Below are 57,671 nucleotides of genomic sequence, written 5' to 3'. Positions count from 1 at the left end.
AAAATACTAACTACTGTATCGTCGTTTTCTTTAAGGGATCGCTGCATTAAAGCCAGATGTCCCTGGTGTAAAGCGCCCATTGTTGGTACAAATCCGATAGTCGAATTTGCGGTTTTGATAGTTTTTAAATACGCTATCAAAGCTACTTTACCGTAGAAAATATGCATGTCGGTATTATTAAAATTTAGTGCAAACATAATATATTAGTTAATAACTGCATAAAATTTTGTAATTTTGCAACGTTTTTATTACCAAAAATTAAGTAAAATACTATTATGAAAGATAAGAGGATATTATATGTATCATCTGAAGTCGTGCCTTATTTGGCTGAAAATGAGGTTTCTTTAATGTCTTATGACGTTCCGAAAATGATTAACGATCAGGGCGGCCAGATAAGAATTTTCATGCCAAGATATGGAAACATCAACGAAAGAAGACATCAGTTACACGAAGTAATTAGACTTTCAGGAATGAATTTGGTAGTGAATGATTTGGATATGCCATTGATTATTAAAGTAGCCTCTATTCCTAAAGAAAGAATTCAGGTTTATTTTATAGATAATGATGAGTATTTTAAACGTAAAGCAACTTTTGCTGACGAAGAAGGGGTTTTATATCCTGATAATGATGAGAGAGCTATCTTTTTTGCCAAAGGAGTTGTAGAAACGGTAAAAAAACTCAACTGGGTTCCCGATATTATTCATGTTCATGGTTGGTTAGCCGCTATGCTTCCAATTTATATGAAACATTATTACAAAAATGAAGCATTGTTTTCTGAAACTAAAATTGTGACTTCTGTTTATGGGCAGTCATTTGATGAAAATTTAGATTTGGAAATGATCAATAAGGTGAAATTTGACGGTGTGCCACATGAGTCAGTTGCTGATTTGGAAACACCGAACTACGAGAACATTTTAAAGGCCAGTATATTGCATTCTGATGCTGTGATTATTGCATCGCCACACGTTTCTTCAAGTTTAACAAAATTTATAGAATCTTCAGGAAAACCTTTTTTACCTTTCGCCACGAAAGATGCATTCGCTGATGCGTATACAAATTTCTACAAAAGTATGGGTCTTTAAATTTTAACATTATTATTAAACATGTATAATACTTCTTTTTTTAAGAAAACGCTATTAATTGCATCGGTTGTTCTTTTATATTCCTGCGACAAAGATTTTAATGCCATTGGTGATGATCTGATTGGAGACAATCATTTCGGATTAGAATCTGAAAAGTATGATGTTGTGGCTTATGATCAGGTAATTAGTCCGATCCAGTCAAATGCGTTGGTTAATAATGCCTTAGGTATTTATAACGACGGTGTTTTTGGGGAGAGAACGGCGAGTTTTGCTACTCAGGTTTCGCTTGATAGTTATGTTCCTACTATTGGTGCGGATCCTACTGTAGTAACGGTTACATTAACAGTGCCTTATTTTAGTCATGCGACAGCTGTTAATGAAGGCGTAACAACTTATGTGCTAGATTCGATCTATGGTAAACCCGGAGAGAAGTTTAAATTAAGTGTTTATGAATCGGGTGTTCAGATGCGTTCTTCTTATATTGAGGGTGGTTCACAATATCCGCAGTTGTACTACACAGATCAAAATGCTGATTTTGATGCTTATAAAGATCCTACAAGAAAAGAAGGCAAACGTTTGAATAATGGTATTCCTTCGGAAAATGATGAATTCTATTTTGATTCTTCTGAGCGTTCTGATGAAACAACTGACCCGGTAACGAATGTAAAAACGACTACTAAATCTCCTCCGCAAATGCGTCTGAATTTAGATAAGGATTTTTTTAGGGATAAAATTTTAAAAGCCAGTGCTGCAAATCTTTCTGCTCAGGATGTTTTTCAGCAGTATTTTAAAGGCTTATATTTTAAGGTTGAAAAAGCAGGAGGTAGTCCGGGTAATATGGCTTTACTGAATTTTGCTCAGGGAAAAATTACGATAAAATATAGAGCAAAAACGGAAATTACAACAGATCCGGAAGACACGAAAGAAGATAAAACACTGGTTATTAATTTGTCGGGTGCTACAGCCGGTTTACAGAACAATGTTAAAGCACCGGCTTATCAAAACGCTCTTAACACGCAAAATACTAGTACAGGTGATGAATCACTTTACTTGAAAGGTGGTGAGGGATCACTTGCTGTTATTGAACTTAAAGATTTTGGTTTAAAACTGGAAGATATCAGAGCAAAAAAATGGTTGGTTAACGAAGCCAATTTAGTTTTTCATATCGACAGAGATAAAATGCTCGGAATACCGGATGCAACAGTGGGTACTCGTGAGCCTAAAAGAATTTATTTATATGATTTAACAAACAATACGCCTATTTTAGATTTTATAACAGATGGTACCGGCAGTGGAGCAGCGATGGGAAAAGCGGTGTATAGCGGTATAATTAATGTTGATCCTACGAGTAAAAAAGGGACTACTTATAAAATCAGGTTAACAAATCATATTCGAAATATTATAAAAAACACTACAGCGGTTAATGTTAAATTGGGCTTAGTGGTTACCGGAGATATCAATACATCCGGTTCTTATAAATTGAAATTAAAAAATAACGTTATTTCAGATGCGCCAAAAGCCTCTGTTATAAGTCCGTTAGGGACAGTATTATTCGGGAATAATATTCCTTCAAGCAGTCCGAATTATGCTAAAAGATTGCAGCTTGAGGTTTACTACACGAAACCAAATTAATAAATATATATGTGTGGAATTGTTGGATATATAGGTCATAGAGAGGCGTATCCTATTATTATTAAGGGATTAAAGCGACTCGAATACAGAGGATATGATAGTGCCGGGGTTATGTTGTATGATGACCAGGAAAGCATAAAACTTTGTAAAACAAAAGGTAAGGTTTCTGATCTTGAGGCTAAAGCTAAAGATAGTTTTACTACAAACGGAACTATAGGAATAGGACATACACGTTGGGCAACTCATGGGGTTCCAAATGATGTAAATTCGCATCCGCATCTTTCTAATTCCGGAGAATTGGTGATTATTCATAATGGAATTATTGAGAATTATGCACCTCTTAAAGAAGAATTAATTAAAAGAGGCTATACTTTTAAATCAGATACAGATACAGAAGTATTGGTAAATCTAATTGAAGAAGTACAGAAAAATGAAGGTATTAAACTTGGAAAAGCGGTTCAGGTTGCTTTAAATCAGGTTGTTGGTGCTTATGCAATTGCGGTTTTTGACAAGAAAAATCCAAATGAGATTGTAGCAGCAAGATTGGGTAGTCCATTGGCTATTGGTGTTGGTGAAGGAGAATTTTTTATTGCTTCTGATGCTTCCCCTTTTATTGAATATACTTCAAACGCTATTTATCTTGAGGATGGTGAAATGGCAAACATCAGATTGCACAAACCACTTAAAGTTAGAAAAATAAAGGATGATTCGTTAGTAGATCCTTATATTCAAGAGCTTCAAATGAACTTGGAGCAGATTGAAAAAGGAGGTTACGATCACTTTATGTTAAAAGAGATTTACGAGCAGCCAAGTGTAATTAAAGATACTTACAGAGGTAGACTTAATGCCAATAAAGGTATTGTTCAAATGGCCGGTGTTGAGGATAATATCGAAAAATTCTTAAATGCAAAGCGTATCTTAATTGTTGCTTGTGGGACTTCTTGGCATGCAGGTTTAGTGGCTGAGTATATTTTTGAAGAATTTACCCGCATTCCGGTTGAAGTAGAATATGCTTCTGAATTCAGATACCGTAATCCAATCATCAATAAGGATGATGTGGTAATTGCTATTTCTCAATCAGGAGAGACAGCAGATACTATGGCAGCTATTAAGTTAGCCAAAGAAAACGGTGCTTTTGTGTTTGGAGTATGTAATGTGGTGGGTTCATCAATTTCAAGAGAAAGCCATGCAGGTGCTTATACACACGCAGGTCCGGAAATTGGAGTAGCTTCAACTAAAGCTTTCACGACTCAGATTACAGTTTTAACTATGATTGCATTGCGATTAGGTAAAGCTAAAGGAACGTTGTCTAATTCTGATTTTCATACTTACTTACAGGAATTAGAGATAATCCCTGAGAAAGTGGGTGAAGCATTGGAAACAAATGACAGAGCCAAAGAAATTGCGGCAGCGTTTAAAGATGCTCCGAACTGTTTGTATTTAGGACGCGGATATAATTTCCCGGTAGCCCTTGAAGGTGCTTTAAAACTTAAAGAGATCTCTTATATTCACGCAGAAGGATATCCTGCGGCAGAAATGAAGCACGGTCCAATTGCTTTGATTGATGAGCATATGCCGGTTATTGTAATTGCGCCTAAACAAGGACATTATGATAAGATTGTAAGTAATATTCAGGAAATTAAATCACGTAGTGGTAAAATTATCGCGGTGGTTACTAAGGGAGATACTCAAGTTCGTGAACTAGCAGATTATGTGATCGAAATTCCGGAAACTTCGGATGCTTTATCTCCGCTAATTACGACAATTCCATTGCAGTTGCTTTCTTACTATATTGCGGTAATGAGAGGATGTAATGTAGATCAGCCGCGTAACTTAGCAAAATCGGTAACGGTAGAATAAAGTATTTACAACAAAATATTATTTGATGAAAAGCGAGATTTAGGTCTCGCTTTTTTTGTGGTAATTCATTTTTAAAACAAAAATTAAAATAGATGTGCCTAAATCCTGTCGAAGAATAAATAGCTGATTTTAATAAAACTTCTTTTTAGTTCAGTTAGGCAGTTATATAGGTTTAGAAATTGTTTTATTAGATTTGTTTTGGGGTGTATTGTGGGCATGGATTGTAAATCCGCGTTATCGGGTTTTTCATGTATAGAAGGTGGCTAGAGGTTTAATTTAATTAAGATATGAAAACAAATTATTTTTTGAAACAGAGTGTAAAAAAGACTATTTTTTTGATACTAGTAATACCCGGTGTAGTTCAATTGATTGTAATAAATTTGGTTCAATTGATTTTTGATGAAAGGTTGCTTTATTATATTGGATTTGTGTTTTTTTGGATGTTGTATTTGCCTTATTTCTATTGGCTAAATGTTTCTGTAACATTTATGTACAGTCAATCAAATAAGTATTTTAGGTCGAAATTAGCAAATTTTAGAATTAGCTTGTTGATAAATCTTATTGTAGTTTTAAATTTTGTTTTTCTTGTTGCGTACGTATTGAGTCAATCGAATGGAGGTAAGCCTGATATTGATTTTATCGGTTTTTTGATTTCAATTCAGTTTATTGGAATTGTATCTTTTGTCTACAATAGTTGTTTTATTTGTAAACTTATGGCAACTATTGAACTAAATAGAAAAGTCAGTTTTGCAGATTTTAGTAATAATTTTGTTGCTTTTTCATTTCCTCCTTTGGCAATAAGTATCATTCAGAATAAGATAAAAAAAATGCAGGTGTTAGAAAGTGAACTTTAGGTTTCATTTTCTTTCTCTTATCAAATTTTTCTTCTGAACGGTGTGTATGTAGTAGATCAGAAAGATTTTTCATATTAGGTTATTAGAGTGAATGAACAAATTCAGATTGAAAGTTGGAGGGAAAAAGGTATGTCAGGAAATGCAAGAAATGGTATAGGGGTTTCAAATAAAAACGCGGATAAGTTTATTGAGTGGGGTTTAAAATTATTATTGTAACAAGAAAAAGCATATGTCAAAAGAGAATTATATAGTTGCAAAAGAAGCTATAATTAAGGTAATCGATATTGCGATTTATTGTTTTAAAAATTATACCCCTAAAGATTGGGATGTCATAACATTTGAATCTTTTATAAAAGTTTATTCGGAATGTAAGGAAGATGTGTTAAACCCCGAGCCTCAATATGACAATTTAAAAAGTTTGAAATATGTGATTAATGATGTGTTTATATACTTTCAGGAAAGTAGTGGTAATTGTGTTGAGGAATTTTGGAAAGAAATAAAAAAGCAAAACTTGCCTTATAAGCGAGAGAATAAGATGGTGAAAATTTTAAAACGAAAAAAAATTAATAGTATTCAGGAATATGATTTTGTGATAGATGTGCTTGTGCCTTATCAGCAAGAGGGGTTGATTAATAGTAGCGAAGTTACATTGTTAAATGAGTTAATAGGTCGGTTTGAAAGGTTGAAGAAGAAATAAAATTAATCTTTAAAAACAATTAAGCTTGATAACATGGATTTGTAACTCCGATAGCGCGGATTTGCAATCCGTGTCCTACCTATTCCAAAGAATTTAGTTGTACAAATTTGTCTAACTTTATTAAAATTGGCTTAAAATGAAAATAATAATTCTAGATTCAATCTCATAAAGCAAATTTAAAAAGCTAGATCGTTTTAGAGTGCGTAAGTTTTAAAAGAAAACTAATGGTTATAGTGGGAATTATATATGATCTTGGTATCGCAAGATTTGAAATCATAAGTGTTCAAAACCTTTAAAAAAAGTAAGTAATAAATGAAACTTATCCGTACTTTAACAATAAAATAAAAATAAGATGGTACAATTGATTTTTTTTGCTTCTAATGATGATTGCTGTAGGTGTTTTTATTTATGCAACTAAGTATAAAAATAAGGAAAAACCTATAGTCGGGATTAAGAGAGAAAAAGCATCTGATTATTTTAGAGATTATCATAATCTGAAGTTGTATTGGGCTTCCATAGCATTTATTGTTTTCGGGGGTGTTATGTTGTTAGCTATTATAATAATAGAATTTGTGTTCGGTTAGTTACTCTGCTATGCATATGAGTCCATGCTGTAATAGAAACTCCAGTTGTATATTTTTATTCAATTACTACAATGTTAGAGTGGTAATTAGAGCTTGAAATACACATCAACAACATAACTTTACAAAATCAACTAAACTAGAATAAATACAAAAATACATACATGTTAAAAAAGCGAGATTTAGGTCTCGCTTTTTTATTTTATCATATTTTTTTTCTGAACGGTGTATTTTTAGTAAATCCGCAATTTTTCCTTCAAAAATTATATGTGTGCATAGTAATTAGTTTGCAGAGGCTTTAATATTTGAGGTTAATTTAATAAATAGCATTGTCAAATAGTTAAAATAATGTTTATAAATGTGACGAATATCAATTTATTTTAACGTTTTTTTATACATATTGAAATAATTTGTATTTTGGTAGTATAAACTAAACAAAAACTAACCAAATGAGAGTCTATTTATTAATGATGTTGTTTTTCAGCGGAATATCTTTTGCGCAGAATTCAATTACTGGTTCTGTTGCCGATGCTAACAGACAAGCTATCCCTGGTGCCAATATTGTCGTAGTTGGAAGTTCTAACGGTGCTTCCACCGATTTTGATGGTACATTTAAATTGACGGTCTCGACTAAGCCACCTTTTACAATTAAAGTGTCTGCCGTAGGTTTCGAGGCCAAAACCATTAATGTTACTTCTTTGAATCAGAAAATTGATGTGGTTTTAAAAGAAGAGGAAACGAAACTAAATGAAATAGTAGTTTCTGCTTCCAGAACTCCAGAGCGAGTGCTTGAATCTCCGGTAACTATTGAAAGAATGGGAATTCAGGACATTAAGAAAACGGCATCTCCTACTTTTTATGATGGTTTGGAAAATCTGAAAGAAGTGCAAATGAATACCAGTAGTATGTCTTTTAAATCAATTAATACAAGGGGTTTTGCTACTGTTGCCAATACTCGTTTTATGCAATTGGTGGACGGAATGGATAATTCATCTCCTCTTTTGAATTTCGTTTTAGGAAACTTAATTGGTGTTTCGGAAATAGATGTTCAAAGTGTTGAGTTGTTGCCTGGTGCATCATCTGCTTTGTACGGGGCGAATGCTTTTAACGGAATTTTATTTATGAACAGTAAAAATCCATTCAATTATCAGGGAGTCTCTGCGTATTTTAAATACGGAATGACTTCACAAGATGCCGCAGGTGTAAATAACTATTATGATTTTGGAGTGCGTTTTTCGCATGCGTTTAATAAATACTTTGCTGCCAAAGCCAACTTCACTTATATGGAAGCTACAGATTGGTATGCTACAAATTATAATGATAAAAGAGTTAGTGGAATTGACAGGAGTGATATAAATTATGACGGAATAAATGTATATGGAGATGAAGTTTCTACTAATATAAAGGGAGTTGGTCAGTCTTTGGCTGCTTTAGGTTTGTTACCTGCTTCGGCTGTAAATTTATTGCCGAGTACCAATGTTAGTAGAACTGGTTATAATGAAACTGATCTTACAAACAACAAAGCAGGAAATACAAAAATTGATTTTTCGTTGCATGCAAGACCTTTTGGTGATGACAGATTAGAAATTATCTGGCAAAGTAAATTTGGTACCGGTAATGCGGTTTATCAAGGAGCGAACAGATATTACTTGAATGACTTTTTTATGCAACAACATAAAATTGAATTTAAAGGAAGGAATTTCTTTTTGAGAGGATACACTACAGGAGAAGATGGAGGGCATTCTTATGATATGGGATTCACCGGGATCAATGTAAACAGAAAATGGAAAGACGATAAAACCTGGTTTGGTCAGTATGCGGGAGCTTATGTTCAGGCAACTTTAGGCGGAATGACACCAGAGAATGCACATGCTGCTGCAAGAGCTACTGCAGATACAGGACGTTTTTTACCGGGAACATCGGCATTTAAAAAAGCATTTAATGAGGTAATTGCTGACGAAAGTGTACTTACAGGTTCTAAATTGGTTGATAACTCAAGAATTTATCACTCTGATTTGAACTATAATTTTAAAGATCTATTAAAAGTTGTTGAAATTCAAGTGGGAGGGTCATTTAGATTGTATGAGTTAAATTCTCACGGAAGAATTTATACCGATGCAAATGGACCTATCAATTACAATGAATATGGTGCTTACACCCAGGTGATGAAAAAGTTTTTGGATGATAGGTTTAAATTTACAGGATCTATCCGTTATGATAAATCAAAAAACTTCGATGGTAATTTTTCTCCTAGATTGTCTCTTGTTTATTCAGGAGGAGAAAAAAAGAATCATAATTTCAGAGCATCGTTCCAAACCGGTTTCAGAAATCCATCTACTCAGGATCAGTATATCGGATTTAATGTTGGTAGTGCAGTGTTGTTAGGTTCTGCACCGGATAACTTATTACGCTTTACAGAGACTTTGCCTGTTGCAACGGCTGCAGGGCAGGCTTTTGCTGGCGGGCCAACGGCTATTATGAATGGGGAAAATGCATATGGTAATTCTTATACCGCAAGTTCTGTAGGGGCTTTTAGTGCTTTGGCGGGAAGTAATCCTGTAGCTGCATCGGCACTTTTGAGAAAAACAGATGTAAATTATGTTAGACCGGAAGAGGTTAAAGCTTTTGAGCTTGGGTATCGTTCTTTAATTAATGATGTTTCTATAGATCTTAATGCATATTATAATATTTACAATCATTTTATTGGTAATTTAAATGTGGTGGCGCCTTATTATGGTACAGCACAAGATTCACCTAATCCTTTGTTAGGGCCTACAGATAAAGGAGTTCAGTCGCTTCATGCACTTCAGAATGGAAATTACAGAGCTTATCAGTTGTATACTAATACAGACGTAGAGATTAAATCGCTTGGGTTTGGTGTTGGTCTTTCTAAGAAAATAATCGCTAATTATGAATTGGGAGTAAATTACAACTATGCTCAGTTTGATTTTGATCAGGCAAAAGATCCGAGTTTTGAAGCCGGATTTAATACACCAAAACACAGAGTTAAAGTGTCTGTCGGAAATGAGAGATTGTTTGAAAACTTCGGATTTAATGTTAGCGGAAGATGGAACACGGAATACAAATGGGAATCAACATTTGCTGATGGTATAATTAAAGCGGCTACCGTAATTGATGCCCAAATTAATTATGGACTTCCAAAATTAAAATCTGTTGTAAAATTAGGAGCATCAAATATTGGAGGAAAAGAATATGCTCAGGTGCTTGGTGCAGGATATATTGGTCAGCAGTATTTTGCTTCCTGGACGATCAATCCATAATTTGAATTAACGGACGTAACAAACATTTTATTCGCTTTTTGGGATTTGAAATCCCGAAAAGGATAATTTTAAAACATATTAAATCATGATAAAAAATTTCAAATGGCTTTTATTGGTTTCACTGACCTTTATGGCTTGTAATAGTGACGACGACACTCCCGCTGTGGTAAACTCGTCTGATGGGCAGCCCCTGACTTCAGGGACAGCTAATTTTTCGAAATATGTAGCTTTGGGTGATTCTTTTGCAGCCGGTTTTTCAGACAATGCCTTGTTTAAAGCAGGTCAGACAAATGCTTATCCTAATATTCTGGCACAGCAATTCGCTTTGGTTGGAGGAGGTACTTTTACAACTCCCTTTATGGCAGATAATCTTGGAGGGTTTTCTACCGGAGGCGTTCAGGTACCATCGCTAGGAGTTCGATTGTATCTGAATGTGGCTACAAGTACACCTGTTCAGGTAAGTGGTATTTCGGGTACTGATATTGGTACGCATTTAACCGGTACTTTTAATAATATGGGAATTCCGGGAGCAAGAGCAACACATTTGGCTTTTGCCGGATACGCCACTGCTAATCCTTATTTTAGAAGAATTGCTTCTTCACCTACAGCAACTGTTTTGGCGGATGCTTTGGCGCAGAATCCTACTTTTTTCTCTTTGTGGATTGGAGGTAATGATGTTTTAGCGTATGCTACATCCGGTGGAGACGGAACAAGCCCGATTACGGCACCGGCTACTTTTGATGCGGTGTATAAAAATTTAGCAACAGAATTGTCTAAAAATGGAAAAAAAGGAGTTGTGGCAAACTTGCCTTATATCAATACACTGCCACATTTTACTACAGTTCCGTATAATCCATTAACGATTGCAGTTTTGGGTAATGGGAATACTGCAGTAGGAACTGCTACCATTAATGCGTTAAATGCGCAATTGTATGGGCCGTTAAAAAATGCATTAAATTATCTTGGGGTGACGGATAGAATTGATTTGTTATCGTTAACGGCAGCAAATCCGTTATTGATAAAAGATGAGTCTTTGACTAATTTGTCAACGCAGCTTACCGCGGTTCTTACACCTTCAGTTGGAGCACAAACTGCCGCTTTTTATGGTACTGTTTTTGGTCAGGCACGTCAGGCTAAAGCGACAGATTTAGTGCTTTTAGCTACCAGATCAGCAATAGGGACAGCGCCAACAAAGGATGATTCCGGAATAGGAATGGCGCCACCGGCTCCATTGGATAAATTTGGAATTACTTATCCGCTACAGGATAAATTTATTCTGGTGCCAACTGAGATCGCTGAAATTAAAGTAGCTACAGATGCTTACAATGTAACTATTGCAGCAGCTGCCCAAGCAAATGGTTTGGCTTTTGTTGATGCAAAAGCGGTGATGGAGCAATTGTCTACAACCGGAATTACTTTAAATGGGTATACAATGACATCAACATTTGTGAGCGGAGGAACCTTTTCTCTAGATGGAGTACATCCGTCGGCAAGAGGTTATGCGCTTGTTGCAAATAAATTTATAGAAGCAATTAATCTTAAATACGGATCAAACTTAAAAGGAGTTGATTTAGGAAAATATCAGATTCTTTATCCTAAAGTACTGCCATAAAGTTAGTTTTTTTAGCAAAAAAGCCACTTGTTATTGTAACAGAGTGGCTTTTTTTTATTTAGAAAAAAAATGGTTTTTCGGTGATTTTGGGGCTGACTTTTAGGAATCAAACAAAATCATAGTATTTTTTATAAAAAAATATTGATTTTATATTATAAAAAATTATCTTTGCGCTCTGAAAAAAGAGGTATTTTCGATAAACCTAAATAGCTATTTAATAAATACATAAGTAATGTCAAAAGTAATAGGAAAAGTTGCTCAAATCATTGGACCAGTAGTTGACGTAGTTTTCAACGGAAAGGATGTTGAACTTCCAAAAATTTATGATTCATTAGAAGTCACAAAAAAAGATGGAACATTATTAGTTCTAGAAGTACAATCTCACATTGGAGAAAACACTGTTCGTACCATTTCTATGGACTCAACTGACGGTTTGAGTAGAGGATATGAAGTAGTTGGAACAGGAAATCCAATCCAAATGCCAATCGGTCCAGATGTATATGGACGTTTATTTAATGTTGTTGGAGACGCAATTGATGGTTTAGGTGAATTGCCTAAAACTGGAGAAAATGGTTTGCCTATTCACAGACAAGCTCCAAAATTTGAAGATTTATCAACTTCATCTGAAGTTTTATTCACAGGTATTAAAGTAATCGATTTGATTGAGCCTTATGCAAAAGGAGGTAAAATTGGATTGTTCGGTGGTGCTGGTGTTGGTAAAACGGTATTGATTCAGGAGTTGATCAACAATATCGCAAAAGGTCACGGTGGACTTTCTGTATTCGCAGGAGTAGGAGAAAGAACTCGTGAAGGAAATGACTTACTTCGCGAGATGTTGGAGTCAGGAATTATTAAATACGGTGATGATTTCATGCACTCTATGGAAAATGGAGGATGGGATTTATCTAAAGTAGATATGCCAGGAATGAGAGAGTCTAAAGCTACTTTCGTTTTCGGACAAATGAATGAGCCACCTGGAGCTCGTGCTCGTGTTGCACTTTCAGGATTATCTATCGCTGAGTATTTCCGTGATGGAGCAGGAACAGATCAAGGTAAAGACGTATTGTTTTTCGTTGATAACATCTTCCGTTTTACACAAGCAGGTTCTGAGGTATCAGCACTTTTAGGACGTATGCCTTCTGCAGTAGGATACCAACCAACTTTGGCAACAGAGATGGGAGCTATGCAAGAGCGTATTACTTCTACAAACAAAGGATCTATTACATCTGTACAGGCGGTTTACGTTCCTGCGGATGACTTAACTGACCCGGCACCGGCTACAACTTTTGCTCACTTAGATGCAACAACTGTATTGTCTCGTAAAATTGCTGAGTTAGGTATTTATCCTGCGGTTGACCCATTGGATTCTACTTCAAGAATTTTAACTCCACATATCTTAGGAGATGAGCACTATAACTGCGCACAAAGAGTAAAAGAGATTCTTCAAAAATACAAACAATTACAAGATATCATCGCGATTCTAGGTATGGAAGAGTTATCTGAAGAAGATAAATTAGCTGTATCAAGAGCACGTCGTGTACAACGTTTCTTGTCTCAGCCTTTCCACGTAGCGGAGCAATTTACAGGTATTCCTGGAGTATTGGTTGATATTAAAGATACTATCAAAGGATTCAACATGATTATCGATGGTGAGTTAGATCACCTTCCGGAAGCTGCTTTCAACTTGAAAGGTTCTATCCAGGATGCAATCGAAGCTGGAGAGAAAATGTTGGCAGAAGCATAATAATCAAGCAAGCTTGATAACATCAAAAAATAAAAATTCCAAATTCCAAAATTGGGATTTGGAATTTTATAATTTGGAATTTTAAAAAACAGTTATGATTTTAGAAATAGTATCACCAGAAGCAAAATTATTTTCAGGAGAAGTAACTTCGGTTACAGTTCCCGGAGTTGATGGAAGCTTTCAAATATTGAATCATCACGCTCCTATCGTTTCTATTCTAGAGAAAGGAACTGTTAAAATTGTAGCTTCAAGCTTCAATTTTTCTAAAGATGTAGCGACTAAATTCACGAAAGTAAATGATCAAACCTATACTTTAGATATTGAATCAGGTACTATCGAAATGAAAGACAATAAGATTATTGTTTTAGCAGACTAAAACAGTTGCAAAATAAATAGAAAGCCAGACAGCAATGTCTGGCTTTTTTGTTTTTGGTCATTTTAGATGGATCAATACAAAACTTGTAGGTGAAGATTTTAGTGAACTTTATATGCTTTTAACTGCAAGGTGCGCAAGGATTTTTTTGTTTGTGTTGATCGCAAAGGCCGCAAAGTATTAACACAAAGCAAAGTCTTTTGCACGCAGATTTTGCAGATTAAGCCGATATTTGTTTTGTGCTCAGATAAAAAACAATCTGAATAAATCTGCTACCCGAGCGATAGCGAACTGGCGAAGCAAATCTGCGTGAAAAAATTTCACTGCAAACATAGGAGTTCGCAAAGCTTTATCAAAAAGTTGTTTCTTAAGCTTTAACAACTTCTTGTGTTTGCTGAGTCTTTTACACGCACATTTATTTAGGTTAGTTTTGCAGGAAGTGTAAAGCCAAAATAACCGTTTAATCTGTAAAATCTGTATATAGACCTTTGCTTACTTTGCGTAAAACCTTTGCGAACATTGCGGTTAAGAAAAATGAAGCGAAGAATTCTATTTTCTCACAACTTCTCGTGTTGATCTTTTGTGTTATTGTAATATTCCCCAGAAACCGCTTGAAATATAAGTGTTTACAGTAAGTCCAGATATAATCCCCCAGGATATAATTCCTAAAGCGCTTATTGCAAAGGTTTTTACAAGTTGAAGTTTAGTGTCTTTATTTAAAAACTTATAGTAAAAGAGCGTAAAATAAAAAAGCTGAAACAGTAGAAAAAATAAAGCCTGATAATTAGGAGATAAGTGGAATAATAAGGAGAGAGGTAAAATTAATAGCGTATTGACGAGTATACAAAAGCCCAGCATGTACATACCTGCCACAAGATGTTCCGTATAGTTGTAGTTTTCTTTTTTGTAAAACAGCCAGAAAAAAAAGGCAATTAGAGGTAGGGCCATCATCGCCATCAGATTAGAATACTTTTTCATGAAATGAAACATTTTTTCTTTTCGTTCATAAAGATGTATGATTTTTTCTTTTTGAATTGGGTCTGAAATAGCACTAAGTTCTTGATTTTCTTTTGGAATATCAATTGGAGGTGTTTCTTTTGGGATATTGGAAATGAAAACAAAGATAGCGGCAACCAATAAGAAAAAATTAAGTGGAGGAAAGTACTTCTTTCTTTTACCATTGATATATTCCTTAGCAACAGTTCCGCTTTTTAATGTCAAAGACCTAATAAGTTGAAAAATCCCTTTGTCGGCATGTAAAAAATAATGAACAGCTTCATGAAAAATCTCATGTGGACTTATACGATGCAAATCTACTTTTTGACTGCACTGAGGGCAATAATTAAAATCCGGATAATTCTGTGTTTCACAGTTTTTGCAAATGATCTTCATTCTTTCTTTTTTTTAATGCAATATACAAATTAGTCAGAATGAGTTTATGAATTGAAAATTAGAAATATTATTATTTTAATTAACAAATTCAGTTCGAATATTAAGGTACTGATTGATGAATTATGGTTTTTCCGTAATGTTTTTTGACCTTGAAGGTATATCGTTATTTATTGTTAGAATTAACTAATTCCGGAGAATTGTTTGGGAGATACCATCAGCGTTTTTGATCTTGGGGGCTTTGTGATTATAGAAATTGTGGATTCTTAATTCGGCTGGGTATCGTCATTTAGAAGTGTTGCTTGGGAATTAGATTTTGAATGGTGGATTATATAAAATCCGCTTTTTATTGATATTGGAATCAATTTGATAACTTTGCTTTTATGAATTTACCGGAAAATCTTATTCAAAAGCTAGAAAACAGGAAGCAAAATAATTCGTTGAGACAATTGCCAAGTTTTAATAATCTGGTCGATTTTTCTTCTAATGATTATATTGGGTTTTCGAAATCGGAAGCTATTTTTAAATTGGCGCATCATTATTTGATTGAGAATGAAATCATTCAAAATGGAGCGACAGGTTCGCGGTTAATTTCAGGGAACCATTCGTTGTATCAAATTACAGAATCGTTTATTGCGCAGTTTCATGATGCAGAATCGGCTTTAATCTTTAATTCGGGTTACGATGCCAATGTTGGTTTTTTTAGCGCTCTACCGCAGCGAAATGATGTTATATTGTATGATGAATTAAGTCACGCTTCGATTCGTGATGGAATTATCATGTCTAATGCTAAATCGTATCGGTTTAATCACAATGACTTTGAAGACTTGGAACGTCTTATTCTGAAATTTCCTGATACTACGATTTACATTGTCACCGAAACTGTCTTTTCTATGGATGGTGATAGTCCAAATTTAGAAGAGCTGGTGTTGCTTTCGGAAAAGTACAATTGTTTCTTGGTGGTTGATGAAGCGCATACTCTGGGTGTTTTTGGAGAAAAGGGCGAAGGACTCATGCAACATTTACAATTACACCACCGTATTTTTGCCAGAATCATGACATTCGGAAAAGGATTGGGTTGCCATGGCGCAGCAATTTTGGGAAGTAGCGAACTTAAAGAATATCTGGTCAATTTTGCCAGAAGTTTTATTTATACTACAGGATTGTCGCCTCATTCGGTGTCTACGATTCAAACGGCGTATCATCAATTGGAGCTCGAAAAGGGAACTATTGAGAAATTGCGTCAGAACATTGTTTTTTTTAATCAACAAAAAAATATATTGGGTTTGAAACCAATGTTTGTTCGCAGTAAATCAGCGATTCAGTCGGCAATTGTTCCGGGGAACGGCAATGTAAAAAGACTGGCTCAGCAATTACAAGATAAAGGCTTCGATGTAAAACCGATACTTTCTCCAACAGTCCCGGAAGGGCAGGAGAGACTTCGTTTCTGTATTCACAGTTATAATTCAGAGGAGGAGATTAACGAGGTTTTGGGGTTGTTGAGGGACTTTGTGTTTTAGATCTTCTCGTTGTTGTTTCACAGAGATGCACAGAGTAGTCACAGAGATACGCAGAGATTTTTTTGTGCATCTCTGTGTTTTTTCTTTTCGCATCTTTGTGAAACTTGAATTTTAGAATTATTTAGGATGTTTTGTGTTGTTGTTTCGCAAAGATTCACAAAGTAATCGCAAAGATTTACAAAGATTTTTTTGTGTATCTCTGTGTTTTTTCTTTGCGCATCTCTGTGGAATTTATTTATGAGAATAAAAAAAATCAAGCTGTCAACCCTTTATTTTACTGGATTCTGAAAAAAAAATGTAATTTTTTTGTAACGTTTTTAAGCTTTGTTTACTTACGAGTCGTAATCAAATAAACCAAAACAATTATGAAAACTATTTCAACTTTATTAGAATCAAAAATCTTCCATTTTATTTTTATCTTTCTAACTTCAGTCGCATTTGGATTTGCACTGACGAATCAATTTTTATTAAACCATCCTGACAAACATCTTCTTATTTCGACAGCATCGTGGTTTTTATTGGCTGTAGTTTTTTGGCAGAAAAGTAAGAATCAGAAGTAAAAGAGCATTTTTTAAGTAATCAAACAAATAACTTTATTTAACCAACAAAATGAAAAATATAATCAAATTAGCAATAGTAGTAGTAACATTTATTTTTGGTGGGGTTACGAATGCCCAAACGTCTTCTCCGAAACTGGAAAATTCTCTTTTGTGGGAAGTATCAGGAAAAGGATTGGCGAAGTCTTCTTATTTGTACGGAACAGTGCATATGATTTGTTCAGGAGATTATTTTCTTTCTGAGAAAACTAAAAAAGCATTCGACAAATCAGATAAATTAGTTTTGGAAATTAATTTTGCGGATCCGAAAGTGATGTCAGAATTACAGGGAATGGCAATGGGAAAACTACCGTTAAGTAAAAAATTAGATCCGGAGCAATTGTCAAAATTGAATTTAATATTGCAAAAAAGTGGTGGAATGACAGTGCAACAGGTGGACAGTTTTAGTATGTTGACGGTGATGAGTTTGATCTCCATGAAAAGTTTTGGTTGTAACGACTTGAAATTTTATGAATTGGATTTTATTGAATTGGCAAAGAAACGTCAACTGGAAGTTGCAGGTCTGGAAACTGTAAAATCGCAATGCGAGAGTTTTGAAAATGCTTATTCTGATAGTGAAATGATTGCTATGCTGGAAGAAACGAATAGTGAAGAAACGACTAAATTAGTAGGTAATTATAAGAGTGAGAATTTAGAGTCTTTATACAAATTAACTACTGATGAAAAAATAATGAATCTTAAAGCTAAGAAATACATGCTTGACGATAGAAATGCCAACTGGATTAAAATTATGCGGGAGCAGATGAAAAAGGAAAGTGTCTTTTTTGCGGTTGGAGCAGCACACTTGGGAGGTGATACTGGAATAATTAATTTGTTGAGAAAAGCAGGGTACACGGTAAAACCAGTTATGAATTAGAATTATTTTGAAAGAGAAAGAATTTTTAAATCGTATAGAAAGTCACAAAGGGATTTTGTACAAAGTTTCGAAAATGTACATGGATAATGCCGATGATCAGCAGGATTTATTTCAGGAAATTGTTTGTCAGCTTTGGAAATCGTATGAATCTTTTAGAAATGAAAGTCAATTTTCGACATGGATGTACCGCGTGGCTATTAATACGGCAATTGTATTTCTTAAAAAAGAAAAACGAAAGGTTGATAAATACGAGATTGCTTCAGAGAATATAAAAGAAGATGAGGATGATTCGCATATAAAAGAAAGTCAGATCGATCATTTTTATAAAGCAGTTCAAAAATTGGAAAAAATAGATAAGGCGATTATTTTTTATCAACTGGAAGGATTTTCTCATAAAGAAATTGGAGAAAATCTGGGTATTTCGGAGGGGAATGCAAGAGTAAAATTAAACAGAGCAAAAGAAAAATTAAAAGAAATAATAAAAAATCAGGGATATGGATTTTAATGATATACAAAACGCATGGAACAATGAGAAATCAGATACGATCATTCTTCCTAATAATCTGGAGAAAATACATTCGGCTAACACGCCCTTAGACAAGATTAGGAAAAATTTAAAAAGTGAACTGATTTTTCAGATTGTTTTAGCTTTTCTAATTGGATTTGTACCTTCTACATTCTCGTTTGAGCAAAAGTTTATAATGCCTTATTACTTACTTTACAGTATGTTTATAGCGGTTACTGTTTATTATTTGGTTAAGCTATACTTGTTCTACAGACGATTGAATACAATTACATTAAGTACAAAAGACAGTTTATACGAAACCTATTTTGATATCAGACTGAATATGGAATTGTATAAAACCTACGGGTTTGCATTGACTCCTTTCATGATTTTGTTTCTGGTGGTTTTCGTTTATTTTCAATCTTCAAAAGAAGCCAGTTTTGTGATGTTCGAATTTAGTAATACAGAAATTATATCGGTCTTTTCGGTAATTGTATTCTCAATTCTTTTTATGGGACTGAGTTTAGAATGGTGGGTTCGCTTTTTTTATGGGAAGTACGCCAAAGAAATAAAGACGGTTATAGATCAATTAAAAGAAGAGTAGCTAATTCAAGTTACTAGTTGTAAAATGTATAATGTATACTGTAAGCCTGATTAGTTTTATTTTGAATTACTGAAGCACAAAAGTAAATGACAGGTCTGTAAAATAGAATGCAGTATTATTTGTTGCTGTTCTGTTACAATTTTCAAAAATGGTACTATACTTTATGTTTAGCTTCTGCGGAAAATTGGAAGTCGGGCAAAAACAGATAATTTGTGTTGGTTTGAACAGCATATTCAGCATCTCACAACTCAAATTTCACAACTAGCAATTTGAATTAGATAAACAACAAACCCATCGTAATGATGGGTTTGTTGTTTTTATTGGTATTTTTGCATAATATTAAAAGAGAACAATGAAAATATTTATAACCGGAATTTCTACTGATGTAGGTAAAACGGTGACTTCTGCAATTGTGGTTGAAGCTTTAGAAGCTGATTATTGGAAACCTGTTCAGGCAGGTGATCTGGATAATTCGGACAGTGATAAAATCAAGTCAAAAATTTCAAATACTAAATCCCGCATTTTCGAGAATAGTTATAAGTTAAATACGCCTGCAAGTCCGCATTTGGCAGCAGAAATTGATGGCTTAAGAATTGAATTGAGCGAAATTAAAGAGCCAGAAACAACTAATCATTTGGTGATTGAAGGGGCCGGTGGGATTTTTGTTCCGCTGAATGAAACGGATTTGATTGTCGATTTGATTCAGCCCGATTATAAGGTCATTGTTGTTTCAAGACATTATTTAGGAAGTATCAATCATACGCTGTTGACTATTGAAGCAATACAAAACAGAGGTTTTGAGGTTGCCGGAATTATTTTTAGCGGAAACGAAAATAAAGCTACCGAGGATTTAATTTTGAACAAGACAGAAGTAAAGTGCATCGGAAGAATAGAAGAAGAACCTTATTTTGATCAGAATGTAATTCGGGAATACGCTGATTTGTTTAGAGAGAATTTATTAAAACTATAATTGTGTATTGTGAAATGTGTTTTGTAAGATGTAAGAAGTCAATAATCGCAAAGTACATTTCACATTTCACAAAACACATTTCACATATAAAATGACATTATCAGAAAAAGACAGCCAGTATTTATGGCATCCGTATACACAACATAAAACAGCACAAACCCCAATAGCCATCTCGAGAGGAGAAGGTGCCTTGTTGTGGGACGAGAACAATAAAGAATATATTGATGCAATTGCATCATGGTGGGTAAATCCGTTTGGACACAGTAATAAATTTATTGCGGATGCGATTTACAAACAGTTAACGACTTTAGAACATGTTTTGTTCGGAGGTTTTACACACGAACCTGCGATAAAAGTAGCAGAGAAGCTTATTGAAATCTTACCAAAGAATCAGCAGAAAATATTTTTTTCTGATAATGGTTCAACTGCGGTGGAAGTGGCTATAAAAGTAGCGCTACAGTATTTCTTCAATAAAAACGAGAAAAGAACGACTATAATTGCTTTTGAAAATGCTTTTCACGGAGATACTTTTGCAGCTATGGCGGCAAGCGGTATCTCTTTTTATACGCAGGCTTTTCAGGGAATGTTTATCGATGTAGTGCGGATTCCTGTTCCCGTGAAAGGATCAGAACAGTTGAGTTTTGATGCCTTGAAAGCGGTAATTGAAAATCATACCTGTGCCGGATTTATCTTTGAACCATTAGTTCAGGGAGCGGCCGGAATGGTGATGTATGAACCTGAAGCACTGGCGACTTTAATCCGGATTTGTAAAGAGAATAAAGTTTTAACCATAGCCGATGAAGTAATGACGGGTTTTGGTAAAACAGGTAAAACTTTTGCGATGGGTTATGTTACCGAAGAGCCCGATATGATTTGTTTGTCGAAAGCTTTGACAGGCGGGACGATTCCAATGGCGATTACGACTTTTACACAGGAGGTTTTTGATGCGTTTTATGATGATGATATTAATAAAGCACTGTTTCACGGACATACTTTTACGGCAAATCCAACGGGATGTGCAGCAGCTTTGGCTAGTATTGACCTGTTGCAGACGGCTGAAATGCAGGATAACATTCAAAGAATAAATAAGAGTCATCTAAGTTTTCAAAAGAAAATCGAGAATCATCCAAAAGTCATTACTGCCAGAACTTTAGGGGTAATTTTTGCAGTTGAAATAAAATCGGATTCGGAAGAAAGTTATTATGGTTCGATGCGAACGAAACTATATAATTTCTTTATTGATAAAGGAGTTGTTTTAAGACCGGTTGGAAATATTGTTTATATTTTGCCTCCGTACATCATGACGGATGAACAGCTTCAAAAAGTTTATGCGACTATTGAAGAAGCTATTGAAATGGTTTAAGTTGTTTAAACCATATGAGTTATATAAGATCATTTAAGTATGGCTTAATCTGTTGGTGTAATTTTAGAAATTATACGTAGCATATAGAAAGATGGGTTTGCTTTTTTTAAAAGAGTTTTAAAAAAGAAATATATTTCAATCACTTAGTCAAGCTATGAGGTCTTCGACTTCACTTAGACTGACAGTTGAAATTTTAAATATGTGAAACGCTTTTTTTGGTTTTAAGACTATGTTTTTATGTGTTTAAAAAAATACACACAAAGGATATAAGTTAGTTGATTTTATAAACTTAAATATTTAAGAACGTTGCAAACTTTACATAAACATTGCGAACTTTGCAGTTAAATACAATACATTGAATAAAAAAATCTCCATAACAGCTTTCTCTTCTATTTCTCCTTTGGGTAATAGTCCTGAGGAAATCTGGGACAAATATCTGGATAATCAACATTGTTTTTCGAGGCAATTTTTAGATCAGCAGGAAACTTCTGTTGCGGCTTTAGGTGTTGCATCAAAACAAATTGTGGCCGAAGTTCGGGAGTCTGATATTAAATACAAATTTTTAGATGATTCTGTTCTGTTTGCTTTAGCAGCTTCAAGAAAAGCGGTTGAAAAAGCAGGTTGGAATAAAGAGGATGTTTTCGGCATAAATATTGGTTCTTCACGTGGCGCTACCGACTTATTCGAAAAGCATTACAAAGAATACATCGATACGGGTAAAGCACAGACTTTGGCTTCACCAACCACCACTTTGGGTAATATCTCATCATGGATTGCACATGATTTGCAGAGTGTTGGCCCGGAAATTTCGCATTCGATTACCTGTTCGACAGCACTTCATGCTCTTCTGAATGGTGTGGCGTGGTTGCGATCGGGAATGGCAGATAAGTTTCTGGTAGGGGGCAGCGAAGCACCTTTAACAGATTTTACGATTGCTCAGATGAGAGCGCTAAAAATATACTCCCGTATTGATCAGAATGAAGAAGCGTGGCCCAATCTTGCTTTTGATTTTGAGAAAACACAAAATACTATGATTTTGGGCGAAGGAGCCGCAGTATGTTGTCTGGAAGCCGGAGAGAAGGAAAATGCTATTGCATATGTTACGGGTGTTGGTTATGCGACGGAGATCTTAGAACATAATATTTCAATTTCCGCAGAAGCAGATTGCTTTCAAAAGTCTATGAAAATGGCTTTACAGGAGACCAATCCGGATGAAATTGATGCGATTGTAATGCATGCTCCCGGAACCATAAAAGGAGATCTGACCGAGCTACGTGCCATCGAAAAAGTTTTTGGCGCTAAAATCCCTTTATTGACAACAAATAAGTGGAAGATCGGGCATACTTTCGGAGCTTCCGGAATATTGAGTTTAGAATTGGCTCTTTTGATGCTGCAAAACAATACGTTTGTTAATGTTCCTTTTGCTGAAGAACAAAAACAAACTCAGCCCTTAAAGAAAATATTGATTAATGCAGTTGGCTTTGGAGGTAATGCGGTCAGTATTCTGATTGAAAAAGCTTAAATCTATATTTTGAGATAGAGATGTTTAGAGTTACAAAGGTTCTGAGGTTCTAAGGTATAGGAGGGTTAACTTGTTGCTAATCTGCATGTTTAACGATGGCGTTTTTTTGTCATACAACTTACTATTATTACTTCTTGAATTAACTTATTATTGAATCCTACCGCATAAACTGAATCAAATAAAAGCATAAAAAAAAATCCATTTGTCTAAACAAATGGATTTTTTTTATGAACTAAACCAAAGAGTTTATCTCTTATTGAAATATAACTTTTTTAGTGGTAGTATGATTATTGTCTAAGGTGATTTTAATCAATAAAACCTGATTAGCTGATTGTAAATTAGCTATCTGCAATTCTGTTTCTCCAACTTTCTTTTTGTTATAAAGTTGTTTTCCTGAAACATCATAGATAGTAACTTCTTTAATCGTTTCTTTTGCAGAGACCACTTTTAGTACTTTGTTCTTAACAGTAACTAAAACATTGTTTTCGGTATTTTCAAAATCTCCGGTTCCTAATGTTTTGTCTGTATAACGCAGTACGAAACGATCCGCAAAAGTTCCTTTTGCTGTTGTAAAGGTATATTTTCCAGTTTTTAAATTATGGATTTTCCCTGTTGTTTTATCTTCTAAATAAACATTTTTATTGATCAGGTCACCGTCTATTTTTCCTATTTCGATGGAGAAACCACCTGCTACAGCACTGCGATATCCTAAAGGAATGATGTCGGCATCCGTAAAAGGTAATGCACGTCCCTGAATAACAAGATTTCGGTCAGTTGCAATACTGTAAAAATCCAGATTAGGGTTACCATCAAATGATTCACCATCGTAATTCTTGTCGAAACCATTTGTTGCGCCATCTACATAACCAAGAAGTATTTGTTTGAAAATAGTTTCCTGATTGGTCATATTTAGCCAGATACGATTTCTGGTTGTTTTTTCTTTCGATGGTTTTGCAGGTTTGAAAAACTGCCCGTTTTTATCTCCTCCAATTCGCATATCGTTATTGAAGTTGATTGTTCCAGGGGTTTCAGCACTAATAAAGAAAGATTGCCCTGCAGCCACATAACCTTTTGGTTCTTCATTGTTGTTGCCTGGAGCATCATCACCGCTGGGCGCCGGTCCTGTCAGTACACCTCCTGTTAGATTAAAAGAGGCATAGTCGTCAGCAACATATTTATTTGTCGTTGGGCTTATTGGAGTATTATGTGTCCAGAAATACAGAGTTCCGTTCATAAAAGTATTTTCCTTTAAGAATTCATTGACATCTAAAGCAGATGGATAAGGGTTACCAACAAGATAAAACTTGCTTGCTTCTACAGTTTCAGCATTTATGACACCATTATTTGGAGTACCTTCAAAAATAGCAGTAAATTCTTCTCGTACGGTTTTAGAATGGTTTTGAGGCCCGCGAATAATGTAACCTTTACCAACAGTCATAACGGTATTAGGGTTAGTGATAACCCATCCATTTCCATTAAAACCCATGTATTTATCAGACAAGGTCAATGGCGAGACATCTACTAATTTTTTTGGACTTACCGGTGTAGACCAGTATCCGTAGTCGTAGACACGGAGAGCAGTTTTACGTTTGTATCGGATAATTCCGGAATTGGTCGCATTGTTGTTTTTCTGAACTAAACTTGAATTGTTTTCAAAGGTTAGAGTACCTCCGTTCGCAACTGTCAGACCATTCGTAATAGTTAAGGTGTTTCCACTGCTAATAACAATATTGGCTGTTGAAGCTATAGTACAACTACATGAATTTATATCTCCTCCTGAAGTATAACTTGTTGCAAAATGAACCGGTTGATTAATGGTTGGAGGACCATTGGTCCATCCGCCATTCCAGGTGGCTAATTGTGGTATTGCGTTTACAGGAATATTGTTTGAAGCTACAGATGGACAAGTACCATTACTAACAGTATAGGTGTAAGTAGTATTGGCAGCAAGACCGGAAATTGTTACTTCGGTTCCTGTTCCTGTTGTTGTTACATTGCCAGGTGTTCTTGTTAAAGTCCAGGTTCCGGTACCCGGTAGGCCGCTTAACACAACACTTCCTGTTGTTATTACACAGGTAGGGTGAGTTATGGTGCCTACTATTGGGGCATCGGGTAATATGTTTACTGTTATTGTAGCTGAGGCAGAATTCAATTCTCCACAGGCACCACTTTTTACAACTGCTCTATAAGAAGTTGTTGCTGTTATGTTAGTAGCAGTGAGTGTTGTAGTTGTATTTGCAATTGTAGTTCCTGCTGTAGCGAAATTATCTAAAGAGGATTCCCATCTTACAACACTTCCGGTATGACCAGAAAGTGTTAATGTTGTACTGTTAGTTCCTGTACATACAGTTGCTCCTCCGTCAATTGACCCTGCTACTGTTGTTGGAGAAACCGTTACTGTAGTGGCAACAGAGTTTAATTGTAGACAACTACCACTTTTTACAACTGCTCTATAAGAAGTTGTAGCCGTAAGATTAGTGGCTGTAAATGTTGCAGATGTATTTACAATTGGAGTTCCTGCAGTAGCGAAATTATCTAAAGAAGACTCCCATCTTACAATACTTCCTGTATGGCCTGATAAAGTTAAAAGTGTACTGTTAGTTCCTATACATACTGTCGTTCCACCACCAACTGATCCTGCAACTGTGGTCGGAGATACCGTTACAGTAGTGGCAGTAGAATTTAAAGTTGCGCAACTACCGCTTTGTACCACTGCACGATAAGAAGTTGTCGCCGTTAAATTAGTAGCAGTAAATGTTGTAGTTGTATTTACAATTGGAGTTCCTGCAGTAGCGAAATTATCTAAAGAGGATTCCCATCTTACAATACTTCCAGTATGGCCTGATAAAGTTAAAAGTGTACTGTTAGTTCCTGTACATACTGTTGTTCCACCACCAACTGATCCTGCAACTGTGNGTTGGAGATACTGTTACAGTAGTGGCAGCAGAATTTAAAGTTGCACAGCTACCGCTTTGTACCACTGCACGATAAGAAGTTGTCGCCGTTAAATTAGTAGCAGTAAATGTTGTAGCTGTATTTACAAATGGAGTTCCTGCAGTAGCGAAATTATCTAAAGAAGACTCCCATCTTATTATGCTTCCGGTATGACCAGAAAGTGTTAATACTGTACTGTTAGTTCCTGTACATACAGTTGTTCCTCCACCAACTGATCCCGCAACTGTCGCCGGAGCAACTGTTACAACTAAATTAAATGGAATTCCAACACAGCCTGCTGTAGTAGGAGTAACGCTATAAGTAGCTGTTTGAGCTATTGAGGTTGTATTTGTAAGGGTACCTGTAATGTTTCCATTTGGAGTGCCGGTACTAGCCGTACCTCCTGTTAGGGCTCCCGGTGTGGTTATAGTAGGAGCAGACCAGGTAAAAGTGGTTCCTCCCGGAATAGTTCCGTTGGTTCCGTTTGTTGGTGTAACGGTAAAAGCAGTTGCAGAACAAGCGGGGCTCGTCATCGGATCAATTGTAGCAGAAATAAGATCAACCAATACTGGTGAAGATGCCGTTGTTCCGCCACAGGTTACCAGCGCGCGATAGTAGGTTTTTACAGTTTGTGAAGTTGTAAAGGTTGATTTTGAACTCGATACATCTAAATATCTGATTTGTAAATCATCAATGGTGTGTCTGTCATTTATAGCTCCTACTCGTGCTGAGAATTTAAATTTCCAGCTTGATTTGTCTGCGGAGAGATAAGCAGCGGGAAGTAGAAGATTGGATACTACTGTAATGACAGCATTTGAAGAATTTACCATAGAAAGTGATAGAAAACCGTTATTGTCTACAGTTAACACAACATTTTTGGCGGTCGTTGTAGAGGTAGCATTTCTTATATCGAATGGGGCATTGATTGCAGAAGTAAAGATAGCAATATTGTTATAAAGAACACGAACTCTGGTACCATTTGCCACGCCGTCATTATCGTAGGTATCAAATTGTACGATGATTCCGGAGCCTTCTCCATTTTCTCCTCCTCCGACACTGTTTGTCAGTCCTCCTGCATAACTTAAACTAAAACCATCTGCTCCAGTAGTCGTCCCGCCGCCGCCGCCGGCAGCTTTGTAATTAAAATCTACTGTAAAAGCATTTAGGTTTGAGCCGGGTGATTTGTTAATCAAAAAATCACCTATTGTTCCAGTTTGAGAAGCAGTAGTCAAGACTGCTTCACCTCCAGTAAAAGTAGTATTTGGGGAAATTTGTGTATTAGTAGGAAGAGTTCCCGAAGCAAATGTTTCAGGGCCAAAAAAAGCGATTGGAGTCGCAGTAGCATTTGTCCATGGGTTATTACCATCTGGTGAAGTCTGCCACACATAGGTAGCGCCATCTGTGAAAGTGGTTCCCAACGATAATGTAAAAGGTGTGCTAGGACATACTGGTGTAGCCGATGTTATTGTTGTGCTAACAGCAGGTGTTCCCGAACATACATCGCCAACAGTTATGGTATAGTCTTCAACCTGTCCCTCCGTGCTACCATTGTTGCCTGAATCGGGGCCGCAAGGAGTGGTGTTGTAACCATTATATCGACCTATTATGCGCATACGGGTACTTCCCAGTGTTGCACCTGAAGGCACGGGAAAATAAACCGAAGCATTTTTTCCGTCGGTTCCGTTTGAGTTCTTTATGGTACCAATAACATAATACTCATTGGCATCATTAAAATCATTGTCCTTATTCCAATCTACAAAAGCGGTATAGAAGTAATTGCGATCTCCGTTAGTTGAACCTTTTACAGAGATGGTGTAATTTTGTCCCCTAACTAAGGTAGTGGTAGGAGAAGCGAAATTATGATAATTAGCCGTTCTGGTAGTCGTGTTCTCCAGCGTATTTAGTTTGGCACTGGTGATTCGCCCTCCTGTTGTAAAGCTGCTAGGAGTACAAACACTAGGAGTCCAGGTATAGGTTTGCCCGTTAGAGGGAACTGTTGTGTTATTTGTTCGACAGGTGTTGTTATTTGCATTTCCTGCTGTTGTTGCTGACCAATTGTTTGTTGTTGTTCTATTGTTATAGTCTGAACTTGATGATCCTCTTAAGCCAACTTGCACATTTGAATTTGTATTAGATGTAGTAGCACATGCTCCATAGACAATTTGTATGACATTCGTGGATTCATTTAATCTAATTTGAAAGGTGAAATCACCATCTTGCCAGCCAGAATTGTAACGTCTGACTTTATCCCATTGAACAATGAACGTTCTATTTGGTGCTGTTCCAATTGTATTGTAACTAATAGGTGATCCATTACTTCCTAAATCCCAACCTAAAGCACTAATTGCGCCACTATAACCTGTTCCTGAAGAAATGGGGCTATATTCAGTTGAACTAGAAAAGGTATTACCAAATGTTATAAATCCATTCATGGCGACTGAGCATTGTGTATAGCTCGCTCCATTATATAAAAATGTAAATCCGATTGGAACAAAGCCACTTGGTCCATTAGTGTCATCCCATGGAGCATTAAAGACAGTTTGTGCTCCAGTAAGAGGAGTATATGTTCCCGCAGTCTGCGTAAAAGTATAATTAGCAACCTGCGCATTCCCCGTTTCAGTAAGAAACAGCAACAAGAAAAAAGAGATTAAACCAAACACTTTGGAGTTTATGTGTTTGTCTGTTTTTTGGAAATATAATAAATCAACGAATAAAAGTAATTTTTTAATCATCAGCAGGTGGTATTTATATTTTAAATTTGTTTTTGGTATTAAAACACAAAAAAAAGAACACTGGTTATCTATTGTGTCAGATAGTAAACCCGGGGGAGTGTTTTTTGTTCTGGTTTTAAAAAAATTAGAATCAGTTATTTAAGTGCTTGTTTTTGAGCATAATTAAATAATCCAATTCGGCGTACAAAAATATTATATTTCTGCACATATACAACATTTTAGAAAAAGAGTTTCTGAGATATTTAAAAAAAATAAGCTAAATTTTAACAACAAAATGACTATTTTTAGCCTTAATAGTTAAAAAGCAGGAAAAAAGCCATGAATTCAACGTGTACTCCAAAGGAGGCTTTACTCAAATTAGAACACTTTTGTGCCTATCAGGAGCGCTGCCACGCAGAAGTGGTCGCCAAATTATACAGTTTGAAGATGACTTCAGACGAAATTGATGTTATAGTGGTTCAACTGATTGATAGTAATTTTTTAAACGAGACCCGTTTTGCCGCCAGTTTTGCCAGAGGCAAGCACCGCATTAAATTTTGGGGCAAAATCAGGATTACAAATGAGTTGAAAGCCAGACAAATTTCAACGACTAATATCACACTTGCCCTAAAAGAAATCTCTGCAGAAGAGTATCAAACAACCTTCGACCAACTTTCAGAAAGATGCTGGAATAGCATTCAGGAGACTAATATTCTTAAAAAAAGAAAAAAATTCTGCGATTATCTGTTGCGCAGAGGTTACGAAAGCAATTTGGTTTATGAAAAAATGAAGGAATTAGAATAAAGTTTTAGTTTCATTTTTCAGGACAAAATTTTAATTTTCGCATTGCGTAAAAGTTGCTTTTCTTTAAACCAAACGATATTCAAAAACCTTGTTTATTACAAAATAATCAATAGTTATTAGGTAGTGTTTTATTGCATAATATTCATAGAAACTCACGTTTTTCAGATTTTTAATCTAAAAAACGTGAGTTTTTTGATTGTAGATTGCGATTATTCTTATGTTTTATTTTCTTTTTTTATAAGAATTAACACAGTTCGGCGCTTCTTGCGGTGTATTTCATCGAGTATTTCTTTTGCTTTATCGAATATATGGTCTTTCTTAAAACCGCTTTTATGACAAATACGTAGTTGTCTATATCTTTGCAAGCCCTAAAATTTACCTGTTTAACGATCTGATAGAAACAATTAAAATGATGAGAAAATTACTTTTATTTTTAGTTTTACCCTTTGTTGGTTTTGCACAAGTGGACCTGGTGAAATGGGATGGTCCCACTAGTAAATCAGCAACTATTACCTCCGGTTACACGGCATCGGTATCTGCCGGGGAATTAGGCAACGGAAGTAATTTAACTTTGTCTCCTTTGCAATGGGAAGGTTTTAAAGGAAGTCCATGGACGACATCATTTGCTATTGATGATACTAAATATTTTCAGTTTACAACGACTGCAAAAACGGGCTATAAAATCAAATTGGATGCTTTTAAATTTACCTATCATGGTGATGCGAATTTGTATGTTAAGCGTTATCAGGTTCGGTATTCCAAAGATAATTTTGCGACCAGCAGTTTGTTGATTGATGAAACAACAAAACCCGGAAAAGTAAACAAGTCATTGAGTTTGTCTAATGTTACTCTGTATGCGGGCGAAACTATAACGATTCGTATTTACGGTTATAAACTAAAACCGGGTAGTGATCCCGATTCTCCTTTATTTTTAACGAATAAGAATACAAGCGTTGCCGCAGACGGAAACACAACTCCTACAATTAGAGGTACTGTTTTGCCTTACGATGAAAAGGACTTAAATGCAAATGACGATCTGATAAGTACTAAAGAAAAAAGAGCAGTGTCATTTGATCCGTTAACAAATGACACGAAGTCCAATGGTTCAACGATGACGTATACACAGCCACCTAGTGCTGAAGGAACCGTTACAAACAATAACGATATCCTTACGTTTACACCAGCGGCAAACTTTAAAGGAACGAGTTCGTTCACTTACATTCTTAAAAAAGGATCAAAGACATCGACAGCTACCGTTTGGGTTTTTGTTGAAGAATTTACATCTCGTCTGATAATCTGGAATGGTGCTGTAGATCAACCCAAGGCTGTTGTTACAGATGCAAATATAATGGCAAACGATATCAGTGGTTCAGGGGTTAATTTTGTAACAAACAGTAATCCAAATTATTTTAATGTTAGTAATGTACAAACCAGTACAATTAAAAATACCGTAAATCTTAACAAATATGTTCAGGTAAGTGTAAAACCAAAACCGAATTTTAAGCTGACTTTAACGCAATTCAGGTTTATATACAACTCTCCGGCCGGAAATGAAGGGGCTACAAAATACGAAGTGCGTTATTCGACAGATCCCGCTTTTGCTGATGGAGGGACAATTCTTTTGGGTTCGACTACGGCAGTACAAGGTAGCGATACGGAAGTAGTACTTAATTTTCCGGCAAATACGGTTGTGACAAGTAATACAAATCAAACGTTTTATATCAGAATATATCCTTATGGAGTACAGAATATTTACAACGGATATTTTAGATTAAAGCACGATTATGGAGGAGAAGTTGGGCCAACGATTTCCGGTATTGTTGATAATTCAAACTTACTAACTGCTAATCCGGATAGTATCACTACCGATTCAAAGACAGCTATCCCAATTCCTATTTTGTCAAATGATGAGAATTATGGTTCATTAGTATCGATAACGTCAACACAGCCAAGTTTGGGTGGATCAGTTGTGGTTAATGGAAAAACGAATGTGACTTTTACTCCTACTGCAGGTTTTACAGGAACGAGTTCATTTGTTTACACCTTATTTGACGGAACAAATTATTCGTCTGCAACGGTCACAGTTACGGTCACGCCACCACCATGCGTTCCTACTTTAACAGCTGGAATTAACAATTGGAAAGGTTATGTTTATACCTATACAGGAGATACTCCAGCTATGACGACTTATGTCGGAACTGTTGCAGAGAAAGCTATGTTTGATCGTAATGTAGCGACAGGAGTAATTACAGGGGATACAAGTGTTGCGCCAAATGAATTTTGTGGCGTCGTACCAAGTGACAGGTTTTATGTCCGTTATTTGATGACCGCTACAACAGAGGCAGGTCAATATAATTTTACGGTAGGAGGAGATGACGGTTATCGTTTATATATTGATGGAAAAATAGTGATAGACAATTGGCAGGATCAAGGTTATGCATTGAGATCTACGCTCCGTACCTTGTCTTCAGGAACACATGATTTTGTCTTAGAATATTATGAAAAAGCAGGTTCGTCCAGGCTATCCATTTCATATGGCATTATAAAAGGAGATACTTCGCTTCCTTTTGGAGAGAATAAATGGAATGTGTATGGTTTTAATTCAGCTGATCTTGCTTTGTTGGCTGATACTTATGCCGGAACTTATGCCGATACTAAAATAAATATCAATACGCAGAATTATTGGAATGCTGATGTGTCGCCATCCTATTACTCCGGTTGGGAAGGGGCTCCTATGCCGGTAAACCAGTTTACAATTGCTTACAAACGTAAAGGTTTTCCTTGTGGTCGTTATCAGTTAGAATTGGTCAATTGTGATGATGTTGCTGAAATTTATATTGACGGAGTTAAAATAGCTACGCAATCTTATAGTACTACAAGTTCTCTGATTAATGGTGGTGTCACCTATCCGTTAAATAAAACTTCTACAGTAGAAGTACGTTTAAGAGAAGACGGAGAGAATGCCAACATTGCACTTAATTTTATCGACACTCCATTTGTTTATGATGGATCAGCAGCTCCTCAAAGTGGTTCTTCTATTGTGGTAAATAAAAGCTCAACTCTGGCTAATGATTTAGAAGTTTGTACTTGTACGATAGCAGCAGGAAAGACCTTAACTATACCGGGAAACAAAACCCTTACCGTTAATGAAAATATTGTGGTAAACGAAAAGGGTAAACTGATCATTAAAAACAACGGTTCCTTGGTTCAGACGAATAATAATGCCACTTATACAGGAGCAGTAAATTCATTTGATATGGAGCGTATTTCAACTCCAATGGTAAATTTTGATTATACCTATTGGTCTTCATCGGTAGCAGATCAAAAGTTGAATGTTTTATCTCCAAATACGTTGTCTGATAAATACAGCTCATTTAACGGAAAGAATTGGGTAATAGAAAATGGAAATACTGCGATGATACCCGGTAAGGGATATATTATTCGTGTTCCTAAACCCTATACCAAATATCCAAATGGTAAAGATTACTGGGAAAGTTCGACCTATTCTCAAACTGTAAATTTTATTGGTGTTCCAAATAATGGAATTATTAAAGGAGAATCACTTCTTCCAAACAACTTCTATTTGATTGGAAACCCATATCCTTCGGCGTTAGATGCTGTTAAATTTTTGAATGCTAATACTTTTATAAACGGGACTATTTATTTCTGGACGCATAATACAGCAATAGGCACGGTAGGGGGACATAAATACAATTCAAATGATTATGCAAGTTTTAATCTAACCGGTGGTGTAGCAACGAGACCTTCTCAGGCCCCGGGACTTAATATGAGTACCCCTTCCGGTAAAATTGCATCAGGAGTATCCTTTTTTGTAAGTGCAAATGAAGCCGGGACAGTTACTTTTGATAACAGTATGCGTCCGGTAGGAGTTAACAACCAGTTTTTTAAAAGAGATAATACTTCAAAAAATAAAGGAGTTGAGAATAGCCGCATGTGGTTAAACCTGACAAATGAAAATGGTGCTTTTAAACAAGTCCTGATCGGATATGTAGAAGGAGCTACCAATGATTTTGAAAACAGATTTGACGGTGAAAGTTTTGATGGTAACGCTTTTATAGATTTTTACAGTATTGATAATGATAAGAATTACGTAATTCAGGGGCGTGCGCTGCCTTTCACGGACACTGATATTGTTCCTTTAGGTTATCGTAGTTCTATTGCAGGTGAGTTTGCAATTGCTATAGAGCAAACAGATGGTAATCTGGTTAATCAGGCTGTTTATTTAGAGGACAAAGTAACAGCCAAAGTTTATGATTTGCGAGATGGTAAATACACATTCTCAACCGAAAAGGGCGTTTTTCCAGATCGTTTTATATTGCGTTATACCAATAAGACATTAGGAGTAGATGATTTTGAAAACAAAGACAGTGATCTTATCGTTTCTGTAAAAAACAAAGTAATAAAAGTAAACTCAGAAAAAGATAATATTAGAGAAGTCACTATTTATGATATTTCAGGAAAACAACTTTATAATAAAAAGAAAGTTGGGGCAACAGAATTACAAATAGCCAATTTACAATCGGCTAATCAGGTTGTATTGATTAAAGTTACTTTAGAAAACAATCATACTACGACCAGAAAAGCTATATTTCAATAAAGAGGATCACTTTTATAGATTATAGAAAAATCCATTTGTCACAGTCAAATGGATTTTTTTTGGGTTTTTTCAGGTTTAAAATTTACTTAGAAAAGACTTTTTGAAAGGATATTTCAATTTTCAAACTTATCCTTTGATGATCAGGTTGTAAGAGTAGAAGTTGTTTTTGGGACATAATTTTCTGTAACTCAAAAAATAGTATTCTGATGCTATTTAATTCAAGTTGCTAGTTATTAGTTGTAAAATGTATACTGTAAAATGTGAAATGATACTCTGAAAGAGCAAATGCTTTAATTAAGGGATTTTCTTGCCTTTAGGCGTTAAGTATATTGTTGCTGTATTTCGATGATCTGGCACAGTTATATGTTCGTACAATGTAAGTCGGTAATCAATTAAACAAAACTTATTACTTTTCACATTTTACTTTTCACAGTATACATTATTATTCAACCGGCAACTTGAGTTAATTAGATGTGTCGATTATACAATAAGTGCGTTTTATCTTTCAAGTGTTAAAAAAAAGATGCATTTTATCGATAAATAATCATGATCGATAAAATGCATTTTTTAACGATAAAATGCCATTTTTAGGGCTATTTTGTTGGTTTTATAACAATCTCTAATTTTTTAAGTGTTTAATTCTTACAATTTTATGTAAAATATCTTGCTGTCTTGTAAATAAAATTGTACCTTGTTGCTATGCTTGTACGACGAACGTACATATAAGCCCGATAAAGTACATTTTTTTTCTGTTTTTCTCTGCCAAAATATTGATTGCTATTTTAAATACCACAAATTAAAAAGCAGCATTTTAGTATTTTTTGCTTTTAATTATAAGTTGATTTTTTATAGTCAAAATTATTTTTTGAGGTATTTAGAGTTCTATTTTAATCAAACGTCTGTTTGGTTCTGATTTTTCTTTTAACTTAAAAAGTAGTGCGATGAAAAAAAAATTACCAGCTTTCCTGCTTCAATTTTTAATGCATTGTTTTTCTCAAAAGAATCTGCATTATAAAAAAACATCATTTTTAAAGGTAAAATTTTCCTTTTTGTTTTTATTTGTTTTTGGCTCTTTATGGGCACAACCACCGCATACATTTACAGTTAATGGTTCAGTAGTCGTTCCTGCCGGAATTACAACAATGAATGTGCAAGCCTGGGGTGGTGGTGGTGCCGGAGGTGGCGCCAGTGGTGCTTCATTATTAAATGGAAGAGGTGGCGCCGGTGGTGGTGGTGGTGCTTTTGCACACGGGAATATTACTGTTGTCGCAGGAAATACTTTAGCAGTTAAAGTCGCGGCAGTAACAACGGGTACAACGGGAACAGGTGGTAACGGAGGAAGCTCTACTATAACCGGTTTTGAAAGTGTGCTCTTTGCAGCTGGTGGAAATGGTGGTGCTGCAAATTCATCCGGAGGAACTCCCAGTGGAGGTGCTGGAGGTTTAAACACAGCTTCATTTGGATCAATAACAACAACTTCCGGTGTAAATGGCGGAAACGGTTCTTCAGCTTTATTAAGTTTAGGATTAAGTTCGGGGGCCGGGGGAAAAGGAGGTGATACCAGTGGTGGTGCCGGAGGTGCTGCTATTAGCAGTCTCTTATTAGGTAATGGGCCGGGAAATGCCGGAACAGCACCCGGTGGAGGAGGAGGAGGAGGTATAAATTCTGCATTGGGTTCTCCTCAGATTGGTGGTGATGGAGCTCGCGGTCAGGTTATAGTTACTTATACTTGTCCAACTTATAGTATTACGGGGATATCGGCGGCTGATGTTTGTAGTACAGTAGGAACCACTTCGACGGTTACTTTAACAGGAAGTGCAGGTTCTTTGCCTGTCGGCGTCTATACGGTAACTTATAATCGCAGTAGTCCAAGCGGTACCGGACTTACAGCAGCAATGACTGTTTCTACGGCCGGGACAGGAACTTTTACAGCTGTAGGTTTAAGCACTTTGGGAGCAAGTACAATTACGGTTACTAATCTAACATCAGGGGTTTGTTCTTCAAATATTTCATCGAATAATGCTGCCGCTCTTACCGTTTTTGCTGCGTCAGCAGGGGGAACTTTAAGTGGTACTACAACTATTTGTTCAGGAGCAACCAGTGGAGCAATGAATTTGAGTGGACATACCGGAACAGTTGTGAAATGGCAATATGCGGTAAGTCCATTTTCAAGCTGGACAGATATTGCTAATACAACAACATCCTATACTTCAGGAGCTCTTAGTGCTACTACTCAATTTAGAGCAGTAGTTCAAAATGGAGCTTGTGTTTCTGCTAATTCAGCTGTAGCTACTATAACAGTTAATCCATTGCCTCAGGGAAGTTTAACGGCTAATGGCCCATTTTGTGCTACGGGTTCCGGGCAATTAATTTTTACGGCAAGTGCAGGAACAGGTCCTTATACTGTTGTTTATAAAGAAAATGGTGGTGCAGATCGTACTCAGACGAATGTAACCAGTGGCGTTGCTTTTGCAACATTTACTACTCCGGTTACGAGTTCGACTACTTATACATTAGTTTCTGTAACAGGAGCTGATACCTGTGCTCGAAGTTCATCCTTTACTGGCAGTTCTGCGACAATTACGATTAATCCATTGCCTCAGGGAAGTTTAACAGCTAACGGTCCGTTTTGTGTTACAGGTTCCGGACAATTAACTTTTACGGCAAGTGCTGGAACAGGCCCGTATACTGTTGTTTATAAAGAAAATGGTGGTGCAGATCGCACTCAGACCAATGTTACTAGTGGTGTTGCTTTTGCTACTTTTACCACTCCAGTTACGAGTTCGACTACTTATACATTGGTTTCTGTAACGGGAGCTGACAGTTGTGTTCGAAGTTCATCATTTACCGGTGGCTCTGCAACGATTACTATTAATCCATTGCCACAAGGAAGTTTAACGGCCAATGGCCCATTTTGTGCTACGGGTTCCGGACAATTAACTTTTACTGCAAGTGCAGGAACTGGTCCTTTTACTGTTGTTTATAAAGAAAATGGTGGGGTAGATCGCACTCAGACCAATGTGACCAGTGGTGTTGCTTTTGCAACATTTACCACTCCGGTTACAAGTTCGACTACGTATACATTGGTTTCTGTAACAGGAGCTAATAGTTGTGTTCGAAGTTCATCCTTTACCGGTGGCTCCGCAACAATTACGATTAATCCATTACCACAAGGAAGTTTAACGGCTAATGGTCCGTTTTGTGCTACAGGTGCCGGGCAATTAACTTTTACGGCAAGTGCAGGAACAGGTCCTTATACTGTTGTCTATAAAGAAAATGGTGGTGCAGATCGCACGCAGACCAATGTTACGAGTGGCGTTGCTTTTGCCACATTTACCACTCCGGTTACAAGTTCGACTACTTATACATTGGTTTCTGTAACAGGAGCTGACAGTTGTGCTCGAAGTTCATCCTTTACTGGTGGCTCTGCGACAATTACTATTAATCCTTTACCACAAGGAAGTTTAACAGCTAACGGTCCATTTTGTGTTACAGGTTCCGGACAATTAATTTTTACGGCAAGTGCCGGAACAGGTCCTTATACTGTTGTCTATAAAGAAAATGGTGGTGCAGATCGCACGCAGACCAATGTTACGAGTGGCGTTGCTTTTGCAACATTTACTACTCCGGTCACGAGTTCGACTACCTATACATTGGTTTCTGTAACAGGAGCTGATACATGTGTTCGAAGTTCATCCTTTACTGGTGGCTCCGCAACGATTTCGGTTAACCCATTACCACAGGGAAGTTTAACGGCCAATGGCCCGTTTTGTGCAACGGGTGCCGGACAATTAACTTTTACGGCAAGTGCGGGAACAGGTCCTTTTACTGTTGTTTATAAAGAAAACGGTGGTGCAGATCGTACTCAGACCAATGTGACCAGTGGCGTTGCTTTTGCAACATTTACTACTCCGGTTACAAGTTCGACTACTTATACATTGGTTTCTGTAACTGGAGCTGACAGTTGTGCTCGAAGTTCATCCTTTACCGGTGGCTCCGCAACGATTACAATTAACCCATTACCTCAGGGAAGTTTAACGGCCAATGGCCCATTTTGTGCTACAGGTGCCGGACAATTAACTTTTACGGCAAGTGCAGGAACAGGTCCTTTTACTGTTGTCTATAAAGAAAACGGTGGTGCAGATCGCACGCAGACCAATGTTACGAGTGGCGTTGCTTTTGCCACATTTACTACTCCGGTTACGACTTCGACTACCTATACATTGGTTTCTGTAACAGGAGCTGATAGTTGTGCTCGAAGTTCATCCTTTACTGGCGGTTCTGCGACAATTACGATTAATCCATTACCTCAGGGAAGTTTAACGGCTAATGGTCCGTTTTGTGCTACAGGTGCCGGGCAATTAACTTTTACGGCAAGTGCAGGAGCAGGCCCGTATACTGTTGTTTATAAAGAAAACGGTGGTGCAGATCGCGCTCAGACCAATGTTACGAGTGGTGTTGCTTTTGCCACATTTACTACTCCGGTTACGAGTTCGACGACTTATACATTGGTTTCTGTAACTGGAGCTGACAGTTGTGTTCGAAGTTCATCCTTTACTGGCGGTTCTGCAACAATTACGATTAATCCATTACCACAAGGAAGTTTAACGGCCAATGGTCCGTTTTGTGCTACAGGTGCCGGGCAATTAACTTTTACGGCAAGTGTAGGAACAGGTCCTTTTACTGTTGTCTATAAAGAAAACGGTGGTGCAGATCGCACTCAGACCAATGTAACCAGTGGTGTTGCTTTTGCCACATTTACTACTCCGGTTACGAGTTCGACTACCTATACATTGGTTTCTGTAACAGGAGCTGATACATGTGTTCGAAGTTCATCCTTTACTGGTGGCTCTGCAACGATTACTATTAACCCATTGCCACAAGGAAGTTTAACGGCTAATGGTCCGTTTTGTGTTACAGGTTCCGGACAATTAACTTTTACGGCAAGTGCAGGAACAGGTCCTTTTACTGTTGTCTATAAAGAAAATGGTGGTGCAGATCGTACTCAGACCAATGTTACTAGTGGTGTTGCTTTTGCTACTTTTACCACTCCGGTTACAAGTTCGACGACTTATACATTAGTTTCTGTAACAGGAGCTGATACATGTGTTCGAAGTTCATCCTTTACTGGTGGCTCCGCAACGATTTCGGTTAACCTATTACCACAGGGAAGTTTAACGGCCAATGGTCCGTTTTGTGCAACGGGTGCCGGACAATTGACTTTTACGGCAAGTGCGGGCACAGGTCCTTTTACTGTTGTTTATAAAGAAAATGGTGGTGCAGATCGCACGCAGACCAATGTAACCAGTGGCGTTGCTTTTGCCACATTTACTACTCCGGTTACAAGTTCGACTACTTATACATTGGTTTCTGTAACGGGAGCTGACAGTTGTGTTCGAAGTTCATCCTTTACTGGTGGTTCTGCTTCTATCACGATAACTCCGGAACCAACGGCACCAATTAACGGTGGAGTTACTCAGCCCACATGTGCGATACAAACCGGTTCCATAGTTCTAAACGGGCTGCCTAATTTGAGTAATTATACAATAACACAAAGTGGCACAGTTGCCAATACCTACTCAGGAGGTGGAGGTTCTGATCCAACAACCTATACGATTACCGGACTTGCAGCCGGAACCTATAATTTTAGTGTTGCCTATAGCGGCAGTTGTCCTTCACCGCTTTTATCGAGTATAGTTATAAATCCGCTTATAACAAATACGTATACTATTGCGGGAGGCTGGTCTAATGGAACGCCAACATTAAATCATAATATTGTTTTTGCTGATGATTATACTTCAGCAGGGGATGTAAACAGCTGTACCTGCAATGTAAATTCAGGAGTAAAAGTGACTATAAATGCATTAAACACCTTAACGGTAACCAATGCTCTAACGGTTGATCCGGCACGTGGAACGGAATTGATATTTGAAAATAATGCAAGTTTGGTTCAGGTAAACGATAATCCGTCAGTGAATTCAGGTTCTATAACTTATAAACGTACGGGGAAACAGATCCTTAGATATGATTATATATACTGGTCAACACCTGTAAATTTGCAAAAATTGGTGGATGTTTCACCATTGACGTTGTCTGATAAATATTTTAGTTTTAATGGAACAAACTGGGTATTAACTAATTCTAATACTACTATGGTTGTTGGTAAAGGTTATATCATTAGGGGGCCTCAAAATTATTCGATTACGGTAAGGGCAGATTATACAGCTCAGTTTGCCGGCACTCCAAATAATGGTGCTTTAACCGGGGAAACGATGGATGCAGGTAAGTTTTATTTAATCGGAAATCCATATCCTTCTGCTTTGGATGCAGATCTTTTTTTACCGGCAAATTCTTTCTTAGACGGGACTATCTTTTTTTGGACGCATAACACGCCTATCGGTACGGTGGGAGCGAATAAATACAACGCAGATGACTATGCCAGTTATAACGTTGTTGGAGGTGTAGCGATATCAGCAAAAAGTGATCCGGGGCATTCGGATGATCCACTATTGGATCTCGGTGTTAAACCAACGGGTAAAATTGCTGCGGGACAATCTTTTTTCGCAACTACTGTTAGCGGCGGAACGGTTGCTTTTAATAATGAAATGAGATTGGGTGGTGCGCATAACAGTCAGTTTTTTAAAATAGATGAAACTTCGAAAAAGAAAGATTTAGAGAGACATCGTATATGGCTTGATATGACCAATGAAGAAGGAGCATTTAAACAACTACTGATTGGTTATGTAGAAGGAGCGACAAATGGTCACGATAATAGATTTGATGGCGTAACGCTTGATGGGAATCCGTTTCTTGATTTTTACAGTATCAACAGTAATAGAAAATATGTTATTCAGGGTCGTGCTCTGCCTTTTTTAGATATTGATACTGTACCCTTGGGGTATCGCTCTGCAATTGTTAGTGACTTTAAAATCTCTATTGATGATTCCGATGGAAATTTGGCACATCAGGAAATTTTTATAGAAGATAAGCTAACCGGAGTTGTACATGATTTAAGAAAAAGCGGTTATACGTTTTCTAGTACGATAGGTGTTTTTGATGATCGGTTTATTTTGCGTTACATTAATAAATCACTGGGAGTTGATGAGTTTGAAAATAAAGGAAAAGAGATTGTTGTCAGCACTAAAGATAAAGTGATTAGTATCAATGCTTCTGAAAGAACGATTAGTGAGATACTTATTTTTGATGTATCCGGTAGCATGATTTACAAAAAAACGGCTATTAATAATCCATCTTTCCAAGTTGTAAATTTAAAATCTCAGGATCAGCTTCTTTTTGTGAAGGTTAAATTAGATGATAATGTGGTATCAATTAAGAAAGTGATGTTCTAGATTTTATGATTTTCATGCAGAGTTGCAAAATTGCAAAGTCTTTTTTTTTATAAGGTTTGTTTCAATCACGTTTCTATAAATAAAAAAATGCTTTTGACGTTAAGTCAAAAGCATTTTTAAATACTATTTGAGATTTATAAAATCTTTTTTTAAACTTTTGCTTTACCCGAAGCTGAAGCTTCAAGATTTCTTTCAATGCTGTGTCCCGGTCTTGACCATTTTGGTTTTTCACCTAGTGGAGCAAATTGAGAATCGGCTGCTTCAACGGTTTTAGGTTGAGAAACTTTTGTAAATGGTTTTTGTGGATTTAAACCTAATAATTCGAACATTTTCATGTCTTCGTGAACATCAGGGTTTGGCGTTGTAAGCAATTTATCTCCTGCGAAAATAGAATTAGCTCCTGCAAAAAAGCACATTGCCTGTCCTTCACGGCTCATATTAGTTCTTCCGGCAGATAAACGAACTTGTGTATCCGGCATTACAATTCTTGTGGTAGCAACCATACGAATCATTTCCCAGATTTCAACCGGTTTTTCATCTTCCATTGGAGTCCCTTCAACGGCAACCAAGGCGTTAATTGGCACAGATTCCGGTTGTGGGTTTAAGGTAGAAAGTGCTACAAGCATTCCTGCTCTGTCTTCAATACTTTCACCCATTCCTATAATACCTCCGCTACAAACCGTAACATTAGTTTTACGAACATTTTCTATAGTTTGTATACGGTCTTCAAAACCACGAGTAGAAATTACGTCTTTGTAATAATCTTCAGAAGTATCTAAATTGTGATTGTAAGCATATAAACCTGCTTCGGCAAGACGTTGTGCCTGATTTTCGGTAATCATACCCAAAGTACAACAAACTTCCATGTCTAGTTTGTTAATGGTACGAACCATTTCTAAAACCTGGTCAAATTCTTCTCCGTCTTTCACATTTCTCCAGGCAGCTCCCATACATACACGGGATGATCCGCTTGATTTTGCTCGCAAAGCTTGTGCTTTAACCTGACTTACACTCATTAGATCATTACCTTCAACACCAGTGTTGTAACGTGCAGCCTGTGGGCAATAACCACAATCTTCAGGGCAACCTCCGGTTTTAATAGATAACAGTGTAGATACCTGTACTACATTTGGATCATGGTTCTGCCTGTGAAGGGTTGCCGCTTCATACAGCAAGTCCATCATAGGTTTATTATATATTGCGATTATTTCGTCTTTTGTCCAGTTGTGTTTCGTAATGCTCATTGATACATTTTTTTGATGCTCCAAAAGTAGTTAAATTGTTCTAATCAACCAATGATGTGTTCTGTAAATGAATATTTGATAGGCTTTTTCAAAAAAGAAACACTCTAAAATCATAGAATTACATCTTTTTATGATTTTAGAGTGCTAAAATGTTTCTTTTGCTTTAAAAAATTAATCGGCTACATATTTGTTATTCCAGTACAACATCATCATTAAAGTGACAATTACCGACGATGCGATTCCTTCAAACAATAAACAGATGCAGTAAGTTGGTACAGAAGGATTTCCTCCAAACATAAAAGTCTCTGATAATGTTTTTACATATGCATCTCCACCTCTTGCATAACTATAAACTAACAGTCCGAAAACACTTAATGCTACACCAACAACAGAAGTTGCCATCGCAGAAACGGCATTCGAAACAAAGTTGGTTTCTCCTTCATGAAGATTCATTCGCATGGTTTTATTTACGCCATAAAATATAAAAAATACATTTAAGGTTCGCAAATAGAACAGATGGGCCAAACCTAATACGTTCATCAATAAAAAATAAACGCCAATTCCGAGGAAAATCAAAAAACCGTTGGTTATTTCTTTAGGTAATTTCATAATGGTTATTTTTAAAGAAGTTAATAGTAAGCAATTGACAAACAGAGTTGTATATCAAATTTACTAAAAAAATAACTACGATGATTTAAAAACAACAAAAACTATAAGAGGAGTTGCTATAGCTGATGAATAAAAGCTAAAGCATTTGTCTGGTCCTGATTTAGTTGCTCTTTTAACAAATCTACAGAGCCGAATTTCTGTTCTTCGCGAAGATAAGTTAATAAAGAAACTTCAATTTTGTGACCGTAAATATCAGCGTCAAAATCAAAAAGATGTACTTCTATTGTTTGCCTGTCTCCATTTACAGTGGGGTTAAAACCGATATTCATCATTCCAAAGACGACCTTTCCATTAATGTAGGTCTGAACGACATATACACCGGTTTTTGGGATTTTTTTATAATCTTCTTCAATGTGAATGTTGGCTGTTGGAAATCCGATTGTCCTTCCAAGTTGTTTTCCTTTTACAATTTCGCCGGTTAGAAAGTAAGGATAACCTAAATAATCGTTGGCCAAAGTGATATTGCCTTCATCTAAAGCTTTTCTGATTTTAGTCGAGCTTACCGAAACATCCTGAATTTCCTGCGCAGTAATTTGTTCAACTTCAAAATCATATTCTTTTCCAAATGCAATCAGGTCGTCAATATTGGCTGTTCTGTTTCTGCCAAAGCGATGATCGTGACCAATAATTATTTTTTGAATATGAAATTGATCTACTAATATAGCATGCACAAATTCTTCGGCAGTTAAACGGGAGAAATTTTCATTAAACGGATGTATAACCAGATTTTCAATTCCGGTTTGTTCCAGAAGTTTTGTTTTTTCAGAAATGGTATTGAGTAGTTTTATTTCTGATTTTTCCTGCAGTACCATTCTTGGATGCGGGAAAAAAGTAAGAACCAGACTTTCGTATTTTCCGTTTTCGGTATTTTGAGTAATTCGCTCCAGAATTTTTTTATGACCAATATGTACACCATCAAAGGTGCCAAGAGTTAAAATAGTTTTCTTGGTTGACCGAAAATCGTTTATAGAATGAAAGAGCTTCAAAGCAAATTGTTTAAGATGCTGCAAATTTATACTATCTAATTTAAATATGCGTACTCAGATCGACTGATTTTTTCATTGAAATTTGGTTTCTTTTTGTTTAAAAAAACAAATTACTTGTAGATGAAAATATATTAAATGGTTCAGATATGTAAGAATTTAATTTAATTGGCTTATTTTTGATGTCTCAAATACCACATTCTTTATGAAAAAACTACTACTTTCTATAGTGATTCTTTTCTCGTATGCCGCAATTAATGCTCAAAGCAATGTTTTATGGCAAAAAGTAAGTTCAGCTTCTGTTCTTAGTAGAAAAGTAACGTCTGACGATTCAGAAAAAATGTATTTTAAGTTAAATTCAGATTTTCTAAAAACAAAACTGTCTGCCACTGCTGATAAGAAAACGAAAAGAAATACTTCTGAAATTACTTTTCCAAATGCAAGCGGAGTTTTGGAGCGGTACACGGTTTGGGAATCGTCTAATTTTGATCCTGAATTACAGGCAAAATACCCGGATATCAGGTCTTACGAAGGTGCCGGGATTGATGATAAGTCAGCTAGAATTCATTTTAGTGTTTCTCCTGCCGGAGTACAATCTATGGTATTACGTGCAGAAAAAAATCCGGAGTTTGTAGAAAAGAATCCGGACAATAAAGGACAGTACGTTGTTTTTGCTTCAAAAAGCAGCCTTTCAAAATCTGCTCTGGCTTGTTCTACCAAAGAAACTCCGATCAATAAAAAAACAGAAAGTAAAAGCGGTACCGCAAAGACCGGAGTAAATAATAAAGTTTTCAAAACATTGCGATTAGCTTTGTCGTGTACCGGAGAGTATACCACTTATTTTGGAGGTACAAAAGCAGGTGCATTGGCGGGTATGAATGCTACTTTGACAAGAGTTAATGGTATTTTTAACAGAGACCTTGCGATCAGATTGATTTTAATTGCCAATACTGAGGCCCTTATTTACACAGACGCCAGCACCGACCCTTATTCAGTTGCTTCTGTAGGAGCCGATGGTGCCTGGAATCAGGAAATTCAAACCACTTTGACAAATGTTGTTGGTAATAACGGGTATGATATCGGGCACTTATTTGGTGCTTCTGGCGGAGGAGGAAATGCGGGGTGCATAGGTTGTATTTGTACTGATCCTACAACTTCTGAACCTTTAGGAAAAGGGAGCGCTTATACATCACCATCTAATGCAAAACCGGAAGGCGATACTTTTGATATTGATTTTGTAATTCACGAATTTGGTCATCAACTTGGAGCTAACCATACTTTTTCGTATGATGGGAGTGAGCGAACAAATGTTAATGTAGAACCGGGTAGTGGTTCTACGATTATGGGATATGCCGGGATTTCTGAGGGGTATGATGTGCAAAACAGATCAGATGATTATTTTGCATATGTCAGTATTTTGCAAATTCAGAATGTGCTTTCAAGTGTGACTTGTCCCGTAAGTTTACCTTTAACCAACAATCCACCAACGATTAGTGCAGGGCCAGATTATACAATACCAAAAGGAACGGCCTTTATTCTTAAAGGAACAGGTTCCGACCCGGATGGAGATACAGTAACCTATTGTTGGGAAGAAAACGATGTTGCAACAAATACATCCGGAGAGACCAGTAAAGCCTATCCGACAAAACCGGATGGACCCTTATTTCGTTCTTTTCTTCCAGTGACATCGCCTAACAGATATATGCCGCAGCTAAATGATGTGCTGCAGAATAAGTTATCATCAACATGGGAATCTGTTTCTTCTATAGCCAGAACCTTAAACTTTACGCTGACAGGACGTGACAATGCCGCTCAGGGTACAGCACAGACCAATACTGATGCGATGGTTGTTGTTGTGAATGCTAACGCAGGTCCTTTTACTGTTACATCTCAAAATACAGACAATATCGGTTGGCTAAATGGAAGCCTGCAAACGATTACCTGGACAGTTAATAATACCAATACTTTGGCAGGTTCTTCCAATGTTAATATCAAACTTTCTACAGACGGGGGGCTAACATTCCCTGTGACTCTGGCAGCCAATACACCAAACGACGGTTCGGAAACGATTACTGTTCCTGCAGATCTTAAAGCAACCTCTTGCAGATTATTGATAGAACCCACGGCTAATATTTACTATGCTGTCAATAGCAAACAGTTTGCTGTAGGTTATGCTGTTGCTACAAATTCAAATACATACACTTTTGCTGCTCCGTTTGCAATTCCGGATGGCAATTTGACATATACGACAAGAATAATTAACGTACCTGCACCGACCGGAAAAAGTAGTAGTACAAGTTCAGACACTTCTGGAAGTGGTGCTAAGAATGCCGTAACGAATGCCGACTTGGCCAGTGTTACTGATGTGGATTTGAATATTAATTTTTCGCACTCATTTTTGTCAGATGTTGAGATAAGTATTAAGAGTCCAAAAGGTACTGTGATTCCTTTGTTTCAAGGGAGCTGTGGTGGTAATTCAAACACATTGTCTTTAAAATATGATGATGCCGGAGGTACACTTTCTTGTGGATCAAACACACTGCAAACAATTGTTCCGATAGGTAAATTGAGTACGCTTAATGGCGAGAACCCTTACGGAGACTGGACTTTAATGGTTCGCGATATTGATGCTCAGGAAACAGGAATTATAAATTCAGCATCCATTACAATTCAGACTCAGAAATATACTTTGGGACTTGATGAGGTTGTCCCTGCGATTGACTTTGTTCTTTATCCAAATCCAAATAAAGGAAGTTTTACAATTCAATTTTTACCGGAATCAGGTTCAGGAATTAGTGTTTTTGTAAATGATATTTTGGGTAGAACAGTTTATTCAAACTCCTTTACAGCCTCAGCTATTTTCAATCAAAATATTCAGCTTCCGAATGCCGCAAGAGGAATTTATTTGGTAAGCGTTATTGACGGTAACCGAAAAACGGTTAAGAAAATAGTAATTAATTAAGATAACGCGCCGGATGCAATCCGTGCAATTAGCGGCAAAAAAAGTTCGCCACAAATTGCACGAATTGTTTTTTAAGCTAAGATATAATCATTTTAATCCTTTAAATCTGTGGCAGATTTTTTTGCCAAAGATTTAAAGGATTTCTTTTAATGCGCTATTGCCATACAGACAATACTGATTTTTGCGCCCGGAATTTTTAATAAGGCATGGGAACAAGCCTCCAGTGTTGCTCCTGTTGTAAGGACATCATCGACAATTAAAAAATGTTTACGATGATTGTTTTCTGAAAAATGTACATCAAATATATTTTCGATATTTTCTGAGCGTCCTAAAAGATTCTTTTTTGACTGTGTTTTGGAGTATCTTTTTCGGTACAAAACAGTATCGTCATAATAGATATTTAAATCTTCGGCCAGGGCTTTCCCAAATGTTGTGACCTGATTATACCCTCTCTCTTTAAATTTTCGCTTGTGCAACGGAACCGGGATTATTGTATCAAAAGGGATTTCTAATGGTAGTTTTTTAAGATCTTCGGCATACCAATGGCCCAAAACAGTTCCAATTTCTTCCTGGGCCTTATATTTTAAGTTGTGAATGAGTTCCTGAACGATTCCTTTTTTATTAAAATACAAAAAGGCAGAGGCATACTCGATGGTAACTTTTCCGTAAAACTTTTTGACGGCTTCATTTTTAGGATCCAGGTGATATTGGGTAAGAGGTAGTTCGTGACGGCATTTGGTACACAAAACAAATTCGTAAGTCATTAAAACGCTGTGACATCCGGCGCAAAGTTTAGGAAAAAACAGGTCAATGATATAATTAAACACAATTAGAAAGAATTTAGTTACAAAAATAACGAAATCAATCCTTCAAACTTTATTATTTTTCTTTTTTTTAATGGTACTTTTTATATTTTTGCATCACTATGGCAAAACAAGAAGATTTATTTAAGAATGTGGTTTCGCACGCAAAAGAGTACGGATTTATTTTTCCGTCAAGCGAAGTATACGATGGATTGAGTGCAGTATATGATTATGCACAAAATGGTGTCGAGTTAAAAAAGAATATCCGTGAATATTGGTGGAAATCAATGGTTCAGATGAATGAAAATATTGTCGGCTTAGACGCTGCAATATTGATGCATCCAACTACCTGGAAAGCTTCAGGCCACGTTGATGCTTTCAATGACCCGTTAATTGACAACAAAGATTCGAAAAAAAGATACAGAGCTGACGTTTTGGTTGAAGATCATGCTGAAAAGATTAATCTGAAAGCCAAAAAAGAAATCGAAAAAGCAAAAGCTCGTTTTGGAGAGGCTTTTAATGAAGAAGAATTTATTACGACTAATGCAAGAGTTGTGGAATATCTTGCAAAAGAAAAAGAAATTCGTGAAAGACTTGGACGCTCTTTAGGTAATGGAGACTTAGACGATGTAAAAGCTTTAATCGAGGAGCTGGAAATAGCAGATCCTGATACCGGTTCTAAAAACTGGACAGAAGTACGTCAGTTTAACTTAATGTTCGGAACTAAATTGGGAGCCTCTGCAGATTCTGCAATGGATTTATATTTACGTCCGGAAACGGCTCAGGGTATTTTTGTGAATTTTGCAAATGTGCAAAAATCTGGTCGTATGAAGATTCCTTTTGGAATTGCTCAAACCGGAAAAGCTTTTAGAAATGAAATTGTTGCGAGACAGTTTATTTTCCGTATGCGTGAATTTGAACAAATGGAAATGCAGTTTTTTGTGCGTCCGGGTGAAGAAATGCAATGGTACGAACACTGGAAAACTACACGTTTAAACTGGCACTTGTCTTTAGGATTAGGAAAAGAGAATTACCGTTTTCATGATCACGAAAAATTAGCACATTATGCTAATGCAGCGGCTGATATTGAGTTTAATTTTCCATTTGGTTTCAAAGAACTGGAAGGAATTCACTCCCGTACAGATTTCGACCTAAAAGCACACGAAAAATATTCAGGAAGAAAACTACAATATTTTGATTCTGAATTGAATGAGAACTACGTGCCATATGTGGTAGAAACTTCAGTTGGTTTAGATCGTATGTTCCTGGCCATCTTTGCTACTTCATTACAGGAAGAAACATTAGAAGATGGTTCTACAAGAACGGTTTTAAAATTGCCTGCAGTTTTAGCGCCAACAAAAGCAGCGGTTTTACCATTGGTGAAAAAAGATGGTTTACCTGAAATTTCTAAAAAAATCATCGAAGATTTAAAATGGGATTTCAATGTTTCTTATGATGAGAAAGATGCAGTGGGTCGTCGTTACAGAAGACAGGATGCTTTAGGAACTCCGTTTTGTATTACCGTAGATCATCAGACGATCGAAGATGAGACGGTTACAATTCGTCATAGAGATACAATGAAACAAGATCGTGTGAAAATTTCTGAATTACGAGCTATCATTGAGAATGAAGTTTCGATGAAAAACTGGTTAATGAAGATGTAATTTTTCAAATAGAAATACAAAAATCCCAAATTCCACATTAGGAATTTGGGATTTTTTTTAATTTAGACCTTGTATTTCATCGGATATATTGTTGTTTTATCCTTATGTGTTAACATTTGGGAGTAATATATTAACAATGAAATATTTATGCGTTTGTAATTCGTAGTTTTAAATGTAGATAGAATCAAGACAGTTCGATATTGAAAAAGTATTCGTATATTATTATTGATGATGACACTGAAAGTATTTTGAAAACCAGAACTGTTGCAGAAGGTTTTTCGGACTTAACTTTTGTGGGCACTGCTGCGAATTACCAACAAGGATTAAATCTAATTTTACAGCACCAACCTTCATTGGTCTTTTTAGAAATCGATCCACAAGAACCTGCAAGCAATTTGTCGCTTTATTTTATCAATGAATTGTATCGGTATTTAGCAGTCCTTCCCAGAATTGTTATCATTACTTCAAGAACAGAGTTGGCTTATGAGGCCATTCAATATGGTGTTTTCGATTATTTGCTGAAACCTGTTTTGGAAATGGATTTGCGTAAGCTTATTCTAAAGCTGAATCGTATAAATTTGATAACAGAGTTAGTCAATATGAGAGAAGATAGTCCTGCTCCGGTTGTTGCTGTTCCCAAAATCCCTCAGGAGATCGAGAAACCGCTTATTATTTGCATAAAATCGTACGGTGATTATCGCTATCTGAATGCGGAAGATATTACCTATTTTCAGGCCGATAACAATTCAACTGACATTTACCTTAATTCCGGTGAAATGATAACGGCTTTTAAAACCCTTAAGCATTTTGAGAATGTTTTATCCTATCCTTTTTTCCGGATTCACAACAGTTATATCATTAATCGAAATTATGTGGCACGCATTCATAGCGGAAACTCAGTTTGTTACATAAAAAACTCCTCAAAAAAAATCCCCTTCTCTAAAACATACAGATCAAATGTTGATTTAATAATCTCTGATTTTATTATAGGAAATTACTTAGAGGTCTAAAAATTAAGCGTTTACGTTGATTTGACGCGCATTTACTACCAATTGGGTATGTTTTACCACAAACTAATTTTTTTATGTAAATTTTTTTGATTCCGGGCTTAGTTTTACACCGTGGTTCATTTTAAGAATCACATGCCCCAAATAAAAATCATAAACAAAAAAAATCAAGATCATGAAAAAAGCAGCTGTAACAATCGGATTATTATCTTTAGTATTAGTAGTAACTTCATTTACTACTCCGGAAGAAGTAAAGAATATAGCTAGTAACGATTTAGACATCATTTACCCTATAGATGGTACTTCAATGGGAAGACGTAAGAGCGATAATGTTGGATATGAAAATCAAGTTGAATCAAACTTTAAACAATCCAGCAGTTTTGCAACTGAGAACCAATCAACACGTATGAATGTGAAATTGGATTAAAAATAAAGAAAATAGAAAACGAGGCTGTCAATTTTATGACAGCCTTTTTTTTTGGGCTATAGTTTTAGTATTTTTGATGAAATTCAAAGAAACTATTGAAAAATAATTACTTCATATTATTCCTTCTCTGTATTGCTTTCTGCGGTTGTACCAAGAAAGGGAAAACCGACAAGAATGTACAATTATCAGAAGATAGTCTGGCCACTTATCTATCATTAGCAAATGATATAAACCTTCCCTTTGACTACAAACAAGAGTATAACAAAAAGGCATTTGCCATAGTTATAAATGAGAAAAATGATTCTCTTAATAAAGTTAATCTTTTTAAAATTGCCAATCGATATTATAACATGAGCGATTGGGTTTCTTATCTGGAAACCACAGAATTGATTTTAGAGCGGTCAAAGGCTTCGAAAGATTCTCTTCATATGGCTAAAGCGTATAGCTATTTAGGAGATTATTATACCGTTCACGCCATAACCGATAGTGCCTTTTTGAATTACTTTAGGGCAGAAAAAGTGTATTTGAAAATCAACGATCACTATAATTTAGCAAAGACATTTTTGAATAAGGCAACTCTTCAGTATAACGAAGGCGATTATTTTGAAAGTGAAATCAATATTTTTAAAGCACTCCGGATTTTAAAACAGCGAAAAAATGTTAATGATCAGCTTTATGATTGTTATAATTTGTTGGGAATCTTATATAACGAAAGAGAAGAGTTTGGCAAAGCACTTGAATTTCATCAAAATGCATTGAGTATTTTGGCCGACAAATCAATTCCTGCGGACTTTCAGTTAAAAGCTACTTCATTGAATAATATTGGGTTTGTTAATTTAAGAATGCGCAACTACAGTAAAGCAAAGGTATATTTTAGTAAAGCTCTCGATGAGAAAAACCTATTCAGGGAGAATACCATCTTGTATACTATTATATTAGATAATTTAGCGTATTCGAAATTTAAATTAGAGGAGTCGGAAGGACTTCCCGGGCAGTTTTATAAAGCGCTGAAAATTAGAGACAGTATAGGTTTGAAATCAGGTGTAGTGTTGAGTAAAATACATTTGTCTGAATATTATGCTTTTAAAAAAGACACCTTCAGAGCAGTTCAATACTCTAAACAGGCGCTCATTTTGTCGCGTAGCTTAAAAAAAATAAGAGACATACTTGAAGCTCTGAAGCAAATAGAAGCAGTAGATCCTAAAAATGCTTCTGTCTATACGAAAGAATATATCCGGCTTAATGATCGTATGTTGAAAGCGGAACGAAAAATGGGAGAGAAATTCTCGAGAATTGAGTACGAAACCAATGAAATAAGGGATCAAAATTCAAATCTCCAGGAAAAAATTAAAACGTTAGTTTATGTCTTTAGTATTCTTACTTTGATTGGTTTGGTTTTCTATGTTTACAAAACACAGAAAGCGAAGAACAGGGAATTGCTTTTTAAGCAGCAACAGCAGATTGCAAATGAAGACATCTATAATTTGATGATTTCCCAGCAAAACGATATTGAACTGACTCGTATAAAAGAAAAGAAAAAAGTGGCTCAGGAGTTGCATGATGGTGTTTTGGGGAGAATGTTTGGAGTGAGAATCAGTTTGGATAGTTTAGATAAAATAGAAGAGGCCGAAGCAGCAGTAAAAAGAAAAAAATATCTAACAGAACTTAAAAATATAGAGGAAGATATACGCGAAATTTCGCATGATTTAAATAGAGAAAAGTCAGAATTAATTAATAATTTTGTTTTGATTCTAAACAAATTATTTGAAAACCAACAACAAACGTACCCTTCTAAATTGATTACTGCGTTTGATTCTCAGATCAAATGGGAACTGGTTAGCAATACTGTTAAAATTAATTTATACAGAATTATTCAGGAAGCGCTTCAGAATTGCAATAAGTATGCAAAGGCAGAAACGATTACCGTTGAATTTAAAAGCGAGATAAATTATTTGGTTGTATCTGTTCAGGACGATGGAACCGGATTTAATGTGAAAAGAACAAAGAGCGGAATCGGCTTGCACAACATCGAATACAGAGCTGCAGAATGTAAGGGAACCGTAACAATAAAATCTGCCGCAGGAGAAGGAACGCTACTTTCGGTAAAAATACCCATCGATCAAAAAATTAACCTACAAAAGAAATGACAGTTGACCCAAACACTACAATTTCACAATTAAGTAAGCAAAATATATTAATTGTTGATGATCATCCTTTTATTATAGAAGGATATAAAAATGCGATAACGCGTTATAATACGAAACAATACGAGTTTAGTTTTGCACAGGCCCACGATTGCAGGTCAGGATATGATTTGATAGAAAATAGTGCAACACCAAAGTTTGATGTTGCTTTTCTGGATATCAGTATGCCACCGTATGAGGAAAAAGAGATTTTTTCAGGCGAAGATCTGGCAAAATTAATCTCAAAGAAAATGCCTCATTGCAAGATTGTTTTGTTAACGATGTATACGGAATTGTTGAAAATTAAAACGATTATCAGAACCATAAACCCAAATGGTTTAATCATTAAAAATGATCTTACTTTTGATGAGTTATTGTTTGCATTCGACAGAGTAATGAAAAATGAAAAGTATTACAGTCAGTCCGTAAAAAAAATGTTGAATCAGGCTTCTCATAATTCGATTGAAATTGATGAATTCGATAAACAGATTTTATTTCATTTATCAAAAGGAACTCCGGTGGCGGTGATGCCGCAATATATTCCGATTTCGTTAAACGAGATAGAGAAACGAAGAGCGAATCTAAAGGAGTTGCTCAAAATAAAATCCGGATCTGATGATGATTTGGTAAAAGAAGCAAAATGTAAAGCGCTTTTTTAAAAATAAATTGAAACAAAAAACGACATCTTTTGGATGTCGTTTTTTTATTTGAGTTGCTTTTTTATTCGCTTAGAGCGTCCCAGCCTCTGGCTTTTAAAGCAATTTTAGTATTGGCACGGGTTACTAAATGAATTCCTTCGCTTTCATCTGCCATATGACCAATGATTGAGAAATTTGGATTCCCTTTTATTTTTTCAAAATCGTTGATGTCAATGGTAAATAATAATTCATAATCTTCACCACCATTAATCGCAACTGTTGTACTGTCGATGTTGAATTCTTCACACACATTAATAAATTGTGGGTCTAATGGAAGTTTGTCTTCATACAGATTACAACCTACTTTAGATTGTTTGCACAAATGAATAATTTCTGAAGATAATCCGTCAGAAATATCAATCATAGAAGTTGGTTTGATTTCAAGAGCGTGTAATAAAGTACGAACGTCTTTTCTTGCTTCCGGTTTTAACTGACGCTCGATTAGATAAGTGTAAGCGTCTAAGTCCGGCTGACTGTTCGGATTAACCTGAAATACTTGTTTTTCTCTTTCTAAAACTTGTAATCCCATATAAGCGGCACCAATGTCACCAGTAACTACTAACAGATCGGTGTGTTTGGCTCCGTTTCTGTAAACGATTTCGTCTTCATTGGCTTCACCGATAGCGGTAATGCTAATAATAAGTCCTTTTTGTGATGAGGTGGTATCACCACCAATAACATCAACTTTATATTCTTTTGCAGCGTGTGTAATCCCTTCAAATAATTCTTCCAAGGCTTCTAGTGGGAAACGGTTAGAAACGGCCACAGAAACCGTTATTTGTGTTGGTTTGGCATTCATGGCACAAATGTCGGACACATTTACAACAACAGCTTTATATCCTAAATGTTTTAAGGGCATATAAGCCAAATCAAAATGTACCCCTTCAATCAGTAAATCGGTAGAAACAACTACTTTTTTAGCTGCAAAATCAAGAACTGCGGCATCATCACCGATACTCTTTAAAGTAGATTCCTGAGTAACATCGAAGTTCTTGGTTAAATGTTCAATCAAACCAAATTCACCTAATTGCGCGATACTGGTACGTTGCGGATTTTTATCTTCTATCATTTTTCTATGTTCCAATGTTTTTAGGATGCAAAGGTACAGGTTTTATTTAAATTTATTTTAATGACCTATCTGTAGAGACGCACTGCTGTGCGTCTCTACTGCTGTGCGTCTCTACAGTTGTGCATCTCTACGTGGTAAAATGACATGTAAATAATAAAAATCACAATAAATAATAATTTTTATTTTCCTGCTGACAAACTGTTGTCACCGGCCCGTTTTACTTTTGAAGTAGTAATAATTTAAAACTTTAAAAATCATGAAAACATTAGCTGCTCAAGTAATTACTCCTGAAGATTTATTGAAACACTGGCAAGGACATCGTGCATTGACACGTCGTGTGATTGAGGCTTTCCCTGAAAAAGATTTCTTTGAATTCTCAATTGGAGGAATGAGACCTTTCGCAAAATTAGCAGATGAACTTTTGTCTATCGCGGCTCCGGCTCTAAAAGGAATTGTAAACAGAGAAGTGAAACCTTATACCGAAGGGGAGGAAAAATTAGTTTTTAAAGCACAGTATCTTGAAAAATGGGATGAGGCTACTGCCGAAATTGATAAATACTGGCAAGAACTGACTATTGAGGATTTTAGTGAGACATTTAACCTTTTTGGGCAGTATGAATTTCCGATCGTTCAGAATGTTTTATATTTTATTGATAATGAGGTGCATCATCGCGGACAAGGATATGTTTATCTGAGAGCTTTAGGAATTGAGCCTCCGTTTTTCTGGGAAAGATAAAAAATAATTTATATCTTGCTTTGATTCAAATAGTTATTTAATATAATCCGTACTACATTATGAGCTTTAAAAATATAATGACCAATTATGCCGAATACAATTTATGGGTAAATCAGCAGTTTGTAAATTGGCTTTCTACAAAATCAGAGGAATTACTGCATAAGGAAGTTCCGTCAAGTTTTTCAAGTATCGTTAAAACGCTGAATCACATTTGGGCAACCGAAGAGTATTGGTATTCTGTTATCGCAGAAACTTCTGAATTTGATAAAAGAGAAAATCAGGAGTTGATCACAGCTGAGATATTGGAAGGATTGGTAAACAGATCAACAAAACTGGCTGAATTTATTAAATCATTGTCTGAAGAGCAATTGTTGAAAAAAGTTAAAATCGAGAATCCTTGGTTTCAATGCGAACAGCCAATTAGTGATTATCTGTTACAAGTTGTAAATCATGGTACATATCACAGAGGACAAATTGTAACTATGGGACGAAATATTGGTATTACGGATGCGACAAATACAGATTATAATTTTTACAATGTTGTAAAGGTGCAATAGTTATTATATACGATTATAAACAAAACCCGACAGATTTCAAAAACCTGTCGGGTTTTGTTTATAAAAGACGTTTTTTATTAATCTCCAGTAGTTCCAGTACTTTTGTTTTTAGTATTTCAGGTTCCAGGATTTTGGCATAATCTCCAAACATTAAAAACCAACGCGGAAAACCATTTTCGATGTCGCAGGACATAAAGGTCATTTCGATTTGTCCGTCGACTTCTTTTTGCGAAACATAACCATGGTATTTTTGTTCGTGACGAAGATAACCGGAAATCTTTTTTGGAACCAGAATTCGGATTTTTGTAGTTGTTTTTTGTTGATCCTTTTTTGTTAAATAAGTTTCCAGTGGACCGTGTTCGAGAGTAAATTTTAATTCTGTCTTTTTAATATTCTGAATCCGGTCTGTTCGAAACTGGCGATAGTCTTTTCGCAAATGGCAATAACCTAAAAAGTACCAATTACTGTTTTCATGAAAAAGACCAACCGGCTCTATGTTCCGATGACTTGCTTCTTCCGATTCTATTGTTTTGTAGGACAATTGAATTTGTCTTTTTTCGGCAATACTTTCAAACAATAGTGCTAAAGTATTTGGAGAATTGTCATTAAACAAAGGCTCCGAAGCATGCATCAGGATTTTTGATTCGATGTTCGAAAGCCAGTCTTTGTCGGTACTTCTCAAAACAGATTTTAACTTATACATCGCCGAGGCATAATGACTTCCGAGAGAAGGATCGGTGAATTTCTGCATTAGTTTTTCGGCAGCTATAAAGCTGCTGACTTCTTCGCGTGTAAACATGACGGGTGGTAATCGGTAACCGTCCATTAAAGCATATCCAACTCCGGCTTCACTGTATATGGGTACTCCCGATGCTTCGAGCGTACGAATGTCGCGGTAAATAGTTCTTAAACTGACTTCAAAACGATCAGCCAATTCCTGTGCTTTTACAATTTTCTTAGATTGCAATTGAATCAGAATGGCGACAATGCGGTCAAATCGTTTTGGGGTTTCGTCCATTTTTTTGAAGTTACTTAGGTTTTGAGTTGCTGAGGTTCTAAGATTCAAATATACAGCTCAAAAACAGAAAAGCCAACAACTTTTGGTATTGGGTTATTTTTAAAGTTAGTAAGGTTCTGAGTTGCTGAGGTTCTGAGATTAAAAAACACAACTAAAAAGCAAAAAAAACCTGA

At 36.1% G+C, this 57,671-nt stretch carries 37 protein-coding genes (1 of these 37 cut by a window edge); 27 read left to right on the top strand and 10 right to left on the bottom strand.

The window, feature by feature from the left end; translation table 11 throughout:
* On the bottom strand, positions 1 to 197 hold the start of the coding sequence (gene panC, locus G3A47_RS05860; RefSeq protein ID WP_166921251.1) for a pantoate--beta-alanine ligase. 682 nt of this gene lie to the left of the window's left edge; only the first 197 of its 879 coding nucleotides appear in the window; its start codon is at positions 195 to 197; its stop codon lies off the left edge, out of view.
* 78 nt (positions 198 to 275) lie between these two features.
* Here panC and G3A47_RS05855 point away from each other — a divergent pair, with 78 nt between their 5' ends.
* From G3A47_RS05855 to G3A47_RS05815, 9 genes are all read left to right on the top strand, one after another.
* Positions 276 to 1,082: a glycogen/starch synthase gene (locus tag G3A47_RS05855; RefSeq protein ID WP_166921250.1), complete on the top strand. Its 807-nt coding sequence runs from the start codon at positions 276 to 278 to the stop codon at positions 1,080 to 1,082.
* A gap of 21 nt (positions 1,083 to 1,103) precedes the next feature.
* Complete coding sequence (locus G3A47_RS05850) at positions 1,104 to 2,714, top strand: DUF4270 domain-containing protein (RefSeq protein ID WP_166921249.1); 1,611 nt, start codon at positions 1,104 to 1,106, stop codon at positions 2,712 to 2,714.
* Between the two features lie 9 nt (positions 2,715 to 2,723).
* Complete coding sequence (gene glmS / locus G3A47_RS05845) at positions 2,724 to 4,574, top strand: glutamine--fructose-6-phosphate transaminase (isomerizing) (RefSeq protein ID WP_166921248.1); 1,851 nt, start codon at positions 2,724 to 2,726, stop codon at positions 4,572 to 4,574.
* 335 nt (positions 4,575 to 4,909) lie between these two features.
* Positions 4,910 to 5,428: a hypothetical protein gene (locus tag G3A47_RS05840; RefSeq protein WP_166921247.1), complete on the top strand. Its 519-nt coding sequence runs from the start codon at positions 4,910 to 4,912 to the stop codon at positions 5,426 to 5,428.
* A 229-nt stretch (positions 5,429 to 5,657) separates the two neighbouring features.
* Positions 5,658 to 6,125, top strand: a complete 468-nt coding sequence (locus tag G3A47_RS05835) for a hypothetical protein (protein WP_166921246.1) — start codon at positions 5,658 to 5,660, stop codon at positions 6,123 to 6,125.
* A gap of 1,030 nt (positions 6,126 to 7,155) precedes the next feature.
* Positions 7,156 to 9,987 (top strand): TonB-dependent receptor, encoded by a 2,832-nt coding sequence (locus G3A47_RS05830; protein ID WP_166921245.1) that lies wholly within the window; start codon positions 7,156 to 7,158, stop codon positions 9,985 to 9,987.
* Between the two features lie 85 nt (positions 9,988 to 10,072).
* Positions 10,073 to 11,599: an SGNH/GDSL hydrolase family protein gene (locus tag G3A47_RS05825; RefSeq protein ID WP_166921244.1), complete on the top strand. Its 1,527-nt coding sequence runs from the start codon at positions 10,073 to 10,075 to the stop codon at positions 11,597 to 11,599.
* Positions 11,600 to 11,831: 232 nt separating this feature from the next.
* Positions 11,832 to 13,343, top strand: a complete 1,512-nt coding sequence (atpD, locus tag G3A47_RS05820) for a F0F1 ATP synthase subunit beta (RefSeq protein WP_166921243.1) — start codon at positions 11,832 to 11,834, stop codon at positions 13,341 to 13,343.
* Positions 13,344 to 13,437: 94 nt separating this feature from the next.
* Entirely contained in the window at positions 13,438 to 13,719 is a 282-nt protein-coding gene (locus G3A47_RS05815; RefSeq protein ID WP_166921242.1) for a F0F1 ATP synthase subunit epsilon, read from the top strand.
* 582 nt (positions 13,720 to 14,301) lie between these two features.
* Here G3A47_RS05815 and G3A47_RS05810 read toward each other — a convergent pair.
* Positions 14,302 to 15,108 (bottom strand): DUF3667 domain-containing protein, encoded by an 807-nt coding sequence (locus G3A47_RS05810; protein ID WP_166921241.1) that lies wholly within the window; start codon positions 15,106 to 15,108, stop codon positions 14,302 to 14,304.
* Positions 15,109 to 15,488: 380 nt separating this feature from the next.
* Between G3A47_RS05810 and G3A47_RS05805 the strand changes: the two genes are divergently transcribed.
* From G3A47_RS05805 to G3A47_RS05775, 7 genes are all read left to right on the top strand, one after another.
* Positions 15,489 to 16,625 (top strand): aminotransferase class I/II-fold pyridoxal phosphate-dependent enzyme, encoded by a 1,137-nt coding sequence (locus tag G3A47_RS05805; RefSeq protein ID WP_166921240.1) that lies wholly within the window; start codon positions 15,489 to 15,491, stop codon positions 16,623 to 16,625.
* A 609-nt stretch (positions 16,626 to 17,234) separates the two neighbouring features.
* The gene (locus G3A47_RS05800; RefSeq protein ID WP_166921239.1) at positions 17,235 to 18,098 is read left to right on the top strand and encodes a TraB/GumN family protein; all 864 of its coding nucleotides are present in this window, start codon (positions 17,235 to 17,237) and stop codon (positions 18,096 to 18,098) included.
* A 4-nt stretch (positions 18,099 to 18,102) separates the two neighbouring features.
* Entirely contained in the window at positions 18,103 to 18,603 is a 501-nt protein-coding gene (locus tag G3A47_RS05795) for an RNA polymerase sigma factor (RefSeq protein WP_409994006.1), read from the top strand.
* Entirely contained in the window at positions 18,593 to 19,207 is a 615-nt protein-coding gene (locus G3A47_RS05790; protein ID WP_166921238.1) for a hypothetical protein, read from the top strand. Before G3A47_RS05795 ends, G3A47_RS05790 begins: the two co-directional genes overlap by 11 nt.
* Before the next feature lie 352 nt (positions 19,208 to 19,559).
* Positions 19,560 to 20,177, top strand: a complete 618-nt coding sequence (gene bioD, locus G3A47_RS05785) for a dethiobiotin synthase (RefSeq protein WP_166921237.1) — start codon at positions 19,560 to 19,562, stop codon at positions 20,175 to 20,177.
* A gap of 91 nt (positions 20,178 to 20,268) precedes the next feature.
* Positions 20,269 to 21,540, top strand: a complete 1,272-nt coding sequence (bioA, locus tag G3A47_RS05780) for an adenosylmethionine--8-amino-7-oxononanoate transaminase (protein ID WP_166921236.1) — start codon at positions 20,269 to 20,271, stop codon at positions 21,538 to 21,540.
* A 355-nt stretch (positions 21,541 to 21,895) separates the two neighbouring features.
* Positions 21,896 to 23,062: a beta-ketoacyl synthase N-terminal-like domain-containing protein gene (locus G3A47_RS05775; protein ID WP_166921235.1), complete on the top strand. Its 1,167-nt coding sequence runs from the start codon at positions 21,896 to 21,898 to the stop codon at positions 23,060 to 23,062.
* 253 nt (positions 23,063 to 23,315) lie between these two features.
* Here the strand turns inward: G3A47_RS05775 and G3A47_RS05770 are convergent, their stop codons facing one another.
* Positions 23,316 to 25,775 carry a T9SS sorting signal type C domain-containing protein gene (locus tag G3A47_RS05770; protein ID WP_166921234.1) on the bottom strand — a complete coding sequence of 820 codons (2,460 nt, stop codon included), beginning with the start codon at positions 25,773 to 25,775 and terminating at the stop codon, positions 23,316 to 23,318.
* A 151-nt stretch (positions 25,776 to 25,926) separates the two neighbouring features.
* Complete coding sequence (locus G3A47_RS23840; RefSeq protein ID WP_458294223.1) at positions 25,927 to 28,428, bottom strand: GEVED domain-containing protein; 2,502 nt, start codon at positions 28,426 to 28,428, stop codon at positions 25,927 to 25,929.
* A 618-nt stretch (positions 28,429 to 29,046) separates the two neighbouring features.
* Between G3A47_RS23840 and G3A47_RS05760 the strand changes: the two genes are divergently transcribed.
* The 3 genes from G3A47_RS05760 to G3A47_RS05750 all read left to right on the top strand — a co-directional run bounded on the left by G3A47_RS05760 (position 29,047) and on the right by G3A47_RS05750 (position 41,478).
* Positions 29,047 to 29,511: a regulatory protein RecX gene (locus tag G3A47_RS05760; protein WP_166921232.1), complete on the top strand. Its 465-nt coding sequence runs from the start codon at positions 29,047 to 29,049 to the stop codon at positions 29,509 to 29,511.
* Between the two features lie 409 nt (positions 29,512 to 29,920).
* Complete coding sequence (locus G3A47_RS05755; protein WP_166921231.1) at positions 29,921 to 34,129, top strand: Ig-like domain-containing protein; 4,209 nt, start codon at positions 29,921 to 29,923, stop codon at positions 34,127 to 34,129.
* A 941-nt stretch (positions 34,130 to 35,070) separates the two neighbouring features.
* Positions 35,071 to 41,478: a glycine-rich domain-containing protein gene (locus G3A47_RS05750; protein WP_166921230.1), complete on the top strand. Its 6,408-nt coding sequence runs from the start codon at positions 35,071 to 35,073 to the stop codon at positions 41,476 to 41,478.
* 149 nt (positions 41,479 to 41,627) lie between these two features.
* Here the strand turns inward: G3A47_RS05750 and bioB are convergent, their stop codons facing one another.
* The 3 genes from bioB to G3A47_RS05735 form a co-directional block, all read right to left on the bottom strand.
* The gene (gene bioB / locus G3A47_RS05745) at positions 41,628 to 42,722 is read right to left on the bottom strand and encodes a biotin synthase BioB (protein WP_166921229.1); all 1,095 of its coding nucleotides are present in this window, start codon (positions 42,720 to 42,722) and stop codon (positions 41,628 to 41,630) included.
* A 171-nt stretch (positions 42,723 to 42,893) separates the two neighbouring features.
* Entirely contained in the window at positions 42,894 to 43,331 is a 438-nt protein-coding gene (locus G3A47_RS05740; protein ID WP_166921228.1) for a hypothetical protein, read from the bottom strand.
* Between the two features lie 116 nt (positions 43,332 to 43,447).
* Positions 43,448 to 44,377, bottom strand: a complete 930-nt coding sequence (locus tag G3A47_RS05735; RefSeq protein ID WP_166921227.1) for a bifunctional riboflavin kinase/FAD synthetase — start codon at positions 44,375 to 44,377, stop codon at positions 43,448 to 43,450.
* A gap of 202 nt (positions 44,378 to 44,579) precedes the next feature.
* Here G3A47_RS05735 and G3A47_RS05730 point away from each other — a divergent pair, with 202 nt between their 5' ends.
* The gene (locus G3A47_RS05730; RefSeq protein ID WP_166921226.1) at positions 44,580 to 47,336 is read left to right on the top strand and encodes a zinc-dependent metalloprotease; all 2,757 of its coding nucleotides are present in this window, start codon (positions 44,580 to 44,582) and stop codon (positions 47,334 to 47,336) included.
* A 146-nt stretch (positions 47,337 to 47,482) separates the two neighbouring features.
* Here the strand turns inward: G3A47_RS05730 and G3A47_RS05725 are convergent, their stop codons facing one another.
* Complete coding sequence (locus G3A47_RS05725) at positions 47,483 to 48,100, bottom strand: ComF family protein (RefSeq protein WP_166921225.1); 618 nt, start codon at positions 48,098 to 48,100, stop codon at positions 47,483 to 47,485.
* A 161-nt stretch (positions 48,101 to 48,261) separates the two neighbouring features.
* Between G3A47_RS05725 and G3A47_RS05720 the strand changes: the two genes are divergently transcribed.
* The 5 genes from G3A47_RS05720 to G3A47_RS05700 all read left to right on the top strand — a co-directional run bounded on the left by G3A47_RS05720 (position 48,262) and on the right by G3A47_RS05700 (position 54,079).
* A complete protein-coding gene (locus G3A47_RS05720) occupies positions 48,262 to 49,803 on the top strand; it encodes a glycine--tRNA ligase (protein WP_166921224.1) in 1,542 nt (513 codons plus the stop codon).
* A gap of 200 nt (positions 49,804 to 50,003) precedes the next feature.
* Complete coding sequence (locus G3A47_RS05715) at positions 50,004 to 50,813, top strand: LytR/AlgR family response regulator transcription factor (protein ID WP_166921223.1); 810 nt, start codon at positions 50,004 to 50,006, stop codon at positions 50,811 to 50,813.
* 172 nt (positions 50,814 to 50,985) lie between these two features.
* The gene (locus G3A47_RS05710; RefSeq protein ID WP_166921222.1) at positions 50,986 to 51,237 is read left to right on the top strand and encodes a hypothetical protein; all 252 of its coding nucleotides are present in this window, start codon (positions 50,986 to 50,988) and stop codon (positions 51,235 to 51,237) included.
* Between the two features lie 95 nt (positions 51,238 to 51,332).
* Complete coding sequence (locus G3A47_RS05705; RefSeq protein WP_243860387.1) at positions 51,333 to 53,384, top strand: ATP-binding protein; 2,052 nt, start codon at positions 51,333 to 51,335, stop codon at positions 53,382 to 53,384.
* Positions 53,381 to 54,079 (top strand): response regulator, encoded by a 699-nt coding sequence (locus G3A47_RS05700; RefSeq protein ID WP_166921221.1) that lies wholly within the window; start codon positions 53,381 to 53,383, stop codon positions 54,077 to 54,079. The genes G3A47_RS05705 and G3A47_RS05700 overlap by 4 nt, the downstream gene beginning before the upstream one ends.
* 61 nt (positions 54,080 to 54,140) lie before the next feature.
* On the opposite strand, the gene thiL is transcribed toward G3A47_RS05700, so the two are convergent.
* Positions 54,141 to 55,187: a thiamine-phosphate kinase gene (thiL, locus tag G3A47_RS05695; RefSeq protein WP_166921220.1), complete on the bottom strand. Its 1,047-nt coding sequence runs from the start codon at positions 55,185 to 55,187 to the stop codon at positions 54,141 to 54,143.
* Between the two features lie 256 nt (positions 55,188 to 55,443).
* On the opposite strand from thiL, the gene G3A47_RS05690 reads away from it, so the two are divergent.
* Together G3A47_RS05690 and G3A47_RS05685 are read left to right on the top strand one after the other, a co-directional pair.
* Positions 55,444 to 55,923, top strand: a complete 480-nt coding sequence (locus tag G3A47_RS05690) for a DinB family protein (protein ID WP_166921219.1) — start codon at positions 55,444 to 55,446, stop codon at positions 55,921 to 55,923.
* A 59-nt stretch (positions 55,924 to 55,982) separates the two neighbouring features.
* Positions 55,983 to 56,480: a DinB family protein gene (locus G3A47_RS05685; RefSeq protein WP_166921218.1), complete on the top strand. Its 498-nt coding sequence runs from the start codon at positions 55,983 to 55,985 to the stop codon at positions 56,478 to 56,480.
* Positions 56,481 to 56,538: 58 nt separating this feature from the next.
* On the opposite strand, the gene G3A47_RS05680 is transcribed toward G3A47_RS05685, so the two are convergent.
* Complete coding sequence (locus tag G3A47_RS05680; protein ID WP_166921217.1) at positions 56,539 to 57,498, bottom strand: helix-turn-helix transcriptional regulator; 960 nt, start codon at positions 57,496 to 57,498, stop codon at positions 56,539 to 56,541.
* Positions 57,499 to 57,671: the final 173 nt, after the last annotated feature.

Source organism: Flavobacterium poyangense (assembly GCF_011751075.1).
Taxonomy (GTDB): Bacteria; Bacteroidota; Bacteroidia; order Flavobacteriales; family Flavobacteriaceae; genus Flavobacterium; species Flavobacterium poyangense.
This window is presented reverse-complemented; position numbering and strand designations above follow the sequence as displayed.

Excerpts from the sequence above, each read along its gene's own strand:
- G3A47_RS05850 (WP_166921249.1), top strand. The coding sequence starts at position 1,104 with ATGTATAATACTTCTTTTTTTAAGAAAACGCTATTAATTGCATCGGTT.
- G3A47_RS05760 (WP_166921232.1), top strand. The coding sequence starts at position 29,047 with ATGAATTCAACGTGTACTCCAAAGGAGGCTTTACTCAAATTAGAACAC.
- G3A47_RS05810 (WP_166921241.1), bottom strand. The coding sequence starts at position 15,108 with ATGAAGATCATTTGCAAAAACTGTGAAACACAGAATTATCCGGATTTT.
- glmS (WP_166921248.1), top strand. The coding sequence starts at position 2,724 with ATGTGTGGAATTGTTGGATATATAGGTCATAGAGAGGCGTATCCTATT.
- G3A47_RS05750 (WP_166921230.1), top strand. The coding sequence starts at position 35,071 with ATGAAAAAAAAATTACCAGCTTTCCTGCTTCAATTTTTAATGCATTGT.
- bioB (WP_166921229.1), bottom strand. The coding sequence starts at position 42,722 with ATGAGCATTACGAAACACAACTGGACAAAAGACGAAATAATCGCAATA.
- G3A47_RS05790 (WP_166921238.1), top strand. The coding sequence starts at position 18,593 with ATGGATTTTAATGATATACAAAACGCATGGAACAATGAGAAATCAGAT.
- G3A47_RS05805 (WP_166921240.1), top strand. The coding sequence starts at position 15,489 with ATGAATTTACCGGAAAATCTTATTCAAAAGCTAGAAAACAGGAAGCAA.
- G3A47_RS05710 (WP_166921222.1), top strand. The coding sequence starts at position 50,986 with ATGAAAAAAGCAGCTGTAACAATCGGATTATTATCTTTAGTATTAGTA.
- G3A47_RS05815 (WP_166921242.1), top strand. The coding sequence starts at position 13,438 with ATGATTTTAGAAATAGTATCACCAGAAGCAAAATTATTTTCAGGAGAA.
- bioA (WP_166921236.1), top strand. The coding sequence starts at position 20,269 with ATGACATTATCAGAAAAAGACAGCCAGTATTTATGGCATCCGTATACA.
- G3A47_RS05720 (WP_166921224.1), top strand. The coding sequence starts at position 48,262 with ATGGCAAAACAAGAAGATTTATTTAAGAATGTGGTTTCGCACGCAAAA.
- G3A47_RS05690 (WP_166921219.1), top strand. The coding sequence starts at position 55,444 with ATGAAAACATTAGCTGCTCAAGTAATTACTCCTGAAGATTTATTGAAA.
- G3A47_RS05755 (WP_166921231.1), top strand. The coding sequence starts at position 29,921 with ATGATGAGAAAATTACTTTTATTTTTAGTTTTACCCTTTGTTGGTTTT.
- G3A47_RS05830 (WP_166921245.1), top strand. The coding sequence starts at position 7,156 with ATGAGAGTCTATTTATTAATGATGTTGTTTTTCAGCGGAATATCTTTT.
- G3A47_RS05825 (WP_166921244.1), top strand. The coding sequence starts at position 10,073 with ATGATAAAAAATTTCAAATGGCTTTTATTGGTTTCACTGACCTTTATG.
- bioD (WP_166921237.1), top strand. The coding sequence starts at position 19,560 with ATGAAAATATTTATAACCGGAATTTCTACTGATGTAGGTAAAACGGTG.
- G3A47_RS05855 (WP_166921250.1), top strand. The coding sequence starts at position 276 with ATGAAAGATAAGAGGATATTATATGTATCATCTGAAGTCGTGCCTTAT.
- G3A47_RS05725 (WP_166921225.1), bottom strand. The coding sequence starts at position 48,100 with ATGACTTACGAATTTGTTTTGTGTACCAAATGCCGTCACGAACTACCT.
- atpD (WP_166921243.1), top strand. The coding sequence starts at position 11,832 with ATGTCAAAAGTAATAGGAAAAGTTGCTCAAATCATTGGACCAGTAGTT.
- G3A47_RS05685 (WP_166921218.1), top strand. The coding sequence starts at position 55,983 with ATGAGCTTTAAAAATATAATGACCAATTATGCCGAATACAATTTATGG.
- G3A47_RS05740 (WP_166921228.1), bottom strand. The coding sequence starts at position 43,331 with ATGAAATTACCTAAAGAAATAACCAACGGTTTTTTGATTTTCCTCGGA.
- G3A47_RS05680 (WP_166921217.1), bottom strand. The coding sequence starts at position 57,498 with ATGGACGAAACCCCAAAACGATTTGACCGCATTGTCGCCATTCTGATT.
- G3A47_RS05835 (WP_166921246.1), top strand. The coding sequence starts at position 5,658 with ATGTCAAAAGAGAATTATATAGTTGCAAAAGAAGCTATAATTAAGGTA.
- G3A47_RS05800 (WP_166921239.1), top strand. The coding sequence starts at position 17,235 with ATGAAAAATATAATCAAATTAGCAATAGTAGTAGTAACATTTATTTTT.
- thiL (WP_166921220.1), bottom strand. The coding sequence starts at position 55,187 with ATGATAGAAGATAAAAATCCGCAACGTACCAGTATCGCGCAATTAGGT.
- G3A47_RS05730 (WP_166921226.1), top strand. The coding sequence starts at position 44,580 with ATGAAAAAACTACTACTTTCTATAGTGATTCTTTTCTCGTATGCCGCA.
- G3A47_RS05700 (WP_166921221.1), top strand. The coding sequence starts at position 53,381 with ATGACAGTTGACCCAAACACTACAATTTCACAATTAAGTAAGCAAAAT.